Raw genomic sequence first — 46,286 nt, 5'->3', positions numbered from 1 at the left:
CCCCCCGCACGGGCGCCCGCCGCCCAGCCGCGCCCCCCCCCCCCCCCCCGCCCCCCCCCCCCCCCCCCCCCCCCCCCCCCCCCCCCCCCCCCCCCCCCCCCCCCCGGGCCGGACCGCTCGCCGGTCCGGTCCCCGTCCGGGCGCCCGCCCCGGCTACCGAACCCCCACCCGCCCTCTCCCGCCCTCCTCACGGTCCCCTTGCAGACGCGATCCGCGCGCCCGGCCGACCGGTGTGACAGGCTCTGCACCTCTCGCCGCGCAAACGGAGCAGCCGTGCCGCCGGCCACCCGCGGACCGTCTGTGGAGGGAAACCCACGTGACCGCCGCCGAGCTCCCCGACGGGCCGGCCCCCCTGGGCGCTGGCGAACGCTCGGCGACGGGCATCGCCGACCGCGCCGAGGCGGTGCGCCGGCTGGCCGGCGAGGCCCTCGGCAACCGCAGCCTGCAGCGGCTCACCGACCTGGCCACCCGGCTGCTGGACTGCGAGTCCGTCGACGTCTCCCTCGTCGGCGAGGTGCAGACCGCGGTGGCCGGCACCGGCCTGCCACCCGGCGGCATCGGGGCCCGGCTGCCGCTGGCCTCCTCGCTGTGCGCCGTCGCCGCGACGGCCGACGGCCCCCTCGTCGTGCCGGACGCAGCCCGCGACGAGCGGGTGGCCGACCGCGACCCCGTCCGGTCCGGGCAGGTCGGCGCCTTCCTCGGCATCCCCCTGCGGGCCACGGGTGGGGACCCGATCGGTGCGCTGTGCGCGTACGAGCCCCGGGCACGGGCCTGGACCGAGCGGGACGTGACCCTGCTCCGCCAGCTCGCCGACTCGGTCAGCACCGAGCTCCAGCTCATGGCGCTCACGGCGGAGTACGAGGCGCACCGGCTGCGCTTCGAGCTGGCCATCGACGCCGCCGGCATCGGCAGCTTCGACTGGAACCTGGTCACGGGCCGGCTGCTCTGGGACGACCGGATGCTGGCCCTCTTCGGCTACGAGCGAGCGGGGTTCGACGAGAGGATCGACTCCTTCGTCGCCCGGGTGCACCCCGACGACCGGGAGCGGACGACCGAGGCCCTGCAGACGGCCATCGAGGGGCGCGGCGACTACGAGGCCGAGTTCCGGGTCGTGCTGCCGACAGGGCTGACCCGCTGGGTGCGGGGCCGGGGCCGGGCGGTCTCCGACGACAGGGGTACCGCGGTGCGGCTGCTCGGCGCCGCCTACGACACGACGCCGCAGCGGCAGGAGGACGTCCGCCTCGCCCGCCTGCTGGAGGCGATGAAGGCCTCGTTCTTCTCGCTGGACCGGGAGTGGCGCTTCACCTACGTCAACGCCGAGGCCGAGCGGGTGCTGGGCGCCTCGCGGGAGGAGCTGATCGGGCAGGTCGTCTGGGACCGGTTCCCGGCGGCCGTGGACAGCGACTTCGAACGGCACTACCGGGCGGCGGTGTCGACCGGGCAGGAGCAGCTGTTCGAGGCCTACTACCCGCCGCCGCTGGCCGCGTGGTTCGAGGTGCGCGCCTGGCCCACGCCCGACGGTCTGTCGGTGTCCTTCCTCGACGTGACCGAGCGCCGGGCGGCCGAGGAGAAGGCCCGGCGCAGCGCCGCCCGGCTCGCGCTGGTCGCGCACGCCACCACGGCCGTGTCGGCGTCGCTGAACACCCGGCAGCGGGAGGAGGAGGCGCTGCAGCGGGTCGCCGAGCTGCTCGTGCCCGAGCTCGGCGACTGGGCGATCCTGAGCCTCGCCGACGAGGAAGGCCGGATGCGGGACGTCGCCAGCTGGCACCGCGACCCGGAGTACCGGGACGCCGTCCGCCGCTACGCCGCGCTGCGGCTGGCCGCCCTGCCCCCCGACGCCCCCATCATGCGGGCGCTCGCCTCCGGGCAGGTCCTGGTCGTCCCCGACGTCGGGGTGGCCGTGGGGCAGACCCTGCCACCGGGCGACGTCAGCGACGCCTTCTGGCGGTTGGCGCCGCGGTCGGCGGTGACGATGGCGCTGGCCGCCCGGGGCCGGACGCTCGGGGCGCTCAGCGCCTACCGGTCCGCCGACCGCCCGCTGCCGGACGAGGAGGACGTCGCCACTGTGCGCGACGTCGCCGGCCGGGTGGCGCTGGCGCTGGACAACGCCCGGCTCTACGAGCAGCAGCGCCGGCTGGCCGAAGGTCTGCAGCGCAGCCTGCTCACCGCACCGCCGCAACCCGATTCCGCCGAGATCGTGGCGCGCTACCAGCCGGCGATGGCGGTGGCGGAGGTCGGTGGCGACTGGTACGACGCCTTCCAGCAGCCCTCGGACGCGACCGTGCTGGTCATCGGCGACGTCGTCGGGCACGACACCGAGGCGGCCGCGGCGATGGGGCAGCTCCGCGGCATGCTGCGCGGCATCGCCTACCGCGACATCGGCCCCGCAGAGGTGCTCACCGACCTCGACGCCGCCATCCGCGGCCTGCACGTGGGCACGCTGGCCACCGCGGCGGTCGTGCGCGTCGAGCAGACGGCCGAGGAGCGCGCCGCCGGCATGACCCGGCTGCGCTGGTCCAACGCCGGCCACCCGCCGCCGCTGGTCCTGCGGCCGGACGGGCGGATCGAGGAGCTGGCGGGGGAACGGGCCGAGCTGATGCTCGGGGTCGACCCGGAGACGCGGCGCACGGAGACGGTGGTGACGGTGCCCCGCGGGACGACCGTGCTGCTCTACACCGACGGCCTGGTCGAGGGGCGCGACCTCTCGCTCGACGAGGGCACCGCCCGCCTGCGCGCGGCGCTGGCCGACCTCGGGGGCCGGCCGCTGCCGGAGCTGTGCGACGCCGTCCTCGACCGGCTGCGCCCCGCCGAGGCGCTGCAGGACGACGTCGCGCTCGTGGCGGTCCGGCTGCACCCCCACGGCTGACGGCCGCTCAGCGGCCCAGCATCGCCCAGACGTGCTTGCGCCCCGCGGCGACGTACCAGCCGTGCGCGGCGGCCAGTTCGGCGATCAGGTAGAGGCCCAGTCCCCCCAGGCTCGGGTCGCGGCCGACGGCCGGTGCCGGCGGGCGGTGCGGCGCCTGGTCGGTCACCTCGACGAGGTAGGCGGCGCCGGTGGTGCGGAGGGCCGCCCGCACCTCACCGCCACCGTGGCGCAGCGCGTTCGACGCCATCTCGTCCAGGGCGAGCACGAGCCGGTCGAGCAGGTCACCGATCCCCGGGCCGGTCACCCGGTGGCGGACCTGCGCGCGCACACCCGGGAGCTCGGCGACGTCGTGCAGGTCCCAGACGAGGACGGGCTCGGCCGCAGGCGGGTACGCCGAGGGCCAGATCGTGCCGGCCGCCTGCCCTGTCACGCCTGTGCTCTCCTCCGTCGAGGCCCGCTGCTGCCGCGTGCTGGCCTAACCATCACCTATGGGTCGTGGCCCCGGGCGTCAAACCTGATGTCGTGCGGATCACACCGTCAGCCGACGAACACCGGCGACCAGTATCCGGATCGGACGCTCGCGGCCACGGCGAGCACGCACACCGCGACGGCGGCGGCGACGAACCAGGCATCGCGCCGGTGCAGCGTGGAGCCCCGCGCGTTGCTGCGGGGGATCCCGGAGTCGAAGCCGCGGGCGTCCATCGCCGTCGCCAGCCGGCTCCCCCGCCGGATCGCGCCGACGAGCAGTGCGAAGGCGGTGCCGGCGAACAGCCGGACGTGGGCGACCGGGCTGGCACCGGCGTCGACGCCCCGGGCGCGGCGGGCGAGGCGGATGGTCTGCCACTCGGTGGCCAGCAGCGGCACCAGCCGCAGGGCGGCGAGCGCCCCGTAGGCGAAGCGGGTGGGGACGCGCCAGTGCAGGGTGAGCGCGTCGGCCAGCCGCACGGGGTCGGTGGAGGAGACCAGCAGGACGCCGGGCAGGGCCAACGCGATCACCCGCAGCCCCCAGGTGGCCCCGCTCAGCCACGCCGCCGCGCCGTCGAGTGTGCCGAACGCGACGTTGACCCAGGCGACACCGGCCGCGCTCAGCAGCAGGGGCCACGTGCGGCGCAGGACGGACCGCGGCGTGGTCAGGCCCGCCGCGGGCAGCAGCGCCAGCTCCGCGGCGAGGACCACCGACGGCGTCACCCAGTCACCGCTGACGAGCAGGACGACGGTGAGGACGACGATCGCCGAGAGCTGGGCGACGGGATTGATCGCCGACAGCGGGACGGCCCGGGCCGGGCCGAGCGTGAGGGGGGCGCTCACGGTGCCGGCACCGGGTCGCCGAGGCGGAGCACGTCGTCGGCCAGCGCGCCGACGACGGCCGTGTCGTGGGTGACCAGGCACAGTGCACGGCCCTCGCCCTGCTGCTCGGCCAGCAGCGCGGTCAGCTCGGCCCAGGTGTCGCGGTCCTGGCCGAAGGTCGGCTCGTCCAGCACCAGCACCGGCGGCCGGGTCGCCAGCGCGGTCGCCACCGACAGCCGTCGCTGCTGGCCACCGGAGAGGGTGAAGGGGTTGGCCTCGGCGAGCGGGGCCAGCCCCAGCCGCTCGAGCAGCTCGTCGGCGCGCCGGCCGGCCGCCGTCCGGTCGGCCCCGCCCCGCAACGGTCCCAGGGAGAGCTCGTCGCGCACCCGTCCGGTCAGGAACTGGTGCTCGGGCTGCTGGAACACCGTGCCGATCCGCTCGACCAGCTCGGCCGCCCGCCACCGCGCCGGCGGCCGGTCGGGTCGGCGCAGCCCGGCGCGCAGGGTCGGCCCGACCCTGACCTGCCCGCCGGTCGGCGCGCGCAGCCCGGCGAGCAGCAGGGCCAGCGTGGACTTGCCGGTGCCGTTCGGTCCCGTCACGGCGAGCGTCCGGCCGGCGAGGAGAACCGCGTCGGTCGGCGCGAGCGCCGGGCGGTCGGACCCGCGGTGGGTGTAGCTGACGGCCTCGGCACGCACGAGCGCCTCGCCGGCCGGTGGGTTGGCCCGGCGCGCCGGGAACCGCAGCGGCGGCGGCGTCCAGCCGGCGGCGTGCTCGGTCAGCCCGCCGCCCGGCAGCAGCTCCACGACCCGGTCGACGAGCGGCAGCCACGCCTCCAGGTCGTGGTCGACGACGACCAGGGTGGCCGACCGGTCGGCCACCGCGCGGTCCACCGCCGTGCGCACGAGCGCGGCGCCGTCCGGGTCGAGCTGGGCGGTGGGCTCGTCCAGGAGCAGCAGACCCGGGCGGGGGGCGAGGGCGCCGGCCAGCACCAGCCGTTGCTTCTGACCGCCGGAGAGTGCGGCGGTCGCCCGGTCGCGGCCGAGCCCGAAGCCGACGGCGTCGAGGGCGGCGTCGACCGCCGGCCAGATGCGGTCCCGCGGCGTCCCGACGTTCTCCAGCCCGAAGGCGACGTCGTCGCCGGCCCGGGTCATGACCAGCTGGGAATCCGGGTCCTGGAAGACCGTGCCGACCCGTTGACGGCGGCGGTCGGGCGGCCCGCCGTCGACGGTGATCTCCCCCTCGACGTCACCGCTCTCCGGTTCCAGCAGCCCGCCGAGCGCGCGCAGCAGCGTGGACTTGCCGGCGCCCGAACGGCCGGTGAGCAGCACCCGCTCGCCGGGGGCGATGCGCAGGTCGACGTCCCGCACCGCCCAGGCCCGCCGGGTGGTGTGCCGGAAGCCCCACCCGTCCAGCCGGACGGCGGCCGGGCCCGTGGCCCCGGACGTCGTCAGACCCGCGTGCGACCGGAGGCGAACGACGACAGCGCGCCGCTCGCGGCCAGTGCGCGGGCCAGCAGCACGCTGCCGATCCCGGCGACGACCGCCGTGCTGCCCACGACGAGCGCGACGTAGGTCGTCTTCCAGCCCGCCGACCAGTCCGGGTAGTAGTAGACGAGGTCGAGGACGGCGGCGGTCGCACCGGTGAGGACGGCGGCCAGCAGCGCGGGCGCCCAGCCGAAGCGGCGGTAGCGGAAGGCGGCGAAGCCGGCGTCGCCGGCCAGGCCCTGCAGCAGGCCGTAGACGATCGTCGTCGTCCCCCAGGCGGAGCCGAGCAGCGCGGAGACGATCGCGGCGACCAGCTCGGCGAACAGGCCGGCGCCGGGCTTGCGGACGATCAGCGGGGCGAGCACCGCGGGGATCAGCCAGACGCCGTACATGAACGCCTGGGCGGGCGGGAAGGCGGCGAACGCCGTCCCCGTGCCGGCCCAGAGCAGGCCCCACGCCCAGAAGACGACGCCGAAGGCGGCGCCGAGGACGGCGGTGACGACGATGTCGACGGTGCGCCAGCGGTTGCTGCGCTCCCGGGCGGGCGCAGCGTTCGACGAACGGACGGCCGGATCGGCCATGTCTCTTCCTCCAGGCTCCCTGCGCCGGCATGACCCGGATCAGGTTCGAGGGTCTGCGGTGTCCCGCACTCTCAGCGCCGAAGCGCTCCCCTGCTGCGAATGTGTGTGTTCGGTTGTGCCGCCAGACTAGCCCGGCCACGGTGGGGACGGAGCCTGCGGCCGGGCGCCGGGTCCCGGGCGGCTGACCGGGGGCATCGCCTCGAGGTACGCGGCCGCGCGCCCCGGGTCGCGCATCAGCGGGCCCATCACGGCGACCCCGTGCGCCCCTGCGGCCAGGAGCGAGGGCACGTGCTCGGGGAGGACCCCACCGAGCGCGAGCGCCGGCGGTGCCCCTGGCACGAGGATCGCGCGCAGGCCCTCGGGCCCCAGCGCGGGGCCGTAGCCGGGCTTGGACGGGGTGGGGAAGACCGGCGAGACGGTGACGTAGTCGCATCCCTCGGCGCGGGCGGCCGCCACCTCGGCCGCGGAGTGGCACGACCGGCCGACGACCGGCGGGCGGGGTGCGGGGAACGGCTCGCTCGCCGAGAGGTGGACCGCCCCGGTGGCGCCGGGCGCACCGGCGCGCAGCAGCACGCCGCCCACCGACGCGATCACGGGCGCCAGCTCCGCGGCCAGCAGGTCCCGCTCGGCAGCGGGCAGGTCCTTCTCCCGGAGCACCACCGCGCGCGCTCCGGCCTCGACCGCTGCCGCGACCACGTCCACCAGCGGCCGGTCGCACTGGGTGCGGTCGGTGAGCACCAGGAGGCGGGGCGGCGTCACAGCTCGGGCAGCCCCTGCATCGACGTGGAGGCCTCGGCGTGCCAGCGCCGCGGGATGCGCCCGGCCCCCCGGGCGAGCCTGCCGGCCTCCACCCCGTGGCGCATCGCCAGGGCCATCCGCTCCGGTTCCCGCGCCCGGGTGACGGCGGAGGCGAGCAGGACGGCGTCGCAGCCCAGCTCCATCGCGAGCGTCGCGTCCGACGCCGTCCCGATGCCCGCGTCCAGCACCACCGGGACGTCGACCGCCTCGCGGAGGAGCGCGATGTTGTGCGGGTTGCGGATGCCCAGGCCGCTGCCGATCGGCGAGCCCAGCGGCATGACGGCCGCGCACCCGATGTCGGCCAGCCGGCGCCCGAGGATCGGGTCGTCCGTGGTGTACGCCAGCACGGTGAACCCGTCGGCGACGAGCTCCTCGGCCGCCTCGAACAGCTCGATCGGGTCGGGGAGCAGCGTGTGCTCGTCGCCGATGACCTCCAGCTTCACCCAGGAGGTGTCGAACGCCTCGCGGGCCAGCCGGGCGGTCAGGACCGCTTCCCGGGCGGTCCGGCACCCGGCCGTGTTGGGCAGCAGCCGCACCCCGCACCGGTCCAGCACCTCGAGCATCGCCGCACTGCTGGAGGCCTCCACCCGGCGCAGTGCCACCGTCACCAGCTCGGTGCCGGAGGCCACGACGGCCCGCTCCAGCGACTCGAGACTGGGCGCCCCGCCGGTGCCCAGCAGCAGCCGGGACGTGAACGTCTCCCCGCCGAGGAGGAAGGGATCGGCCTTCTCCTCCTGCTCCAGCGCGGGGACCACCTCGTGCACGGTCATCGGGTCAACCTCCTGCGGTGGGGGCGAGGACTTCCAGGCTGTCCCCGGCGGAGAGCCGGGTCGACTCCCAGCCGCTCCGGGGGACGACGTCGCCGTTGCGCGCGACGGCGACCTTGCCGTGGCCGTTGGTGCGGGCTTCGACGAGCGCGGCGACGGTGCAGTCGTCGTCCACGTCGGTGGGCACGCCGTTGACGGTCACCTGCATGCGGATCACCTTCCGAACCTGTCTGCGGTGAAGGGGGCGGCGAGACCGGGCAGCTCGCCGGTCGCGAGGTGCTCGGCGACCACCTCGCCGGTCACGGGCGCCAGGAGGACGCCGTTGCGGTAGTGCCCGGTCGCCAGGACCACGCCCGGCACCCCCGATGGTCCCAGCAATGGCCCGTTGTCCGCCGTCGCGGGCCGCCACCGGGCGATGGTCTCGACCAGCTCCAGCTCGGAGACGCCGGGGACCACCTCGAGCGCGTCGTGCAGCAGGTCGTGCACGCCGCCGGCGGTGACCGCGGCGTCGAAGCCCCGGTCCTCGACGGTGGCGCCGACGATCAGCCCGTCCCCGGTCACGCCGTCGTCGTACGGCACCAGGTACACCTGCCGCCCGCGCACCAGCGCCCGCACGGTCCCCTCCAGCAGGCCGGCGGCCCCCCGCATGCGGAGGATCTGCCCCTTGACCGGCCGGACGGGCAGCGGGGGAACCCCGGTGAGCGCGCCGCTGCGCGCGCCCAGGGCCACCACGACGGCGTCGGCGGCCAGCTCCGTGCCGTCGGCCAGCCGCACCCCGGCGGCCCGGCCGTCCACGACCCGCACCTCCGCGACCCGGGAGGACACCAGCCGGACGCCGGCCGCCTCGGCGGCGGCCAGCAGCCCGGCGTGCAGGGCCCGGCCGTCCACCGAGTGGTCGCCCGGGACGTGCAGGGCGCCCCGTACCCGCGGCGACAGCGACGGCTCGCGGCGCCGGGCGGCCCGCGCGGTCAGCCGCTCGACGGCCAGTCCGAGCTCGCGCTGGAAGTCCAGCAGGGCATCCAGCGCGCGCATGTCGTCCTCGTCGAAAGCGACGACGACGGTGCCCTGCGTGCGCAGGCCCACCGGCACGCCACCGGCCCGCTCCACCTCCGCGACGAAGGCGGGATAGCGCTCCAGCGACGCCAGGCACAGCCGGAGCAGCGCCTCCTCGCCGTAGGCGGCCTCGGTGACCGGCGCGAGCATGCCGGCGGCGGCCTGCGACGCACCGCCTCCGGGCGCGTCGTCCACCACAGTGACCGGCAGGCCCCGCTGGGCCGCCCGCCACGCCACCGACAGCCCGATCAGCCCACCGCCGACGACGACGACGGTCACGGTCTGCCGCCCAGGGCCCGGAGCAGCTCACGGGTGGCGGCACCGGGGTCGGCCGCGGCCGAGACGGCGCCGACGACGGCCACCCCGGCGGCGCCGGCGGCGAGCAGGTCCGGGATCCGCTCGACGGTCACCCCGCCGATGGCGATCACCGGGATCTCGACCGCCTCGGCCACCGCACGCACTCCTGCCGGGCCGAGGGGAGCGGGCAGCCCGGCCTTCGTCGCCGTCGCGTAGGCGGGCCCGACGCCGAGGTAGTCGGCGCCCTGGGCCACCAGGAGGCGGGCGCGTTCCGGGTCCCGGGCCGTGCCGCCCAGCAGGTGCCCCGGGCCGGCCAGCCGGCGGACGACGTCGAGCGGCAGGTCGTCGGCGCCCAGGTGCGTGCCGTGGGCGCCGACGGCCAGCGCCAGGTCGACGCGGTCGTTGACCAGGCAGGTCGCCCCCGCGCCCGCGCAGACCTCCACCACCCGGCGGGCGAAGTCGTAGCGCTCCCGGTCGGAGGCGTCCTTGGACCGCACCTGGACCACCGGGGCGCCGGCGGCGACCGCGGCGGTCACCGCGTCGAGCGCCGCCCGGCCGACCCGGGCGTCGGTCAGGACGTGCAGGCCCCCGAGGGACGCGGTCACGCCGCCGCCCGGCGGTGCCGCAGCGCGCCCGGCAGGGCCACGGCCACGGTCAGCAACGCGGCCACGGCGAGGCTCACCAGCGAGGCCGACCAGCCGTTGGCCGGGTCGATGCCGAGGTCGGTCTGGCGCTCGGTCCACCACGTCGTCCAGGCCGCACCCGGACCGGCGAAGAAGGTCGGCAGCGTGAGCTGGTAGGCCACGAAGCCGGCCACCCAGGGGAGGAGCAGCAGCGGGCGGGCGCGCGCGGTGTCGGAGGTGTCCCACGCCCCCCGGGGCAGCAGGAAGTAGGCGACGACGAAGACGCCGATGAGCGGGACGAACACCGCGCCGATCAGGAAGAGGAACGGCTCGTAGGCGGCGAGGTCGAAGGCCAGGGCGAGGGTGGTGGCCACGACGCCGACCGCCACGGCGAGCACGCGGCGGTCGAGCCGGGCCACCACGTTCTGGGCCGACACCGCCGTCGAGTACACGTTGGCGAACGCCTCGTCGACCTCCACCACCAGCAGCACCAGCACGGCGACCAGACCCAGCGGGACGGCGAGCATCGCGTCGATGACGTCGAGCCCGCCGCGGCCGTAGGCGGCCAGCGCGATGACCCCGAGGCTGAACATGGCCACGGTGGCCAGGCCGTAGCCGGACGCCGTCCCGACGAAGGCGGTCCGGCCGCTGCGGACGTGCCGGGTGTAGTCGGCTGCCAGCGGGAACCACGAGATCGGCAGGGCGATGACGATGTCGGCCGCCGTCCAGAAGGACGTCGCCCCGCCCTCGGTCACCGGTGGCAGCGGCTCGGACAGGACCTGGACGAAGAGGTACGCGATCGCGGCGATCGCCGCCCAGACGGCGTAGCGCGCAAGCACCCGCACGACACCGAGCGGGCGCAGCGCCATCAGGGTGGCGAAGGCGCCCGCGGCGATCGCGAACGGCCAGCGCGGCGCGTCGAGGGCGCGCGCGGCGGCCTCGGAGATGATCAGGATCTCGAAGGCGGCCCAGCCGACGCACTGCACGAGGTTGAAGCCGGTGGGCAGGAACGAGGTCCGCCGGCCCAGCAGGCCGCGGAGCAGCACCATCGCCGGCACGCCCTCGCGGGCGCCGGCGGCGGCGCCCAGCCCCAGCAGCACCGACCCGATGACCGCGCCGACGACGATGGCCCCGATCGTGTGCCACAGCGGCCGGTCGGCGAGGACCACGAAGGTGGCTGCCACGGGCAGCAGCAGGCTGATGCCCAGGCTGGCCCAGAGGCCGGCGGTCTCCCGCAGGCCCAGGGTCCTGGGCGGCGGCTCGGACAGGGTGAGGGGCGCATCTCCCCCGCGGGTGGCTGCGCCGACGGTTCCGGACGTGCTCATGATCGCTCCCTACGCCGGCATTACCCGGTCAGGTTCCAGCGGTCGGCGGCGCGGCAGCCGCCCTCTCAGCCCGGTCGATCCGAGCTCCCGCACCACGGCCTCGGCCGTGACACCGCCACCCTAGGCCGTCTCGTACAGTCGGCGCCCGTGCCGGTCGACGAGCTGCCAGTCCGCCATGCCGAGGCCTTCGCGGACGCCACCCGCCATCCCTTCCTCGCCGCCGTGCGGGACGGCACGATCGCGCCGTCGGCCTTCGACACCTGGCTGGTGCAGGACGCGCGGTTCGTCGCCGACCTCCTCCGCTTCCAGGCGCGGCTGCTGGCCCGGGCGCCCCGGCCGGCCCAGGAGGTGCTCGCCCGCGGAGCCCTGGCCCTGGTCCAGGAGCTGGACTGGTTCGAGGAGCGGGCGGCGGCCCGGGGACTGGACCTCTCCGCGCCCGCGCTGCCGGCGACGACCGCCTATGCGGAGCTGCTCGAGCGGCTGGACGGCGCCGATGTCCCGGCCGCGCTGACCGCGCTGTGGACCATCGAGCGCACCTACCTCGACGCCTGGTCGGCCGCGCTCCCGGGTGCACCGGCCTACCGGGAGTTCGTGGAGCACTGGACGGCGCCGGAGTTCGGCGGGTACGTGGCGGACCTCGCCGCGGCGGTGGACGCGGTCGGCGGAGGCGACGAGCGCGTCTTCCTCGAGGTGGTCACCGCAGAGGTCGCGTTCTGGGACATGGCGGTGGCGACGGGATGAGCCTGGCCCGTGAGCTCTGGACCGCCGAGGCCGGCCTCGCCGCCGCGGCGCTGTCGCACCCGTTCGTGCAGGGGATCGCCGACGGCACGCTGCCGCGGGACCGGTTCGCCGGCTACGTGGCCCAGGACGCGTTCTTCCTGGAGGCGTTCGCCCGGGCCTACGCGCTGGGCGTCGCGCACAGCCCCGACCGCGCCACCCTCGACGTCTTCGCCGACCTGCTGGCCGGGGTCCGTGAGGAGCTGGGGCTGCACGCGTCCTACGCGCAGCGCTGGGGCATCGACCTGACCGCCGTCCGGCCGGGGCCGGCGACGTCGGCCTACACCGACTTCCTGCTGGCCACGGCCTCGCTGGGCGGCGTGGCGCTCACCTGCGCGGCGATGACCCCGTGCATGCGCCTCTACGCCCATCTCGGGCAGTCGCTGGCCGACCGCGCGTCGGGCCCGTACGAGGAGTGGGTGCGCACCTACGCCGACCCGGGCTTCGAGGAGCTCGCCGCCACGCTCGAGCGGCTGCTCGACGCCGTCGCCGTCGACACCCCGGCACTGCGGGCGGCCTACTCCCGGGCGATGCAGCTGGAGATCGGCTTCTTCGACGCCGCCTGGCGCGGCGTCTGACCGGTGCGGCCGGGTGCGCCGCCCGATCGGGAGGTGCCTGCTGATTCAGCCGAGCAGGCCGACCAGCAGGTGGGCGTTGAGCCCGATGATCAGGACCGCGATGACGCTGCCGGCCACGGTGGTGGTCCGGCGGTTCACCCAGCCGCCCATCAGGTCGCGGCGGCTGGTGAGCCACAGCAGCGGCACCAGGGCGAACGGGATGCCGAAGGACAGCACCACCTGCGACCACACCAGCGCGGTGGTGGGGTCCCCGCCCAGCACCAGTACGGCCAGCGCCGGGGCCAGGGTGATCAGCCGGCGGGTGAGCACCGGGATGTGCCGCTTGAGGAACCCGGCCATGACCACCTGGCCGGCGTGCGTGCCCACCGAGGAGGAGGCGAACCCCGAGGCCAGCAGCGCGAGGGCGAAGGCGAGCGCGGCGCCGGTGCCGAGCTGGTCACCGAGCCCGGCGTGCACGCCCTCGAGGCTGTCGACGCCGCTGTCGCTGGTGAACAGCTGCGCGGCGATGACCAGCATCGCGGCGTTGACCAGCCCGGCCAGGCCCATGGCGACGACGATGTCGATCCGCTGAGCCCGCAGCAGCCGGCGGCGCCCCTCGTGCGTGCGGCCGGCGGTGACCGCGTCGCCGTAGCGGCCGGGGGTGAGCGCGGAGTGCACGTAGATCACGTGCGGCATGACCGTGGCCCCGAGGATGCCGGTGGCCAGCACCACGCTCTCCGCGCCGTCGAAGGAGGGCACCATGCCCCCGGCCAGCCCGCCCGGGTCGACGCCGGAGCCGAGGAGGGTGTAGCCGAACCCGATGCCGATGACCAGCAGCAGCCCCGCGATGACCCGTTCGAACGGGCGGTACCCGCGGGACTGCGCCGCCAGCAGGACGAAGGCGACGACGGCGGTGATGACGCCGCCGATCGGCAGCGGGACCCCGAAGAGCAGGTACAGCGCCACGGCGCCGCCGACGATCTCGGCCAGGTCGGTGGCGATCGCCACCGCCTCGGCCTGCAGCCACAGCCCCCGGGTCACGGGCTTGGGCAGCGTCTCGCGGCACAGCGTCGCCAGGTCGCGGCCGGTGGCCAGCCCGAGCTTCGCGGTCAGCGACTGGATCAGCATCGCCATGAGGTTGGCCGCGACGATGACCCACAGCAGCGTGTACCCGAACGCGGCGCCGCCGGCGAAGTTCGTGGCGAAGTTGCCCGGGTCGACGTAGGCGACGGCGGCGACGAAGGCCGGACCGAGCATCGACCACAACCGGCGGCGGCCCGGCTCGGCCAGCGGGGGGCGGTGCGCGGGGGCGCGCAGCGTCGTCGGCAGGACGGCGGCCTCGGTCTTCGACAGGTACACGGCGGTCCTCGCAGGCGGTCTCCGGGTGGGTGGTCGCTCGCTCCCTGCCCGCGCCGCGTGTCACGCCGGGGCCGACCCGTGGCCCCCCGGGGCCAAGGTCAGGCTTGCCTGCCCCGCCCGGTCCGGCGGGCCCGCTCGACCAGCGCGTCGATGCGCGCGGCGTGCGCGCCGCGCCAGTACACCCGCCCGCACACCGGGCACCGGGCGAAGGCGTCGTAGGTGCGGCGGGTGCCGGGCTCCAGCTCCGCCGCCACCTCGTCCTTCGGCACCGGGTGGACGGCGGCCCCGCAAGCGGTGCAGCGGGTGAGCGGCGCCAGCGGCAGGGAGAAGCGGTCGAGCACGTCGTCGAGCTGCTCGCCGGGCCGGCTCCCGCGGACGAGCGCGCCCTGCGGCAGGGCGCGCCGCATGAGCAGCCGCCGGTCCTGCGTGAGCAGCACCCGGCCCTCGGCGGCCGCCCGGGCGACCAGCGCGGCGTCGTCGGCGTCGTTCGACCAGGCGGCGTCGGCCCCGAGCAGCCGCAGCTGCCGCGCGAGGGCGCCCAGCCCGACGTCGAGGAGGAACCCACCGGGCGGGACGGCGACCGGCCGCGGCGCCGGGTCCACCTCGAGCACGGCGCCGGGGGCGGTCCGGTCGGCGGGCGTCGCCGGTGCGCCGTCCGCCCGGATCGTCCCCACTTCGGTCAGCGGGATCCCGGCGGCCTGCACCAGGTGCCCGGCCGTCGCGTCGGGGTCGAAGGGCAGCCGGCGTTCGCCCGCTCCCCGGTACCGCGGGGCGAGCAGCCACCGCAGGTCCGGGGCCGGCCGCACGCGCACCTCCATGGCGACGGGCTACCCCGGCCGGACGGCCGCCGACACGCGCCAGGCGTGCGCGGGCCTCTTCCTGGGCACGGAGGTGGCCGTCCGCCGATCCACCCGTGGAGGTCCTGTGTCCGAAGCAACCGCCCGTCCCCTCGCCCTCGTGACCGGTGCGTCCAGCGGCATCGGGCTGGAGCTGGCCAAGCAGTTCGCCGAGCACGGCTTCGATCTGGTGGTCGTCGCCGAGGACGCCGAGCTCGACGCCGCGGCCCAGCAGCTGCGCCAGCGCGGCGCCGCCGTCTCGCCCGTCCGGGCCGACCTCACGGTGCGCGCGGAGGTCGAGAAGGTCGTCGCGGCCGTGCGCGCGGCAGGCCGGCCGCTGGCCGCCGCCGCGCTGAACGCCGGCGTCGGGATCGGGGGTCGCTTCGCCGAGACCGATCTGGAGGCCGAGATCGGGATGGTGGAGCTGAACTGCGTGTCGACGCTGCACCTCGCCAAGCGGGTGGTGCAGGACATGGTGGTCCAGGGGGAGGGGCGGATCCTCTTCACCTCCTCGGTCGCCTCGCAGGCGCCCGAGCCGTTCCAGACCGTCTACTCCGCGACGAAGGCGTTCGTGCAGTTCCTCGCGCTGGGCATCCGCGAGGAGCTGACCGACACCGGCGTCACCGTCACCGCCCTGCTGCCCGGGCCGACCGACACGGAGTTCTTCGACCGGGCCGACGCCACCGACACCAGGCTGGGTGCCAGCGACAGCAAGGACGACCCCGCCCAGGTCGCCCGGCAGGGCTTCGAGGGTCTGATGAAGGGCGAGGCGTCGGTGTTCGCCGGCTCGGTGAGCAGCAAGCTGATGGGGCGGCTCTCGGCGCTCATGCCGGACGCGCTCGCCGGCAGGTCCCACAAGCCGATGACCCGGCCAGGGTCCGCCGAGTAGCCCGGGGGGCGGGGGCCTCCGGCGCGGTGCCGGCGATCAGCACCCGCAGCTGCCCCCCGGCGCCGGGGCGGTCAGCGGATCGACCGCCGGCCGGTGCACGCCCTCGTCGGTGACCACCGGTAGGCCCTCCCGCGCCCAGTACTCGAACCCGCCGATCATCTCGCGCACCCGGTAGCCGAGCAGGGCGAGCCGGAGCGCCGCACGGGTGGCGCCGTTGCAACCCGGACCCCAGCAGTAGGTGACGACCGGGACCGCGGGGTCCAGCTCCGCGGCCGCCCGGTCGGGGATCTCGGCGCCCGGCAGGTGCACGGCGCCGGGCACGTGCCCCTGGTCCCACGCCTGCGTGCTGCGGCTGTCGAGCAGGACGAACCCCGGCGCCCCCGACTCGAGTGCGGCGTGCACGTCGCTGACGTCGGTCTCCACGGCCAGCCGCCGGGCGAAGTGGGCGGCGGCCACGGCCGGTTCGGTGCTCCAGTCCATCACCGGGCCGACGCTAGGGGTGCCGCCCGCCGCCGACGAGGCCCGCTCCTGCCGACCATCGCAGCGGATCTGCCGTCCTCAGAGCGGCACGGCGAGCCCGTCCGGCGCCGGCCGTGCCAGCGCGGCCGCGACGTCCGGCCGCATCGGCGCCAGCCCCGCCCCGGCCAGGACGACGTCACGCGCGAACGCGTGCCAGCGGTGCGCCGAGCGCAGCATGCTGTGGCCGCCGGTGATGGTGAACCGGGCCACCCGCGCGCCCGCGCGCTGGGCCCGGACCGCGAAATCGGCGGAGAGCTGCGCGGGCACCCACCGGTCGCCCCGGCCGTGCAGGATCGCGACGGTGCGGTCGCGCAGGTGGCCGACGGGCTCGCCGGGAGGCGTCCACGGCGCGAGGGCGCAGACCGCCGCGACGCCGTCGTGCCCCCCGGCGCGCAGCACGGCCCGCCCGCCCATCGAGTGCCCGACCAGCACGACCGGCAGCTCTCCGTGCTCGGCACGGATCCGGTCCAGCGTCCAGCGCACGTCGGCGTAGGCGTCCGCGGCGGCGCCGTTCCAGCCGGCCACCCGGTAGCGCAGCAGGCAGGTGGTGAGCCCCCGCTCCGCGCCGGCGGAGGAGACGAACTGTTCGATCGCCCGCATGCGCACCAGCGAGAGCGCCCGCTCCTTGGGGGGCTCCACGCTGGCCACCGTCCCGCCGTGGCAGAACAGCGCGACGGCGCGGGGTCGGCCGGTCGCCGGGCGGGTCTCCAGGACCGGTCCGGTCACGCCCGGCGGGACCGGCGGCCGCCGCGGAGGCTCGCCCGGGCACGGTCGCCCAGGTCACCGGCCTTGAGCAGGCCGTTGCTGAGGGACGAGGGCCCGCGGCGCCGCTCGAGGGCGTGCCCGAGCCGGCGCAGCACGCCGGTGGCCAGCGGGACCAGGATGGTCAGGATCAGCCACATGCGCAGCCGGCGGGTGAAGAAGAGCCACATGCGGTGCACTCTGCCCCGCCGTGGTCCCGGGGAACCGCCGGGTCAGTCGGCCAGCTTGACGATCATCTTCCCGGTGTTCCCCCCGCGGAGGAGGTCGAGGAAGGTGTCCACCGCGTCGTCCAGCCCCTCGCGGACGGTCTCGCGGACGACGAGCTTCCCGGACGTGAGCAGGTCGCCCACCTTCTCGCTGAACTCCGGGGCGAGATCGGCGTGGTCGCCGACGATGAACCCGCGCAGGCTCAGCTTCTTGGTGACCATCATGAACATGTTGCGCGGACCCGGGGCCGGCTCGGTGGCGTTGTAGCCGGAGATCGCCCCGCACAGCGCGGCCCGGCCGTGCTCGTTGAACGCGCCGATGGCCGCCTCCAGGTGCTCGCCGCCGACGTTGTCGAAGAAGACGTCGATGCCGTCGGGCGCGGCGGCCGCGAGCAGCTCCGCGACCGGGCCGTCGTGGTAGTCGAACGCGGCGGTGAACCCCAGCTCCCCGGTCAGCCAGCGCACCTTCTCCGGCGTCCCCGCGCTGCCGACGACCGCCGAGGCGCCGTGGAGACGGGCGAACTGGCCGACGAGGCTGCCGACCGCGCCCGCGGCGCCGGAGACGAACACGGCGTCGCCCTCCCGGAACTCCGCCAGCCGGAACAGCCCCGCCCAGGCGGTGAGGCCCGGCATGCCGAGCACGCCCAGGTGGTAGCTGGGCGGGATGCCCGGCAGCTCGGGCAGCACGCGGACGTGCGCGGCGTCGAGCACCGCGACGTCCCGCCAGGCGGCGTCGGCGAGCACCAGGGCGCCCTCGGCGACGTCGGGGGAGCGGGACTCCACCACCCGGCCGACCGCACCGCCGCGCATCGTCTCGCCGATCTCCCAGCGGGCCGCGTACGACTTCCCGGGGTTCATCCGGCCACGCATGTACGGGTCGACGCTCATCACCAGCATCCGGACGACGATCTGGCCGTCGGCCGGGTCGGGTCGCTCCAGCTCGACCAGGCGGAAGTCGTCGGGGGTCGGCTCGCCGTGCGGCCGGGCCGCCAGCTGCCATTCGCGGGTCCGGATGGGCATGCGGCCATCCTGCCGGGCGGAGCGCGCGTGCGCCGGGTGCGACGAACTCGTGGTGATCAGCGCGTGATGGCCACGAGTTCGTCCCATTCGCGTGGCCCCGGGCGGTCAGGCCGAGCGGCCGTCGCGCTCCCCGGTCCTCGGCTGCGGCTGCTCGGCCGGTGCCGTGCGCCGGGCCCGCTGCCCCCGGGCCACCTCGGTCGCCAGCGCGTCGAGGGGCTGGGCGAATGCCGCCAGCGGGTCGGCCAGGGCCACGAGCCAGGCCTGGGCCGCCGCCAGGCCGGACGGGTCGAGGGCGTAGAGCCGGCGGGTGCCCTCGGCGCGCACCGTGACCAGGCCCGCCTCCCGCAGCACCCGCAGGTGCTGGGACACCGCGGGCTGCGAGATCGGTGCGGTGCCCTGCAGCGCGGCGACGACGGCCCCCGCCGGCTGCTCGCCGGTGGAGAGCAGCTTCAGGATCTGCCGGCGGGTGCGATCGCCCAGCGCCTCGAAGGTCCCGTTCACTCAGCTCCCGGCAGCATCCTCGGACGGCGGGGTCGTGTAGAACGCCACCGTACGGTCGGCCGCCTCGCGCGCGACGGTGGGGTCGTCCCCGTCCGCGGCCGCTGCGTCGCCCCAGCCGGAGGCGGCCCGGCGGACGAACTCGACCCCCTCCGGCGTCAGCCCGAACGTGGCCGTGAGCTGCGGGTCGACGGGGGCACCGCTCTCCAGGTGCAGCCCGAGGCCCATGAGCGCCAGGTCCCAGCCCACGCCGACCGCGCCCGGCCCGAACTGCGCCCAGAACTCGGGGTCGACCGGCGCCTCGTGCCTGAGCTCCAGGGCGGTCCCGCCGTCCGAAGGCGTGAGGTCCACCTGCAGCCAGGAGACCATCCCGCCGAACTCCCAGGTCACGGCGAAGGATTCGGGCTCCGAGCACCGCTCGACCACGCCGCCCGCGTTGCCCTCGAGCTGGTAGCGGCCGCCGGGGCGCAGGTCGCCGCTCACCGGCAGGAACCAGCGGGGGAGCCGCTCGGCGTCGGTGAGCGCGCCCCAGACCTCGGCCCGGTCGGCGCGGTAGGTGCGCGTTGCGACGGCGATGCGCGTCGGGGCCCCGTCCCGGGAGGCGGTGCGGACCTCGCGCGTGACCAGCCCGGCCGTGGCGACCGGATCGATGGTGGTCATGCCCTGCTTCCTCCATAAGTCAAATCTTATGGAAGGACGGTAGCGTCGGGGTCCGTCCAGGACAAGCCCCCTGGCGGCGGCCCGCGGAACGCGCTCCACGCCGGGATCGGTGTTGCACGACCGACCTAGAGTGGGGGCATGCTCTTCTCCCGATCCAAGACCCAGCCGGTGTCGCCCGAGGACGCCCTGCCGGGCCGCCCCGACCCGCTGCCGCACGTGCCCGAGGTGCACGCCGTCAACGGCAACCGCATCCAGCCGCCGTTCCCCGAGGGCATGCAGACCGCCGTCTTCGGCGCGGGCTGCTTCTGGGGCGTGGAGAAGGTCTTCTGGGAGCTGCCCGGTGTCTACTCGACCGCGGCCGGCTACGCGGGCGGGCACACGCCGAACCCGACCTACGACGAGGTCTGCTCGGCCCGCACGGGGCACACCGAGGTGGTCCTCGTCGTCTTCGACCCCGCCGTGACCTCCTACGAGCAGCTGCTGAAGGCGTTCTGGGAGGACCACGACCCGACGCAGGGCATGCGGCAGGGCAACGACATCGGCACCCAGTACCGCTCGGCGATCTACTACGCCACCCCGGAGCAGGAGGCCGCCGCGCTGGCCACCCGCGACGCCTACCAGGAGCGGCTGAAGGCGGCCGGGTACGGCGAGATCACCACGGAGATCGCGCCGCTGGGGGAGTTCTACTACGCCGAGGACTACCACCAGCAGTACCTGTACAAGGTGCCCAACGGCTACTGCCCGGTGCACTCGACCGGCGTCTCCTGCCCGGTGGGCCTGGGCGTCGACAGCTCCGACAGCTGATCCGCCCCGGCGCCGGCTGCGTCCCGAGCCGGTAAGACTGAGGCATGGAGATCCTGCGGACGCCCGACGAGCGGTTCACCGGTCTGCCCGACTTCCCGTACGAGCCCCGCTACGTCGAGGTGGACGACGGCGGGGGCGGCCGGCTGCGGGTGGCCTACGTCGACGAGGGCCCGGCCGACGGCGAGACGGTGCTGCTCCTCCACGGGGAGCCGTCCTGGTCCTTCCTCTACCGCCGGATGATCCCGGTCCTCGTCGACGCCGGCCTGCGCGTCGTGGCGCCCGACCTGGTCGGTTTCGGCCGCTCGGACAAACCGGTCGACCGCGCGGCGTACACCTACGCCCGGCACGTGGAGTGGATGCGGCAGGCGCTGCTCGACGAGCTGGGGCTGCGCGACGTGACCCTCGTCGGCCAGGACTGGGGCGGGCTGATCGGGCTGCGGCTGGTCGCCGAGAACCCCGACCGGTTCGCCCGGGTCGTGGTGGCCAACACCGGCCTGCCCACCGGCGACCAGAAGATGAGCGAGGCGTTCCTGGCCTGGCAGCGGTTCTCCCAGGAGAGCCCGGAGTTCCAGATCGGCCGGATCGTCGGCAACGGCACCGTCGGCGGGCTCGCACCCGAGGTGGTCGCCGCCTACGACGCCCCGTTCCCGGACGACCGGTACACCGCCGGGGCCCGGCAGTTCCCCGCCCTGGTGCCGACCTCGCCGGACGACCCGGCGGCCGCGGCGAACCGGGCGGCCTGGGAGGTGCTCTCGCGCTGGGAGAAGCCGTTCCTCACGGCGTTCTCCGACGGCGACCCGATCACCGGCGGGGGCGAGCGGGTGTTCCAGAAGCTGGTGCCCGGTGCCCAGGGCATGCCGCACACCAGGCTGGCCGGCGGCGGGCACTTCCTGCAGGAGGACGTCGGCCCCGAGCTCGCCCGGGTGGTGGTGGACCTCGTCGCCGCCACGCCCCGTTCCTGAGCCCGCCGTGGAACCCACCGCCGACGAGGTGCTCGCCGCGCTGCGGCGCGAACCGGACGTCGAGGCCCCCGACCTGGTCGCCGTCGACGCGACCGACCGGCTGCTGCTGGACCTGGCGGCCGAGCCGGTCCCCGGCTGCGCGGCCGGCGAGGTCGCGGTCGTCGACGACTCCTACGGCGCGCTCGCCCTGGGGCTGGCCGCCCGGCACGGCCTCGCCGGGGTGCGGGTCGGGCAGGACCTGCTGGTGGGGGAGCGGGCGCTGGCCGCCAATGCCGAGCGGGTGGGCCTGGCCGGGCGGTACCGCGTGCTGCCGCTGGGCCCGGAGCTGGCCGCCGGGGCCCGGCTGGTGCTCGTCAAGGCGCCCAAGGCGCTGGACGCGCTGCGCGAGATCGCCGAGGTGGTCGCCGCCTCCGCGGCGCCGGACGTCACGGTCCTGGTGGGCGGCCGGGTGAAGCACATGACGCACGCGATGAACGACGTCCTCGGTGCGTCGTTCGGCGAGGTGTCGGCGACGCTGGCCCGGCAGAAGTCCAGGGTGCTGGTGGCCCGCGGACCGCGGCCGGGACGGTCGTCCTTCCCCCGCCGCCAGGAGCACCCCGACCTCGACCTGACGGTCTGCGCCCACGGCGCCGCGTTCGCCGGCACGAGGATCGACGTCGGGACCCGGGCGCTGCTCCGGTCGCTGCCGGAGATGGCCCCCGACGCCCGGACGGCCGTGGACCTCGGCTGCGGTACCGGCGTCCTCGCCACGCTGCTCGCCCGGAGCCGACCGGGGCTGCGGGTGCTGGCCGTGGACCAGTCCGCCGCGGCCGTCGCCTCGGCCGCGGCGACCGCCGCCGCCAACGGGGTGGCCGACCGCGTGGAGGTGCGCCGGGACGACGCCGCCGCGACCGTGCCCGACCGCAGCGTCGACCTCGTGGTCTGCAACCCGCCGTTCCACGTCGGCGCGGCGGTCGTCACGACGGCCGCCGACCGGCTGTTCGTGGCGGCGGCCCGGGTGCTGCGCCCCGGCGGTGAGCTCTGGACCGTCTACAACTCGGCGCTGCGGTACCGGCCGGCGCTGAACCGGGTGGTGGGGCCGACGCGGGTGGCCGGTCAGGACCCCAGGTTCACGGTCACCGTCTCCACCCGCCGCTGAGGCGGCAGGGGCGGGTGGTGAGCCAGGTCACCGATTGGTGTCGATCCACCCGCTCGGGTTGACCCCGGGCCGCGGATCCCGAGTACGGGGGCGAGGGATCCGACCGAAGGAGCATCCATGACCGGGCGACTGCGCGGTGTGAAGGTGAGCACCCGTCTGATGACGCTGGTGCTCGTGGCGGTCATCGGGATGGCGACCATCGCCGTGATCGGGGCGCTGCAGGTGCGCTCGACGATCGAGGAGGAGCAGCGCACCCAGGCCCGCGTGGCCGTCGAGGCCGCACTGGGCGTCATCACCCACTACGGCGAGCAGGAGGTGGCCGGCGAGCTGACCCGGGCGGAGGCGCAGGCGGCGGCGACCGCCGCGATCCGCGGGCTCCGGTACTCCGGCGAGGAGTACTTCTGGATCAACGACATGACCCCGCGCATGGTCATGCACCCGATCAAGCCCGAGCTCGACGGGCAGGACCTCTCGGCCAACGAGGACCCCGACGGCAAGAAGCTCTTCGTCGAGTTCGTGGAGGTGGTCGAGGCCGAGGGCAGCGGCTTCGTCGACTACCTGTGGCCCAAGCCCGGCGAGGAGGAGCCGCAGCCCAAGATCTCCTTCGTGACCGGGTACGAGCCGTGGGGCTGGGTGGTCGGCTCGGGCATCTACGTCGCCGACCTCGACGGCGCCTTCCGGGAGGAGCTGGTCACGGTCGCGCTCTGGGCGGCGCCGCTCATCCTGCTCATCGTGGGGCTGTCGCTGGTCATCTCCCGCAGCATCAGCCGGCCGCTGCGCACCATGACCGAGGTGCTCTGCACCGGTGACCTCAAGCGCCGGCTCGACGAGGGTGCCGGCCGGACCGAGCTGGACCAGCTCGCCGGCGCGGTGAACACCACGCTGGGACGGGTCTCCGGCGTCGTGACCGAGGTCGGCCAGGCTTCGCAGCTGCTCGAGGAGGCCGCCCGCACGCTGTCGTCCACCAGCGAGTCGATCGCGGGTACGGCCGACCGCTCGCAGGGCCAGGCCCAGAGCGTCACCAGCGCGACCCGCGAGGTGAGCAGCGGGATCGAGGCGGTCGCCGCGGGAGCGGAGGAGATGGGTGCCTCGATCCGGGAGATCGCGCACAACGCCGCCGAGGCCGCCCGGATCGCCGGCAGCGCCGTCTCCGCGGCGGAGTCGACCTCGGCGACGATCGGCAAGCTGGGGGAGTCCTCGGCGGAGATCGGCAACGTGGTGAAGGTGATCACGAGCATCGCGGAGCAGACCAACCTGCTGGCGCTGAACGCCACGATCGAGGCGGCCCGCGCGGGTGAGGCCGGCAAGGGCTTCGCCGTGGTGGCGAACGAGGTGAAGGAGCTGGCGCAGGAGACGGCGAAGGCGACCGAGGACATCGCCAAGCGGGTCGAGGCCATCCAGACCGACACCGGCAGCGCCGTCCGGGCCATCGGCGACGTCACCACGATCATCGCGGAGATCAACGACTACCAGACGACGATCGCCTCGGCCGTCGAGGAGCAGACCGCCACCACGAACGAGATGAGCCGGGCGATCGGGGACGCCGCGGAGAGCGGCCGGTCGATCGCCGGGACCGTCGCCGAGGTCGCCCAGGGTGCGCAGGAGACCTCCGCCGGGGTGGTCGCCATGCAGGCGGCGGCCGGCGACCTCGTGCGCATGTCCGGCGAGCTGCGGAAGGTCGCCGGAGCCTTCCAGCAGTGACCTGACGCCGGCCGGTGGCGGTGGGGTGGACACCCCGCCGCCACCGGTGCGTCCGCCCCCGGGCCGCCCCAAGGGGTGAACGGGACCCACCCCGCCGCGCGCTGCCGGTGTCGCGTGGCCCAGGATGTCGCAGAATGCTCAACCAGCCGGCCGGAAGGCTCCGGCCCGAGGGCGCAGGGGGCTGCATGGCTCAGGTGAGGGACGGGGACGCCGCGGTGGCCGGCCCGGTCGCCTGCCACCCTGCGCCCGCGCAGCAGGTGCGCACCCACACCGCCGCGCTGGTCGGCTCGGACGCGGAGCTGCTCGCGGCCGTCCTGCCCTACCTGGACGAGGGCCTGCGCGACGACGACCTGGTCGTCCTCTGCTGCCCGCCGCAGACGGCGGCGCTGATCGGCGGGGGGCTGGGGGAGCGCGCCGGCGCCCTGGCAGCGGACCCCCGGGTGTCCCTGCTCGACACCTCCGTGCCCGATGCCGTCGCCGCCACCTGGGAACTGATGCGACGGGCGAGGGAGACCGGCTCGGGCCGGCTGCGCGTCGTCGGTCAGGTGCAGTTCGGCCCCACGCCGCGGAACTGGCGGGAAGGCCTGCGCTACGAGGCCGCCGTCAACATCCTGCTGGCCGCACGGCCGGTCTCGGCGCTGTGCCTGTTCGACCGCCGCGAGCTCCCGGCCGAGGTGCTGGCCGGCGCGGCCGCCACGCACCCCGAGCTGCTCACCGGCGGCCGGGTGGAGCGGAGCGGGGCGTTCGAGGAACCCGCCGACTACGTGCGCCGGCTGCCGCTCCCCCGGGAGCCGATGGAGGCCGGTGCGCCGGCGCTCGCGGTCGAGGACGCGCCGTCGCTGGCCTACCTCCGCCAGGAGCTCCGCACGGTGATCACGGCCCGGGTGCCCGACCGGGACCAGGCCGCGGACCTGCACCTGGCCGCCAGCGAGATCGCCTCCAACGCCTTCCGGCACGGGTCCCGACCGGTCTCCGCGTACGTGTGGGCCGACGGCGAGGGCCTGGTGTGCACGATCACCGACCAGGGCGCCGGCTTCGACCTGCCCTGGGCCGGGTTCCGCCCCGCGCACGGGGTCGACCTCGCCAACGGCGGGATGGGGCTGTGGCTGGCGCGCAAGCTGTGGGACCACGTGGACCTGCTCCCCGGTCCGTCCGGCTTCTCGGTCCGGCTCAGCAGCCGGCTGCGCTGATGCGCGGCGGCCTGGCTGCGCGGTCGGGGCCGTTACGGTGAGCGACGTGGAGGACGCCGTCGACCTGATCCTCGAGCAGTGGGCTCGGGAACGCCCGGATCTGGACTGCTCTCCGATGGGGATCATCGGGCGCATCACGCAGCTGCAGCGGGAGGTCCACCTCGCGCAGCGGGACACCTTCGCCCGGCACGGTCTCGACGCGCCGTCCTTCGACGTCCTGGCGGCGCTCCGGCGGGCGGGAGCGCCCTACCAGCTCACTCCCACCGCCCTGATGCGCACGGCGCTGGTCACCTCCGGGGCGATCACCCAGCGGCTGGACCGGCTGGAGGAGCGCGGCCTGATCACCCGTGAGCGCAGCGAGGCCGACGGGCGGGCCGTCGTGGTCACGCTCACCGACGCCGGCCGGGCGGCCCTGGACGCGGCCCTGCCCGACCACCTGGAGACCGAGCGGCGCCTGCTGGAGGCCCTGCCGTCGGGGGACCGGGAGCAGCTCGCGGCGCTGCTGCGCCGCCTGCTCGTGGGCCTGGGCCGGCTGCCGCAGCAGCCCTGACCCGTGGAGCGGGTTCAGCCGAGCACGGCGTCCGTCGCCGCCAGCAGGGCGCGCGAGTCCTTGCCCGACCGCTTCGCGACGTACATCGCGGTGTCCGCCCGGTGCAGCAGCTCCTCGGCCGTGCAGCCGGCCACGCCCAGCGCGCCGCCGATGCTGGCGGTCACGGTGATCGTGCGGTCGCCGACCTCCACGGGGGCCCGGAGCGCCGCGAGCAGGCGGTCGGCGACCTCGCGCAGGCGGTCGCCGTCGGCGTCGTCGAGCAGGAGGGCGAACTCGTCGCCGCCCAGCCGCGCCACCACGTCGTCCCCCCGCACGTCGGCGGACAGCCGGGCGGCGACGGCCAGCAGGAGGTCGTCCCCGGCCGCGTGCCCCAGGGTGTCGTTCACGCTCTTGAAGTCGTCGACGTCGACGAAGAGCACCGCCGGGGCGGCGCCCGGGGCGGCGGCGGTGGTGGCCTGGGCCAGCCGTTCGTTGAAGGCGGTGCGGTTGAGCAGCCCGGTCAGCGGATCGGTGCGGGCCTGACGGCGCAGCTCGTCCTCGAAGAGCTTCCGGTCGGTGACCTCCCGGAAGTTCACGACCCAGCCCTCGATGCCGACGGCGTCCACGCGACCGCTGATCCGCATCTCGACCCACCGGGTCCCACCCGAGCTGTGCTGCACCCGGATGTCGGTGTCCACGACGCCGGAGTCCCCGCCTGACGAGCGGCCGGCCGCGGCGACGGCGGCCCGGAGGCGCGGCTGGTCGCGGGGGTCGGCCAGCGAGACGGCGTCGCGCCCGACGTAGTACGCCGGGGGACGACCGAGCAGCGACTGGACGGCCGGGCTCATGTAGGTGACCGACCCCGCGGCGTCGACGATGGCGATGACGTCGGCCGCGCTCTCCAGCAGGAGCTGCAGCCGGGCCTCGCTCGCGGTCAGCGCGAGCCGGGTGCGTTCCCGCTCCCGGCTGAGCGCGAGCAGCCGCCAGAGGGCGAGCCCGGTCAACAGCGCGCTCCCGCCGCCCAGGACGTAGCCGACCTCACCGTGGTCCGCGGTCCACAGGATCAGGACGGCGGGGCTGACCAGCAGGGCGGCGCCCACGGTGACGACCCGGCCGAAGGTGGTGTCCCCGTCGGTGGCGGGGCCGGGCCCCAGCGCGGTGACCGAGGGGTGCCGGCCGGCCAGGCAGAGCGCGGCAACGGGGAGCAGCGACAGCGGGTCCAGCACCCCCGACCCCCGCAGCGCGGAGCCGGTGAGGATGGCGCCGCCGTATGCCGCCACGGCCAGCGCGGCGGCGGCGAACAGCGCCGTCGTGGTGACCGTCCGGCCCCGGGTGAGGGCCAGCGGCACGCAGACGACGAGCAGGACGGCGGTGAGCACGGGGGTCCCGACGCTGACCTCGACCAGGTTCTCCCCCTGCCAGTGCGGGTCGCCCTGCACCGCGAGGAGGATGAGACCGGCCGCCAGCAGGAGGGTGAGGGTGTCGGTCCAGGAGGCCCGGTCCCGTCGCCGCCGGCCGCCGCGGACCACCCCCACCGCCCCGACGACGAGTGCCGCGTACGCGGCGACGTCGAGCGCGGATTCCAGCGGTGCGCTGACCCCCGGTGCGAGGCCGGCCTGCGCGGCGACGTCCGCCACGCAGCTCAGCGCGAAGAAGACGAGTCCGGCCGCCAGGCCGGACCAGGCGACGACGAGCGCGGTCCGGTGCCGTCGCAGCGCGGTCAGCACCCCGGCGGTCCCGAGGGCGTAGAGCGCGATCTCGGCGGCCGGACGCCACGGGCCGACCGGGACGAGCGCCACGACGAGGCCGATGCCCAGCACGAGCACCGCCGTGTGCAGCCATGCGGCACGGGCGGTCGGGGCGTCGGAACCGATCACGCGAACCCATCGGCAGCGACGACGCGCTCCTTTGATCACCTCATCCCACCGGGGGAGGTGCCGGCGTCAGGGCAGCAGGGGGAGGTCCTCGGGGCGTAGGTCGGGTCGCACCCGGACGAAGCGCAGCGGGTGGCGGAACACCCCGGCCTGGAGGGCCGCGTCGGCGCTCACCTCGACGACGGTGGTCGGTTGCACGCGGGTCAGCGGCACGGCGAGACGGCCGCCGCCGAACCGCCCGGTGCCGATGCGCTCGGGCCACGGGTGGTCGGTGCCGGCCGGGCGCAGGACGCCGGCCAGCTCGGCCGACTGCGCCGGTGTGAGCGGGCTGCTGCGGCCGACGACGACCAGTTCACCGTCGCGGTAGCGGCCGGCCACCAGCTGACCGGGGCGCTCGAGGGAGCCGATGACGCCGCCGGCGAGCACCTCGGTGGTCTCCCAGCTCTTGACCTTCAGCCACTCCCGGCGTCCCGGCGCGTAACGGGTCGCCGCTCCCTTCACCACCAGCCCCTCGACGCCGGCCGGGCGGAAGTCGTCGGACCACTGCCGCGCCTCGACGGGGTCGGCGGTCACCGGCGAGAGCTGCAGCGGCGGGGCCCAGCCGCCGGCCAGCTGCTCGAGGGCGCCCCGGCGCTTGGTGAACGTCCGGCCGCGGAGGTCCTCCCCGCCGGCGGCGAGCAGGTCGAACGCGACGTAGGAGGCCGGTGCGGTCGCCACCTGCGCGGCGATGCGGCCGGCCGAGGTCACCAGGCGCCGCTGCAGCAGCCCGAAGTCCAGCCGGTCGCCGTGCCAGATGACGACCTCGCCGTCGACCACCGTGCCGGCGGGCACCTGGGCGAGGGCGGCGGCCGCCACGTCGGGGAACCGGTCGGTGAGCTCGCGCCCCTGCTTGGACCACAGCCGGGTCGAGCCGTGGTCGCGCACGATCACCAGCCGGTAGCCGTCCCACTTGGGCTCGTACCGGCAGCCGCCGGTCAGCGCCGTGGGGGGCGGGATGTCGCGCACCGGCTTGGCCAGCTCCACGGCGACCGGCCCGGCGAGCTCGGGCGGCAGCGCGGGCAGACCCGGGGCGGACAGGGGCACCCGGACAGCCTGCTGGCCGGCCGGGCGCCGCGCACGCCGGCAGCGGCAGGTCACACCCGTTCGAGGGCCGGTCGCCACGCTGCGGGGTCGGTGGGCTGCGCCGGCCCATCCCCTGCTCGTCGTCAGGTCAGCGGGCCGCCCCGTCCCAGCCCCAGGAGGGCGTAGGCCGCCAGCGAGGGGCCGTCGGTGAACCGGCCGTCCAGGATCATGGCGCGCAGCTCGTCCTCGGGCACGAACGCGCAGATCATGTCCGCCTCGGTCACCTCCCGAGCGGTGGCGCCGACCGTGAGGTCGGTGGCCAGCCAGACGTCGAACCGCTGGGTGGACAGGCCCGGCGCCAGGTCGAGGCGGCCCAGGTGGGTCAGGGACCCGGCCCGCAGGCCGGTCTCCTCGGCGAGCTCGGCCCGGGCCAGCTCGTCGGCCGTGCCCTGCGCGCCGTGGGACCAGGTGCCCTGCGGGAACTCCCAGGCGCGGCGGCCGACGGGGTGGCGGAACTGCTCCACGAGCCAGAAGCCGTCCCGCTCGGCGGGCAGCACCAGCGCGAAATCGGGCTTCTCCACCACGCCGTAGACGCCGGTGGAGCCGTCGGCCCGCTCCACGCTGTCCTCCCGCACCCGGATCCACGGGTTGCGGTACACCTCTCGGCTGCTCGTCGTCCGCATGGTGGCGAGCCTGGCAGATGCGTGGACCATGGACGGTGATGACCGAGCGGAAGCCCCCGGGGGTCTCGTTCGAGACCTGGGTGGAGACCCAGATCGCCCAGGCGCGCGAGCGCGGGGACTTCGACCGCCTGGGCGGTGCCGGCAAGCCGATCGCCGGCCTCGACCGGGAGCAGACGGCCTACGACTGGGCGGTGGCCAAGGCCCGGCGCGAAGGCGTCGAGACGGCGGCCATGCTGCCGCCCGGGCTGGCGTTGCGGCGGGAGCGCGACCAGCTGCCCGCCCGGGCCGCGCGGCTGACGACGGCGGCGGACGTGCGGGCGCTCGCGGAGGACTACAACGCCCGGGTGGAGGCATTCTGGCGCCGGCCGCAGGAGAGCCGCTGGTCGCCGGTGCCGGGCCTGGCCGACGTCGACGCGCTCGTGGCGTCCTGGGAGCGCGACCGGCCGCCGCCCGCGCCCGCCCCTGTGGAGCCCGCGCCACCGCCCCGTCGCCGCTGGTGGCGCCGCCCCTGACCCGCGCCGGTGCGGCCGGGCACGCCGGCGTTCGCCGCTGGCGTATCCCGCGTCGGAGGCGCCGGGCCCGGGTAGGGGCCGGGTACGCCGAGAGGAGGTCGAGATGACCGAAGTACCAGGGACCGACCGGGACGACGCCCGGGAGAACGTGCTCGAGGAGACCCCGGTCACGCCGGAGGGCGTCGAGCAGGACACCTCCACGGAGGGCGACGAGGGGCAGACCGGCGACCAGGCCAAGCCGGAGTCCGGGAGCACCGAGCCGCTGACCTGACCGGCTCCGCGCAGTGCCCCCGTCAGCAGGCTGGCGGGGGTGCTGCGCGGGTCCCTCTCCTGGCCGGTGCCGATCGGCGCCTCCTGGCCCTCGGGGCCCGGCCCCACGGGGTCAGCGTCGGCGCAGGCCGAGCAGTTGCAGCGCCGCGAACCCGGCGACGACCGCGGCCTGCAGGACGAGCCAGACGGCGCCGAGGGTGGTCGGGGACCACCACCCGGCGACGACGGCGACGACGCTGAGGGCGGCCCACAGCAGGTTGCCGCCGACGACGGCCTCCACGGCCGCGGTGCTGGGGCGGCGGCGTGCTGCGACGAGCCAGACGGCGGCGGCGTAGCCGAGCAGGAACACGCCGGCGCCGCGGAGGAGGCCGGCGGGCAGGCCCAGGGGGCCGTCCAGCAGCGGTGCGGCGAGCAGATACGCCGCGCCGTTCGCGGCGGTGACGACGGCGTCGATGCGGAGGGCCGGGCGGAGCAGGTCGCCGGCCCCCAGGGGCGAGGGGGCGGGGTGCATGGTGGTCATGCCGGCAACGGTGGCGGCGCGCAGGCCGCAGGTCGATTACCTCGGAGGTAAGCGACACGGGACACCGTCGTCGCTAGCGTCGGCGGCGTGACAGGTGGAGTCGTGCAGGGCCGCCACGTCGGTGAGCTGCTGCGCACGTGGCGGCAGCGCCGCCGGCTCAGCCAGCTCGACCTCGCCGGCGCGGCGGGGGTCTCCTCCCGGCACCTGAGCTTCGTCGAGACCGGCCGCGCCCGGCCCAGCCGCGACATGGTGCTGCACCTGGCCGAGCAGCTCGAGATCCCGCTCGGTGCTCGTAACGAGCTCCTGGCGGCGGCTGGCTTCGCCCCCGCCTACCGCCGTCGGGATCTCGCGGATCCCGACATGGGCACGGTCCGCGCCGCGATCGACCTCGTGCTGGCCGCGTACGAGCCGTTCCCCGCGGTCGTCGTCGACCGGTCCTGGTGCCTCGTGGCGGCCAACCGGGCCGTCGCCGCGCTCACCGGGGGCGCTGCCCCGCACCTGCTGGAGCCGCCGGTCAACGTGCTGCGACTGAGCCTGCACCCCGACGGCCTGGCTCCGCGGATCCTGAACCTGCCGCAGTGGCGGCGGCACGTCCTGCACCGGCTGGGCCGCGAGGCGCACCTGAGCGGTGACCCGGGGCTGGCCGCGCTGCACCGGGAGCTTCTCGCGCTGCCCGGAGGCAGCGACCGCAGCGTCCCCGACGGCATCGCCGTCCCGCTGCGCCTCCGGGTGGGTCCGGAGGTGCTCAGCTTCCTGAGCACCGTCACGACGTTCGGCACCGCCGTCGACCTCACCGCCGCCGAGCTCAGCATCGAGGCCTTCCTGCCCGCCGACAGCCGCACCGCCGGCGCGCTGGGTGCGGGGTAGGGCTCAGTCGGCCCGGTTCTCGTCCGCCTTCTCGGCGTCGAGCTCGCGGGTGGCCATGCCGCCGTGGCCGCCCTCGTCGTACTGGCCGGGCCGCAGGTTGTTCGGCTGGTCGTCGTCCTCGCGCGGTTCGGTCATGCCCGGAGCCTGCCCCACCGGCGAGGACCGCGCAGGCAAAGGAAGCTATGCATGCGGAATCGGTCGCCGAACCACATGCATAGCTTCCTTCGCCTGGGCCTCTAGAGGAGGTCGAACTCGTTGAACGCCGCGCCGCCGGAGAGGGTGGCGTAGCCCGGGCCGCGGTCGAAGAACGGCTCCTCGCCCGTGCGGGCGGCCCGCATCGACGCGCGCAGCTCCTCGGTGGCGGCCGGGTCCGCCGTGCCGTCCTCGAGGACGACCACGCCGTAGTCCGCCCGCGCGCCCTCGACCGACACCTTGCGCCAGGCGATGTCCCGCAGCACCTCGTCGACCGGGCGGTCCAGCGGGTCCCCCCAGCCGCCGCCGCCGGTGGTCCGGATGCGCACCACCGTGCCGGCCTTGAGCGGCTCGGCGTCGGCCAGCGCATCGACCTCGTGCTCGTCGGGGCCGCCCGGGTCGACGGTGATCTGGAACGGCCGCCCGCCCTTGCCGCCCTTGACCCCCCAGCAGGCGAGGATCGAGCGGTCGGCGATCGACATGAAGTGCGCATCGCGTAGCACGCGGATGTGCTTCTCGTAGCCGCAGCCGCCGCGGTAGCGGCCCGGGCCACCCGAGTCCATCGCCAGGCCCAGCCGCTCCACCCGCAGCGGGAAGCGGCCCTCGGTGAACTCGGTGGGCAGGTTCCGGGAGTCCGGGACGACGTGGATCGTGTCCTCGCCGTCGGCGTAGTACCGCCCGCCCGAGCCGCCGCCCAGCACCTCCCGCATCAAGTACGGCTGCCCGTCGAAGTCCGTGCCGTAGACGCCGGTGTAGCGGATCGTCTCCTGGTCGGCCGGCATCCGGCCGCCGGTGGCCTTGGCCAGCACCCCGGCCAGGACGCCGAGCAGCCGCAGGATCACGAACGTCCGCGCGTTGGTGGGTGCGGGGAAGATCGGGGTGAGCAGCGTGCCCTTCTCCGGGAACCGCATCTCGATCAGCGGGACGACGCCCTCGTTGACGTCCAGCTGGGCCATGCGCTCGGGGCTCTCGGCCAGATTGCGCAGGATCGGCGCCAGCCACTTCTTGAGGAAGTTGCCGTCGGCGTAGTCACCGCAGTGGTTGATCGGGCCCTTGGCCTGCGGGCCGGTGCCGGTGAAGTCGATGACCAGCGGGGTCTCCTTGGTGGAGTCCATGGTCAGCGTGATCCGCTGGCGGTGCAGCTGCGGCTCCTCGACGCCGTCGTGCTCGGCGTAGTCCTCCCACACGTAGGTGCCGTCGGGGATCTGGCTGAGGATCTCCCGCCGGTAGACCTCCGTGGAGCTGTCGAGGATCGCGTCGAACGAGGCCTCCACCGCCGGCACCCCGTACCGGTCGAACAGCTCGCCCAGGCGCCGGGCACCGGCCAGGCAGGCCGAGCACTCGGCGTCGAGGTCGGCGGCGAGCGAGTCGGGCATCCGCGAGTTGCGGGTCATGATCTTCAGCGCGCTCTCGTTGGGCACGCCGCGGTCCCACAGCTTGATCGGGGGGACCATCAGGCCCTCCTCGTACACGCTGGTCGCCGCGCTCGGCATGGACCCGGGCACCGCGCCGCCGATGTCGTCGTGGTGGCCGAACGCCTGGATGAAGGCGACGACGCGCTCGGCGCCGTCCACGTGCGCGAACACGGGCACCGTCACGCAGAGGTCGGGCAGGTGGCCGATCCCGCCCTCGGAGGCGTAGACGTCGTTGTGGAAGTAGACGTCCCCGGGGTTCATCGTCTCGATCGGGTAGTCGCGCACCACGGGGTGCACGAGCGCCGAGTACGAGCGGCCGGTGAGCTTGCGCAGGTTCCGGTCGTGGATGCCGGCCCGGAAGTCGTGCGCATCCCGGATCATCGGCGAGCGGGAGGTCCGGCCGATGGAGGTCTCGACCTCCTTCTCGATCGCGGCCAGCGTGCCGGCGACGATCTCGACGAGGACGGGGTCGGCGTCGACCTTCGTGGCGTTCAGGGGACCGGTGGGGAACGTCGTCACTGGTCCGACTCCTTCGTGAGGATCAGGTTGCCGTAGCTGTCCACGGTGGCGGTGAAGCCCGGGTGCACCGGGACGGTGGAGCCGAACTCCTCGACGATCGCCGGGCCGCTGACCACGTCACCGGGGGCGAGGTCGGGGCGGTTGTACGTGGGCGTCTCCACCCAGTCGTCGAAGAAGACGGGACGCGAACCCGTGACGGCCCGGTCCGTCCCGCCGTTCCCGGGCGCCAGCTCGACCAGGTCGGGCCGGCGGATCGGGCCGATGCCGCTCACGCGGAGGTTGACCCACTCCACGGCCTGGCGCGGGTCGTCGGCGAAGTCGTAGCCGTAGAGCTGGCGGTGTGCGGCGTGGAACGCCTCGGCGACCTGCTCGGTGGCCGCCGCGTCCAGCTCGCCCTCGGCGACCGGCACGCGCACCTCGAACGCCTGGCCGACGTAGCGCAGGTCCGCCGTCCGCTGCATGCGCTGGGCGTCGCGGGCGAAGCCCTCGCCGTCCAGCGCCTCCTGCGCCTGGGCCTCGAGGTCGGCGTAGACCGCGCGCACCCGGGCCAGGTCGAGGTCGACGTGCTTGCTGATCACGGTCTGCACGTAGTCGTTGCGGACGTCGACGGTGAGCAGGCCGAACGCGCTGACGTTGCCCGGGTTCGGCGGCACCAGCGTGCGCGGCAGGTTGAGGATGTCCATGAGCCGGCACGCCAGCAGGGAGCCGGAGCCGCCGAAGGTGGTCAGCGTGAAGTCGCGGACGTCGAGGCCCTTGGCGACCGTCACCTGGCGCAGCGCGTTGGCCTGGTTCCACGCGGAGATCTCCAGGATCCCGGTCGCGGTGCGCTCCAGGGAGAGGTCCAGTTTCGCGCCGAGCTGCTCCAGCCCGGCCCGCGCCGCGTCGACCGACAGCGGGATCTCCCCGCCCAGCAGGTGCGGGGGGATCCGGCCCAGGACGACGTGCGCGTCGGTCACGGTCGGCTGGTCGCCGCCGTTCGGGTAGCAGATCGGGCCGGGGTCGGCGCCGGCCGACTTCGGGCCCACCTTGAGCGTGCCCTCGGGCGAGAGCCAGGCGATCGAGCCGCCGCCGGCGCCGACGGTGACGACGTCGATCATCGGGATCTTGCTGGGGTAGTCGCCGACCGAGCCCTCGGTGGTGAGCGCGGGCTCGCCGTCGATGACCACGGTGACGTCGGTGGAGGTGCCGCCGCCGTCGCAGGTGAGCACCCGGTCGAACCCGGCGGTGCCCGCGATCAGCGCGGCACCGAGCGCGCCGGCGGCGGGGCCGGAGAGCATCGTGGTGATCGGCTGGTGCACGACCTCCGCGGCCGACAGCACGCCGCCGTTGCTCTTCATCACGTAGAACGGCACGCCGGGCGCGATCTCGTCGAGCCGGGTGCGGATGTTGGTGACGTAGGCGCCCACCTTGGGCTTGACGGCGGCGTCGACCAGCGTGGTCACCGACCGCTCGTACTCGCGGTACTCGCGCAGCACCTGGGAGCTGATGCTCACCACGGCGTCCGGGTGCTCCTCGCGGAGCACCTCGAGCATGCGGCGCTCGTGCGCGTCGTCCGCGTAGGCGTGCAGGAAGCAGACCCCGATCGTCGAGATGCCGGCCTCGCGGAAGAACCGGGCCGCGGCGCGGGCGTCGTCCTCGTCGAAGGGGCGCACCTCGGCGCCGGTGTGGTCCAGCCGCCCGCGGACGGTGCGCACCAGATCGGCCGGGACGATGCGGGGCGGCTTGACCCAGAAGTAGCTGTTGCCGTAGCCGTCGGGCACCGACTGACGGGCGATCTCCAGCACCGACTCGTAGCCCTCGGTGGTGATGAAGCCCAGCCGGTCGAGCTTGCCCTCGAGCAGCTGGTTGGTCGCGACCGTCGTCCCGTGGCTGACGGCGGTGACCGCCTCGCCGGTCAGCCCCATGAGGTCGAGGACCTTGCGGACACCGGTGAGGAAGCCCTCGGCCGGGTCGGCGGGGGTGGAAGGGGTCTTGGTGGTGGTCGTCCGACCGGTCTCCTCGTCCACGGCGACGACGTCGGTGAACGTCCCGCCGGTGTCGATGCCGATGCGGACCCGGCGCGTACTCATGGGATGAAACCTTAGCGCTGAGATATCCATGGGGGAAGCGGTTCGTGGATCCCACCGCAGGGAAAGCGGTTGCCTTAGCCTTCGGTGCGTGACCCAGGTCTCGATCGTCGTCGCCCCCGACAAGTTCAAGGGCAGCCTGACCGCCGCCGCGGCGGCGGACGCCATGGCTGCCGGCTGTCGGGACGCGCTACCGGACTGCCGGGTCGTCGCCGTCCCGGTGGCCGACGGTGGCGACGGGACCGTCGACGTCCTGCGCCGGGCCGGGGCGCGGCTGGTCCGCCGCAGGGTCACCGGCCCGGTGGGCGGAGAGGTCGACGCGGACCTGGCGATCATCGGCGACACGGTCTACGTCGAGACGGCGCAGGCGTGCGGGCTGCGGCACGTGCCGCAGCCCGGACCGGCCACCGCCCGCACGGCGACGACGTACGGCGTGGGGCAGCTGATCACCGCGGGCCTGGACCTGGGCTACCGCAGGTTCGTGCTGGGGCTCGGCGGCAGCGCGACCACCGACGGCGGGGCCGGCATGGCCGTCGCCCTCGGCGCCCGGATGCTCGACGCGTCCGGGCGGGAGCTCCCCCCGGGAGGGGCGGCGCTGGCGGAGCTGGGAACCGTGGACACCGCCGGGCTCGACCACCGCCTGCGCGAGGTGGACGCCGTGCTCGCCTGCGACGTGGACAACCCGCTCACCGGTCCGGCAGGCGCTGCCGCGGTGTTCGCACCGCAGAAGGGGGCCGACCCGGCGACCGTGGCCGAGCTCGATGCCGCCCTGGCCGTCTACGGGGACCGGCTGGCGGCGATGCGCGGCGGCGATCTCGCCGCCCGGCCCGGCGCCGGCGCCGCCGGGGGGCTGGGCGTCGGCGGGATGGCGTTCCTCGGGGCCCGGGCGGCGTCGGGCATCGACCTGCTGCTGGAGCTGCTCGACCTCCCGGCCGTCGTCCGCGGGGCAGACCTGGTGCTCATCGGCGAAGGGCACCTGGACGAGCAGAGCCTGGCCGGCAAGGCGCCGCTGGGGGTCGCCCGCCTGGCCCGGCAGCACGGGGCGGACGTGGTGGCGGTCGCGGGTCAGGTGAGCGCCCCGCCCGACCTGCTGCGGGCCGCCGGAATCCGGGCGGCGCACGCCCTGGCGGCCCGGGCGGAGGGCGTGGACGACGCGCTCCGCCGGGCGGCAGAGCTGCTGCGCGCCACCACCGCCGCCGCGGTGGCGGAGTGGGCGGCGTCCCGATCCGGTGCCGCGCAGGGCTGACGCACGCCGCGCGGACGACCGTTGACACCGGGAAAGCGCTTTACCTAGTGTGGCGCACGCCACAGAAAGCGATTTCCCGAGGGAGTCCCGCATGCGTCCGTTCCATCGCGCGGTGGTCGCCGGAGCCGCCGGAGCACTGCTCGTCACACTCCTCCCGACCGGCGCGGCCTCCGCGCGCGGCGGCGATCTGGGCCGGGAGGCGCTCGGCCCGCAGGACGGCTGGGCCGCGGCCGAGGGCGGCACGACGGGGGGCCGGGCCGCGAGCGCCGACCACGTCTTCCACGTCGACACCTGGGAGGAGTTCCGCGCGGCGCTCGGGGGCGACGCCGCACGCGGCGACACGACCCCGCGCATCGTCTACGTGCACGGGGTGCTCGACGCGAACCTGCGCACACCCGACGGCGCTGTCGACTGCGCCGCCTACGAGGTCGAGGGCTTCGACATGCAGGACTACATCGACGCCTACGCGCCGGAGGTGTGGGGGACCGAGACCGAGCCCGCCGGCCCGCTCGAGGACGCCCGGGCGGCGTCGGCAGCCGTGCAGAACGCCCAGATCCGCCAGTACGTCGGCTCGAACGTCACCATCGTGGGCGTCGGCCGGGACGCCGGGATCGTCGGGGCGGCGCTCACGGTCCGGGGCTCCGACAACGTGATCATCCGCAACCTGCGGCTGTCCGACGCCTACGACTGCTTCACCGCCTGGGACCCGACCGACGGCGACGCCGGGGCCTGGAACGCCGACTACGACAACCTGTGGATCGCCGAGTCCACCCACGTCTGGGTCGACCACAACACCTTCGACGACGGGCGCAACCCCCCGGAGTCGCTGCCCACCGTCCACGGCGCACGCTTCGAGGTGCACGACGGGCTGCTGGACATCACCAACGGCGCCGACCTGGTCACCGTCTCGTGGAACGAGTTCCTCGACCACGACAAGACCAACCTGATCGGCTCCTCGAACAGCCGGACCAGCGACCGCGGCACGCTCCGGGTCACCTTCCACCACAACCTCTGGCAGGACATCGGCCAGCGGGCACCGCGGGTGCGGTACGGCGACGTGCACGTCTACAACAACCTGTACGTCGTTACCAACCCCGAGTACTACAGCTACACGTGGGGGGTCGGGGTCGAGGCCGAGATCATCGCGGAGAACAACGCCTTCCTCCTGCACCCGGCGATCGACCGCGCCGACATCGTCGAGGACTGGCGCGGTGACCGGCTCACCGACGCCGGGCTCGCGGAGTCCGGCACCCTCGTCCGCGGGGGCGGGAACGGCCGGGTGAGCCTGGTCGAGGCCTACAACGCCGCCCACGACCCGGACATCCCGACCACGGTGAGCTGGACGCCGGCCTTCGTCGAGCGCCTCGACCCGACGTCCGCCGTGCCCGGGCTGGTGCGGGCCGGGGCCGGCAGCGGCGAGCTCCGCTGAGCGCCGTCCCGAGGTGAGGGCGCCGTCCCCCCGGCCATGCCGGGGGGACGGCGCCCTCGCGGGCTCCCGGGCGGTCAGCGCACGAGGACGTCGGGGCGCGGCAGCCCGAGCGCATCGGGCGTCTGCGGCCACACCCCGTCGGTGGTCAGCACCTCGAGGCCGTCGGGGCCCAGCAGCACCGTGTCCTCGGCCTTGACCCCGGGGGCCGACGGGTTCCAGGCGAACGCCTGGTGGAGGACCACCGGGACGCGGCTGCCGGGCGTGGCGACCGGGTCGCGCCCCCAGTAGCCCGTCGGCCCGCCCTGGTGGTGCCGGGTCCACTCGTCGGCGCGGAACCCGGCGGCGGCATACGCGGCGATGCCGGCGACCAGCGCGTCGCCCACCGTGCGGCCGGGGACCGTCGCGGCGAGGAAGGCCGTCTCGACCTCCCGGATGCGGGCGGCCGCGCCGGCGTCCTCCCGGCCCGGCCCGCCCAGGCGGACCCACCGGGTGGCGTTGGCGATCAGCCCGTGGCGCCGGGCGCAGACGACGAGCATCACCCGGTGGCCCAGCGGCCCGGCGGTGGGCAGCGCGTGGCGGAAGGGCAGCCGATCCTCCCCGGCGACCAGCACGACCACCGGATCGGCGCCCCGGGCGACGAGCTCGCCGGCGAGCAGCGCGGCCGCCTCCCGCTCGGGCATCCGCGGGTGCAGCCGCAACGCGGCCGTGGTGAGCGCCTCCGCGGCGTCCCGGCCCAGCGCCCGGTACCGCTCCCGCTCGGCCGGCAGCAGCGCCGCCCGGGCCGCCCGGAGCCCCTCGGCGGCCGCCGGCTCGTCCTCGTGCAGGACTCCCGGTGCGCCCGGCGCGAGCTCGGGCCCCAGCAGCGGGGCCCACCAGTCGGTCACCCGGACGTCGACCGCCGCGGGCAGCTCCTCGGCGCGGAGCCGGTCCACCTCGTTCCCGGGCACGATCACGGCGTCCCCGTCGGCGTCCACGACGACCGCGAGGACGCCGCGTTCCGCGGAGAGGCGGACGGCCGGCCGGGCGCCGTCGAGGTACCAGGCCAGCGCACCGACGCTGGTCAGCACGAGGCGCTCGCGCCCGGCGTCGCGGAGCAGGCGCAGGACCCGCTCGCGCTTGACGCCGCGATCGGCGGCCGACGGTGCGGCCGGGTCCGGGGACACGTCGCCTCAGCGCAGCCGGCGGGTGCTGTCGCGCAGCACCACCTCGGCGTGGACCTTCACGCTGCGCGGCTCGGCGTCCGGTTCGGCGTCGAGAGCGAGCTGGGCGGCCTGGACCCCCATCTCCTCCAGCGGGAGCCGCACCGAGGTGAGCGCCGGGACGACGTCGCGCAGGGTGGGGATGTCGTCGAAGCCGGCCAGCGAGACGTCACCGGGCACGTCGACACCCGCTTTCCGCAGACCCGAGAGCGCACCGAGCGCCATCACGTCGTTGACGGCGAAGATGCAGCTGGCCCGGAGCCCGTCCTCTACCAGCCGGGTGACCATCTCCTCGCCGCCCTCGTGCGTGAAGGCCCCGTGCAGCACCTGCATGTTCCCGGGGGGAACCCCCTCGTCGGCCAGCCCGTCGCGGAACCCGGCGACCCGGTCGCGGGACGCCAGCAGGCCCGTCGGCCCGGCGAGCACGGCGAACTCCCGGTGCCCGAGGCGGCACAGCTCCCGGGCCAGCTTCCGCGCGCCGGCGCGGTTCTGCGGCACGACCGCGTGCGTTCCCAGCCGGTTCTGGCTGATGACCGCGGCGCGGCCACCGGCGGCCGTGTAGCCGTCGAGCTCCTTGGCCAGCCGTTCGTTGTGGGCCCGGTCCGTGGTGCGGCTGCCGCAGATGATCAGCGCGCGCGAGCGGTGCGAGCGCATGGTGGCCACGAACTCCAGCTCGCGCTGGAGGTCGCTGTGCGTGCTGGCCAGCAGGACGACCAGCTCCCGCTCCTCGACGTGCCGCATGACACCCCGGGCGATGCTGGAGAAGTACGGGTCGAGGACGTCGTGGATGATCAGCCCGACGACGTTGCTCGCCCCGCGGGCCACGGCCTGCGCCTGTGCATTCGGCGTGTACTGCAGCTCGCGGGCGGCGGCCAGCACCCGTCCGCGGTGCGGCTCGCCCACCGAGCGGCTGCCGCTGAGCACCCGCGAGGCGGTGGCCAGCGAGACGCCGGCCTGGGCGGCGACCTCGGCGAGCAGGACCGGACCGGCCCGCCGGGCACCGTCGGGCCCGGCGGCGCCCGGACCCGGCTTGCGGCGGGCGGGTTCCTGCGGCGGGGTGGTCACGGCCCGTCCTCGGCGGCGGCGGTCAGCGCGCGGGTGATGCCGTCGGGCCCGGGCGTCCCGTCGGCGATCAGGGCGCGGAAGCTCCGGGTGGTCTCCTCGCCGGGGGCGAGCAGCACCGGCCGCTCGGCGGCCAGTTGCGAGCCCAGGCCCGGGTAGTCGGCGACCCGGACGAACCACGGGTCTGCCCGTGCCTGGTCATCGAGCCCGGCCAGCGCCACCGTCACAGGATCCGGACCGCCGGCGGAGTACGCCACCCAGGGCGCCACCGCGCCGTGCACGGCATCCTCCCCCTCGGCGTCCGCGGTGGCGACCCGCGCGTCCGGCGCGGTGGGCAGCCGCCAGAACAGCCCGCCGTACCCGGCCCCGGACCGCCCGTGGGTGGCCGGGCTGCCCAGCTGCAGCTGCGCACCCGTCGCGTTGCACAGGCGGGTGGAGAGGTCGAGGGTCCACCCGCCCGGCAGGTCGGCCGCGCGTGCCCGGAGGGTGCGCTCCTCGGTGAGCAGGACCTCGCCGCGGGGCCCGCGCCACTCGAGGGTCTCGGTGAACCCCGTGGCGTCCCGGGAGCGCCAGCCGGTGTGTACCTGCCGGCCGTGGTCGGCCCGCCACGTGTACCCCTCCCCGGCCAGGTACGTCCGACCGCCCCAGATGTTGGCCCCCCCGACGTCCTGCAGGGTCACCGAGACGCCCAGGTGCCACCGGTGGTCCTCGGGCTGGGCGTCGGTCACCGGGCGGCCGGACAACGTGGTCACCGGGTGCAGGAACGGCCGGGGGGCCAGGACCGCCGGCAGGTCGGCGCCGTCGCAGTAGGTGGCGACGACGACGTCGCCGACCCGAAGCGTGGCGAGCGTCCTGCCCGCCGGCACCGGGTGCTCCGGGACGTGGCCCTGGTGGACCCCCTTGAGCGCCATCGTCAGGCTCCCGCCGCGCCGGTCGGCAGACCGGTGCGCGTGCCGGGCCGGGCCCACGGCGCGTCGAGCTCGGAGAACAGCCGCAGCTGCTCGGCGGCGTCGTCGACCAGTTGGTCGATCCCGGGCACGACCTGGTGGCGGGCCGGGCCCGCGCCCTCGCTCCGCCGGTGGTGGGCCGGGATCTCGATCGGGTCCGGCGCGCAGCGGACCGCCTCGACGATGCGCATGAAGGAGTGGGTCTGCGCCGGCGGCACGAGGAGCGGAACGCTGCGGTCGGCGATGTGCGCCAGCAGGTTCTCCAGCAGGTCGGTGCTCGGGTGCGTCGTCGTCTCGTCCACCTCGCCGGCCTGCAGCCGCACCGTGCCGGTCTTGTAGGACAGCGTGATCCGGCCGGCCGAGCCGTGGACCACCAGTTGGGGGTCGCGGGGGCGCTCGGCGGCCAGCGTGGCCGCGATGACGATGGTCACGCCGTCGGCGGTCCGCACCCGCAGGCAGGAGGTGTCGTCGGCCTCGATCGGGTTCGCCCGGTAGAGCTCCACCTCGATGGCGGCCAGCGAGCCGGGGCCGGTCGCCCCGGTGAGCGCCAGCGCGGTGGCGACGGCGTGGGCGAACGGGTTGGTCAGGGCGCCGTCCACCACCGGGACCCCGTCGACGGTGCGCCGGCCGGCCCAGGGCGCCCGGTCGTAGTAGGAGGCGTCCCGGACCCAGGCGCAGGCGCCGCCCACGCCCCGGAGCGAGCCGATCGCCCCCTCGGCCACGAGCGAGCGCACCCGCCCGATGGCCGCCGAGCCCAGGCTCTGGAAACCGACCTGGCAGGCCATGCCGGTCGCCTCGATGCCGGCGACCAGGCGCTCGAAGTCCGCCATGGTGGGCGCCGGCGGCTTCTCCAGCAGCACGTGGCTGCCGGCCCTGGCCGCGGTCAGCGACAGGTCCGTGTGGGTGTGGATCGGGGTGCAGATGATCGTGACGTCGGGGGCCACGCGGGTGAGCAGGTCATCCAGGGCCGGGGACACCGGCACGTCACCGGCCAGCTCGGCCAGCTCGTCGTCGAGCGGCCGGGGGTCGCAGATCCCGACCAGCCGGATCCCGCTGGAGGCGCTCAGGCGACGGAGGTTCTGCAGGTGCCAGCGCCCGTGGCCGTGGGCTCCGACGAGGACCACGCGGCCGGCCGGCCCGGACGTCTCCGACACCGTTCCCCCGTTCCACCCAGTGCGGTCGCCCGGTGGGCCGCAGCGCTGCCGAGCGTAGCGACGGTCACCTGCGCTGGAAAGGGGTTGCCGACGACGCGCCCCCACGGCTGCGGCCCCCCGGCTCCTTGTGGAGACAAAGACGCAGGTCAGCGCGGTGCGGGAAGCGCGCGCGGTGATCTGCGCCGGATCGACCCATTGACATGGTTTCGGCGGTTCGTTAGAAAGCGCTTGCCGCACTGTGACTCACCGCACAGCTCCTCGCGGGGGGTGCAGCCGCCGGCTCGTGGCGGAAGCAGGTCGTCGCGGAAGGCTCTAGAAAGCGCTTACCAAGTGTGATGCACTGCACTCCGTCCACCGGGCGAACCCGTCCGCCGAGCTCTGCAGAGAGGTGAGAGCCCGTGTCGTCCACGCTCGACGTCTCGTCGCGTGCACGCCCGCACGACGAGGCTCCCCCCGGGGGGCGCAACGCGTCGTCGCCCGGAAAGCGGCGGCGCAGCAGGCAGTCCGGCCGGCTGGTGCCCTACCTGTTCCTCGCACCGTGGTTCGCCGGCCTGCTGTTCATCACCGCCGGCCCCATCCTGGCGTCGGCCTACCTGTCCTTCACCGACTACAGCCTCATCGGCTCGCCGGAGTGGGTCGGGCTGGCCAACTTCGAGCGGATGTTCGACGACCCGCGCTTCTACCAGTCGCTCAAGGTCACGTTCACCTACGTCGTCGTCTCGGTGCCGCTGCAGCTGGCGTTCGCGCTGTTCCTGGCGATGATCCTCGACCGCGGCCTGCGCGGCCTCGCGCTGTACCGGTCCATCTACTACCTGCCGTCGCTGATCGGCGGGAGCGTCGCGATCGCCATCCTGTGGCGGCAGATCTTCGGCTCCGACGGCCTGCTCAACCAGGTGCTCCGGTTCGTCGGGTTCGACAACCCGCCCGGCTGGGTCTCCGACCCCGACTACGCCCTCGGCACGCTGATCGTCCTGAACGTCTGGACGTTCGGTGCCCCGATGGTCATCTTCCTGGCCGGCCTGCGGCAGATCCCGACGATGTACTACGAGGCGGCGTCCCTGGACGGCGCGGGGAAGGTCCGGCAGTTCTTCCAGGTCACCCTGCCGCTGCTCTCGCCGATCATCTTCTTCAACCTCGTGCTGCAGACGATCAACGCGTTCCAGACCTTCACGCAGGCGTTCATCGTCAGCGGCGGCACCGGTGGCCCGGCCGACTCGACGCTGTTCTACACGCTCTACCTCTACCAGCGCGGCTTCGGGAACTTCGACATGGGCTACGCGTCCGCGCTCGCCTGGTTCCTCCTGCTCATCGTCGGTGGGCTGACCGCGATCAACTTCCTCGCATCGAAGTACTGGGTGTTCTATGGCGACTGACCTGACCGTGGCCCCCCCTGTGGCTGCCACGGAGAAGCTGCCCGACCGTCGGAAGAAGCAGCGGCCGCGCTGGCTGGCGCACACCGTCCTCATCCTGGGCGCGCTGCTCATGCTCTACCCGCTGCTGTGGATGCTCTCGAGCTCGTTCAAGTTCACCGAGGACATCTTCAGCCAGACGGGGCTGATCCCCGAGCGCGTCACCGCGCAGAACTACCCCGAGGGCTGGACGGCGCTGCCCCGGGACTTCGGCCACTACATCTGGAACTCGCTGATCATCGTCGCCGGTTCGATCATCGGGAACCTGCTGGCCTGCTCCCTGGCGGCCTACGCGTTCGCCCGGCTCGACTTCCGGTTCAAGAAGGTCTGGTTCGCGATCATGCTCGGCACGATGATGCTGCCGATCCACGTGGTGATCGTCCCGCAGTACATCCTCTTCTCCGAGCTGGACTGGATCAACACGTTCTGGCCGTTGATCGTGCCGAAGCTGCTGGCCACCGACGGCTTCTTCATCTTCCTGATGGTGCAGTTCATCCGGGGCATCCCGACCGAGCTGGACGAGGCCGCGCGGATCGACGGCTGCGGCCACTGGGCGATCTTCTGGCGGATCGTGATCCCGCTGTCGGTGCCGGCCCTGGCGACCACGGCGATCTTCACCTTCATCTGGACCTGGAACGACTTCTTCAGCCAGCTGATCTTCCTGACCGACCCCGAGATGTACACGGTCCCGGTCGCCCTGCGGACGTTCGTCGACGCGACGAGCCAGACGCCGTGGGGCCCTGTCTTCGCCATGTCGATCGTCGCCCTGGCGCCGGTCTTCGGCTTCTTCCTCGCGGGCCAGCGCTATCTCGTCCGAGGCATCGCCACCACGGGGCTCAAGTGACACCCCCCAGCACACGTGACAGCACTTACAAGGAGGTAAGGAACGTGCACACGATCCAGAGATTCGGGATGCGGGCGTCCTGGCCCACCCGCCTCGGCGTGACCGGCGGCGTCCTCGGGCTGCTGCTGACCACCGCTGCGTGCGGTGGCGACGGCGGCGGCGCGGCCGCTGACGGCGGCACCACCCGCGAGGACGGGCCGGTCACGATGCGGATGTCGTGGTGGGGGAGCGACACCCGGCACGCCGCCACGCAGGAGCTGATCGACCTCTACGAGTCGCAGAACGAAGGCGTCACCATCGAGGGCGACTTCACCGGGTTCGCCGACTACTGGGACAGGCTGGCCACCAACACCGCCGGCGGCCAGGCGCCCTGCGTCATGCAGCAGGACACCCGGTACGTGCGTGAGTACGCCGACCGCAACGCACTGCTGGACCTGACGCCGTACATCGAGGACGGCACGATCGACACCGGCAACCTCGACGAGAACGTCGCCGAGACCGGCATGGTGGACGACGCCACCTACGCGATCCCCACCGGTGTGAACGCCTTCTCCGTGGTCGTGGACCCGCAGGCCTACGCCACCGCCGGGGTGGAGATCCCCGACGGCGAGTCCTGGACGTGGGAGGAGATGGTCGAGACCGCCGCCCAGGTCACGGAGGCGACGGGCGGTCAGGTGTACGGCATGCAGGCCATGGGCCTCAACGGCGGCGACACCAACTTCGAGATCTACGCGCGTGAGCAGGGCGAGGCGCTGTTCGACGAGAACGGCGAGATCGGCTTCACCGCCGAGACGCTGGCCGAGTGGTGGAACATCGAGAAGCAGGCGTCGGAGTCCGGCGCCGAGCCACCGCCCTCCACCACGGTCGAGGTCTTCAACGGCGGGGTCGACCAGGCGCTGGTCGCCACCGGCCGCGGGGCCTCCGGGTTCTGGTGGACCAACGAGCTGCCGGCGCTGACCGCCGGAGCCGGCCGCGAGCTCCAGCTGATGCGGTTCCCCACCGAGGCGGGGGACGGCGAGACGGGGATGTACCTCAAGCCGGCCATGTTCTGGGCGATCAGCAGCGACTGCGAGAGCCCGCAGGAGGCCGCGATGTTCCTCGACTGGCTGATCAACTCCGAGGAGGCGGTCGAGATCATCAAGGCCGACCGCGGGCTGCCGGTGAACACCGAGCTGCGCGAGCAGATCGCTCCGTCCCTGGACGCGCCGGGCCAGGCCGCCATCGCGTTCGTCGAGGAGATCACCCCCGACCTGCAGGAGCCGCCGGCGCTGCCCCCGCAGGGCGCGGGTGAGGTGCAGGCGATCCTGCAGCGCTACACCGAGCAGATCCTGTTCGACCAGATCTCGGTGGAGGACGCCGCCGAGCGGTTCATGTCCGAGGTCGAGGCGGCGATCGCCTGATCACCGGCCGGGGGGGGGGGGGGGGGGGGGGGGGGGGGGGGGGGGGGGGGGCGGCCGGCCGCCCCCCCCCCCCCCCCCCCCCCCCCCCCCCCCCCCCCCCCCCCCCCCCCCCCCCCCCCCCCCCCCCC

Annotated in this window: 47 protein-coding genes and 2 riboswitches; of the genes, 18 read left to right on the top strand and 29 right to left on the bottom strand. The window is 75.0% G+C overall.

Annotated features, from left to right (window positions below; all coding sequences use genetic code 11):
* The first annotated feature begins 316 nt into the window (after positions 1-316).
* Positions 317-2,866, top strand: a complete 2,550-nt coding sequence (locus ACI79K_RS18660) for a SpoIIE family protein phosphatase (RefSeq protein ID WP_456600448.1) — start codon at positions 317-319, stop codon at positions 2,864-2,866.
* A 7-nt stretch (positions 2,867-2,873) separates the two neighbouring features.
* Here the strand turns inward: ACI79K_RS18660 and ACI79K_RS18655 are convergent, their stop codons facing one another.
* From ACI79K_RS18655 to ACI79K_RS18610, 10 genes are all read right to left on the bottom strand, one after another.
* On the bottom strand, positions 2,874-3,296 hold the full coding sequence (locus ACI79K_RS18655; RefSeq protein ID WP_456589833.1) for an ATP-binding protein: 423 nt from the start codon (positions 3,294-3,296) through the stop codon (positions 2,874-2,876).
* A 107-nt stretch (positions 3,297-3,403) separates the two neighbouring features.
* Complete coding sequence (locus ACI79K_RS18650; RefSeq protein WP_456589832.1) at positions 3,404-4,174, bottom strand: energy-coupling factor transporter transmembrane component T family protein; 771 nt, start codon at positions 4,172-4,174, stop codon at positions 3,404-3,406.
* A complete protein-coding gene (locus tag ACI79K_RS18645; RefSeq protein WP_456600447.1) occupies positions 4,171-5,520 on the bottom strand; it encodes an ABC transporter ATP-binding protein in 1,350 nt (449 codons plus the stop codon). The genes ACI79K_RS18650 and ACI79K_RS18645 overlap by 4 nt, the downstream gene beginning before the upstream one ends.
* A gap of 80 nt (positions 5,521-5,600) precedes the next feature.
* A complete protein-coding gene (locus tag ACI79K_RS18640) occupies positions 5,601-6,218 on the bottom strand; it encodes an ECF transporter S component (protein WP_456589830.1) in 618 nt (205 codons plus the stop codon).
* A riboswitch (TPP riboswitch) is annotated at positions 6,217-6,320 on the bottom strand. Its footprint overlaps the gene before it by 2 nt.
* A 24-nt stretch (positions 6,321-6,344) precedes the next feature.
* A complete protein-coding gene (locus tag ACI79K_RS18635; RefSeq protein ID WP_456600446.1) occupies positions 6,345-6,977 on the bottom strand; it encodes a thiamine phosphate synthase in 633 nt (210 codons plus the stop codon).
* Entirely contained in the window at positions 6,974-7,786 is an 813-nt protein-coding gene (locus ACI79K_RS18630; protein WP_456589828.1) for a thiazole synthase, read from the bottom strand. Before ACI79K_RS18630 ends, ACI79K_RS18635 begins: the two co-directional genes overlap by 4 nt.
* A 4-nt stretch (positions 7,787-7,790) precedes the next feature.
* Positions 7,791-7,991: a sulfur carrier protein ThiS gene (gene thiS, locus ACI79K_RS18625; protein ID WP_456589827.1), complete on the bottom strand. Its 201-nt coding sequence runs from the start codon at positions 7,989-7,991 to the stop codon at positions 7,791-7,793.
* Positions 7,992-7,996: 5 nt separating this feature from the next.
* Complete coding sequence (gene thiO / locus ACI79K_RS18620) at positions 7,997-9,115, bottom strand: glycine oxidase ThiO (protein WP_456589826.1); 1,119 nt, start codon at positions 9,113-9,115, stop codon at positions 7,997-7,999.
* The gene (gene thiE, locus ACI79K_RS18615; protein WP_456589825.1) at positions 9,112-9,738 is read right to left on the bottom strand and encodes a thiamine phosphate synthase; all 627 of its coding nucleotides are present in this window, start codon (positions 9,736-9,738) and stop codon (positions 9,112-9,114) included. The genes thiO and thiE overlap by 4 nt, the downstream gene beginning before the upstream one ends.
* Positions 9,735-11,081: a purine-cytosine permease family protein gene (locus ACI79K_RS18610; RefSeq protein ID WP_456589824.1), complete on the bottom strand. Its 1,347-nt coding sequence runs from the start codon at positions 11,079-11,081 to the stop codon at positions 9,735-9,737. Before ACI79K_RS18610 ends, thiE begins: the two co-directional genes overlap by 4 nt.
* Positions 11,071-11,182, bottom strand: a riboswitch (TPP riboswitch). It overlaps the preceding gene by 11 nt.
* A gap of 46 nt (positions 11,183-11,228) precedes the next feature.
* Here ACI79K_RS18610 and ACI79K_RS18605 point away from each other — a divergent pair.
* Both ACI79K_RS18605 and ACI79K_RS18600 read left to right on the top strand, forming a co-directional pair.
* Positions 11,229-11,822 carry a thiaminase II/PqqC family protein gene (locus ACI79K_RS18605; protein ID WP_456589823.1) on the top strand — a complete coding sequence of 198 codons (594 nt, stop codon included), beginning with the start codon at positions 11,229-11,231 and terminating at the stop codon, positions 11,820-11,822.
* A complete protein-coding gene (locus tag ACI79K_RS18600; RefSeq protein WP_456589822.1) occupies positions 11,819-12,436 on the top strand; it encodes a TenA family protein in 618 nt (205 codons plus the stop codon). Before ACI79K_RS18605 ends, ACI79K_RS18600 begins: the two co-directional genes overlap by 4 nt.
* 45 nt (positions 12,437-12,481) lie before the next feature.
* Here ACI79K_RS18600 and ACI79K_RS18595 read toward each other — a convergent pair whose 3' ends face one another.
* Positions 12,482-13,774, bottom strand: coding sequence for an Nramp family divalent metal transporter (locus tag ACI79K_RS18595; protein WP_456589821.1), 1,293 nt, complete (start codon positions 13,772-13,774; stop codon positions 12,482-12,484).
* A 98-nt stretch (positions 13,775-13,872) separates the two neighbouring features.
* Positions 13,873-14,592, bottom strand: a complete 720-nt coding sequence (locus tag ACI79K_RS18590; RefSeq protein ID WP_456600445.1) for a Mut7-C RNAse domain-containing protein — start codon at positions 14,590-14,592, stop codon at positions 13,873-13,875.
* 106 nt (positions 14,593-14,698) lie between these two features.
* Here ACI79K_RS18590 and ACI79K_RS18585 point away from each other — a divergent pair, with 106 nt between their 5' ends.
* The gene (locus ACI79K_RS18585; protein ID WP_456600444.1) at positions 14,699-15,499 is read left to right on the top strand and encodes an SDR family NAD(P)-dependent oxidoreductase; all 801 of its coding nucleotides are present in this window, start codon (positions 14,699-14,701) and stop codon (positions 15,497-15,499) included.
* Between the two features lie 36 nt (positions 15,500-15,535).
* On the opposite strand, the gene ACI79K_RS18580 is transcribed toward ACI79K_RS18585, so the two are convergent.
* The 6 genes from ACI79K_RS18580 to ACI79K_RS18555 all read right to left on the bottom strand — a co-directional run bounded on the left by ACI79K_RS18580 (position 15,536) and on the right by ACI79K_RS18555 (position 19,164).
* Positions 15,536-15,979, bottom strand: a complete 444-nt coding sequence (locus ACI79K_RS18580) for a rhodanese-like domain-containing protein (RefSeq protein WP_456589818.1) — start codon at positions 15,977-15,979, stop codon at positions 15,536-15,538.
* Between the two features lie 78 nt (positions 15,980-16,057).
* The gene (locus ACI79K_RS18575; RefSeq protein ID WP_456589817.1) at positions 16,058-16,744 is read right to left on the bottom strand and encodes an alpha/beta hydrolase; all 687 of its coding nucleotides are present in this window, start codon (positions 16,742-16,744) and stop codon (positions 16,058-16,060) included.
* Positions 16,741-16,950 (bottom strand): hypothetical protein, encoded by a 210-nt coding sequence (locus tag ACI79K_RS18570; protein WP_456589816.1) that lies wholly within the window; start codon positions 16,948-16,950, stop codon positions 16,741-16,743. The genes ACI79K_RS18575 and ACI79K_RS18570 overlap by 4 nt, the downstream gene beginning before the upstream one ends.
* A gap of 42 nt (positions 16,951-16,992) precedes the next feature.
* Positions 16,993-18,006, bottom strand: coding sequence for an NADP-dependent oxidoreductase (locus tag ACI79K_RS18565; RefSeq protein WP_456589815.1), 1,014 nt, complete (start codon positions 18,004-18,006; stop codon positions 16,993-16,995).
* Positions 18,007-18,111: 105 nt separating this feature from the next.
* Positions 18,112-18,507, bottom strand: coding sequence for an ArsR/SmtB family transcription factor (locus ACI79K_RS18560; RefSeq protein WP_456589814.1), 396 nt, complete (start codon positions 18,505-18,507; stop codon positions 18,112-18,114).
* A complete protein-coding gene (locus ACI79K_RS18555; RefSeq protein WP_456589813.1) occupies positions 18,508-19,164 on the bottom strand; it encodes an SRPBCC family protein in 657 nt (218 codons plus the stop codon).
* Between the two features lie 138 nt (positions 19,165-19,302).
* Here ACI79K_RS18555 and msrA point away from each other — a divergent pair, with 138 nt between their 5' ends.
* From msrA to ACI79K_RS18525, 6 genes are all read left to right on the top strand, one after another.
* Entirely contained in the window at positions 19,303-19,968 is a 666-nt protein-coding gene (gene msrA / locus ACI79K_RS18550) for a peptide-methionine (S)-S-oxide reductase MsrA (RefSeq protein ID WP_456589812.1), read from the top strand.
* Between the two features lie 44 nt (positions 19,969-20,012).
* Positions 20,013-20,930, top strand: coding sequence for a haloalkane dehalogenase (locus ACI79K_RS18545; RefSeq protein ID WP_456589811.1), 918 nt, complete (start codon positions 20,013-20,015; stop codon positions 20,928-20,930).
* 7 nt (positions 20,931-20,937) lie between these two features.
* Positions 20,938-22,068: a methyltransferase gene (locus ACI79K_RS18540; protein ID WP_456600443.1), complete on the top strand. Its 1,131-nt coding sequence runs from the start codon at positions 20,938-20,940 to the stop codon at positions 22,066-22,068.
* A gap of 117 nt (positions 22,069-22,185) precedes the next feature.
* Positions 22,186-23,769, top strand: a complete 1,584-nt coding sequence (locus ACI79K_RS18535) for a methyl-accepting chemotaxis protein (protein ID WP_456589809.1) — start codon at positions 22,186-22,188, stop codon at positions 23,767-23,769.
* A gap of 185 nt (positions 23,770-23,954) precedes the next feature.
* Positions 23,955-24,959: an anti-sigma factor RsbA family regulatory protein gene (locus ACI79K_RS18530; protein WP_456600442.1), complete on the top strand. Its 1,005-nt coding sequence runs from the start codon at positions 23,955-23,957 to the stop codon at positions 24,957-24,959.
* A gap of 46 nt (positions 24,960-25,005) precedes the next feature.
* Positions 25,006-25,509: a MarR family winged helix-turn-helix transcriptional regulator gene (locus tag ACI79K_RS18525; protein ID WP_456589807.1), complete on the top strand. Its 504-nt coding sequence runs from the start codon at positions 25,006-25,008 to the stop codon at positions 25,507-25,509.
* A 14-nt stretch (positions 25,510-25,523) separates the two neighbouring features.
* Here the strand turns inward: ACI79K_RS18525 and ACI79K_RS18520 are convergent, their stop codons facing one another.
* From ACI79K_RS18520 to ACI79K_RS18510, 3 genes are all read right to left on the bottom strand, one after another.
* Positions 25,524-27,365, bottom strand: coding sequence for a diguanylate cyclase domain-containing protein (locus ACI79K_RS18520; RefSeq protein ID WP_456600441.1), 1,842 nt, complete (start codon positions 27,363-27,365; stop codon positions 25,524-25,526).
* 66 nt (positions 27,366-27,431) lie between these two features.
* Positions 27,432-28,445, bottom strand: coding sequence for an ATP-dependent DNA ligase (locus ACI79K_RS18515; RefSeq protein WP_456600440.1), 1,014 nt, complete (start codon positions 28,443-28,445; stop codon positions 27,432-27,434).
* A gap of 122 nt (positions 28,446-28,567) precedes the next feature.
* Positions 28,568-29,107: an NUDIX domain-containing protein gene (locus tag ACI79K_RS18510; RefSeq protein WP_456589804.1), complete on the bottom strand. Its 540-nt coding sequence runs from the start codon at positions 29,105-29,107 to the stop codon at positions 28,568-28,570.
* Positions 29,108-29,145: 38 nt separating this feature from the next.
* Between ACI79K_RS18510 and ACI79K_RS18505 the strand changes: the two genes are divergently transcribed.
* The gene (locus ACI79K_RS18505; RefSeq protein ID WP_456600439.1) at positions 29,146-29,619 is read left to right on the top strand and encodes a DnaJ family domain-containing protein; all 474 of its coding nucleotides are present in this window, start codon (positions 29,146-29,148) and stop codon (positions 29,617-29,619) included.
* Between the two features lie 103 nt (positions 29,620-29,722).
* Positions 29,723-29,890 (top strand): hypothetical protein, encoded by a 168-nt coding sequence (locus tag ACI79K_RS18500; RefSeq protein ID WP_456589802.1) that lies wholly within the window; start codon positions 29,723-29,725, stop codon positions 29,888-29,890.
* Between the two features lie 111 nt (positions 29,891-30,001).
* On the opposite strand, the gene ACI79K_RS18495 is transcribed toward ACI79K_RS18500, so the two are convergent.
* The gene (locus ACI79K_RS18495; RefSeq protein ID WP_456589801.1) at positions 30,002-30,409 is read right to left on the bottom strand and encodes a hypothetical protein; all 408 of its coding nucleotides are present in this window, start codon (positions 30,407-30,409) and stop codon (positions 30,002-30,004) included.
* A gap of 87 nt (positions 30,410-30,496) precedes the next feature.
* On the opposite strand from ACI79K_RS18495, the gene ACI79K_RS18490 reads away from it, so the two are divergent.
* On the top strand, positions 30,497-31,276 hold the full coding sequence (locus tag ACI79K_RS18490; protein ID WP_456589800.1) for a helix-turn-helix domain-containing protein: 780 nt from the start codon (positions 30,497-30,499) through the stop codon (positions 31,274-31,276).
* Between the two features lie 3 nt (positions 31,277-31,279).
* Here ACI79K_RS18490 and ACI79K_RS18485 read toward each other — a convergent pair whose 3' ends face one another.
* From ACI79K_RS18485 to ACI79K_RS18475, 3 genes are all read right to left on the bottom strand, one after another.
* On the bottom strand, positions 31,280-31,411 hold the full coding sequence (locus ACI79K_RS18485) for a hypothetical protein (RefSeq protein WP_456589799.1): 132 nt from the start codon (positions 31,409-31,411) through the stop codon (positions 31,280-31,282).
* A gap of 101 nt (positions 31,412-31,512) precedes the next feature.
* The gene (locus ACI79K_RS18480; protein WP_456600438.1) at positions 31,513-33,402 is read right to left on the bottom strand and encodes a hydantoinase B/oxoprolinase family protein; all 1,890 of its coding nucleotides are present in this window, start codon (positions 33,400-33,402) and stop codon (positions 31,513-31,515) included.
* Positions 33,399-35,471 (bottom strand): hydantoinase/oxoprolinase family protein, encoded by a 2,073-nt coding sequence (locus ACI79K_RS18475; protein ID WP_456589797.1) that lies wholly within the window; start codon positions 35,469-35,471, stop codon positions 33,399-33,401. Before ACI79K_RS18475 ends, ACI79K_RS18480 begins: the two co-directional genes overlap by 4 nt.
* Before the next feature lie 88 nt (positions 35,472-35,559).
* On the opposite strand from ACI79K_RS18475, the gene ACI79K_RS18470 reads away from it, so the two are divergent.
* Positions 35,560-36,714, top strand: a complete 1,155-nt coding sequence (locus ACI79K_RS18470; RefSeq protein WP_456589796.1) for a glycerate kinase — start codon at positions 35,560-35,562, stop codon at positions 36,712-36,714.
* Positions 36,715-36,805: 91 nt separating this feature from the next.
* Complete coding sequence (locus tag ACI79K_RS18465; RefSeq protein WP_456589795.1) at positions 36,806-38,143, top strand: pectate lyase family protein; 1,338 nt, start codon at positions 36,806-36,808, stop codon at positions 38,141-38,143.
* Positions 38,144-38,217: 74 nt separating this feature from the next.
* Here ACI79K_RS18465 and ACI79K_RS18460 read toward each other — a convergent pair whose 3' ends face one another.
* The 4 genes from ACI79K_RS18460 to ACI79K_RS18445 are packed head-to-tail and all read right to left on the bottom strand — an operon-like array spanning position 38,218 to position 42,505.
* Positions 38,218-39,306 carry a M24 family metallopeptidase gene (locus ACI79K_RS18460; protein ID WP_456600437.1) on the bottom strand — a complete coding sequence of 363 codons (1,089 nt, stop codon included), beginning with the start codon at positions 39,304-39,306 and terminating at the stop codon, positions 38,218-38,220.
* A gap of 6 nt (positions 39,307-39,312) precedes the next feature.
* Positions 39,313-40,407: a LacI family DNA-binding transcriptional regulator gene (locus tag ACI79K_RS18455; protein WP_456589793.1), complete on the bottom strand. Its 1,095-nt coding sequence runs from the start codon at positions 40,405-40,407 to the stop codon at positions 39,313-39,315.
* Positions 40,404-41,315, bottom strand: a complete 912-nt coding sequence (locus ACI79K_RS18450) for a DUF6807 domain-containing protein (RefSeq protein WP_456589792.1) — start codon at positions 41,313-41,315, stop codon at positions 40,404-40,406. The genes ACI79K_RS18455 and ACI79K_RS18450 overlap by 4 nt, the downstream gene beginning before the upstream one ends.
* A 2-nt stretch (positions 41,316-41,317) precedes the next feature.
* Complete coding sequence (locus ACI79K_RS18445) at positions 41,318-42,505, bottom strand: Gfo/Idh/MocA family protein (RefSeq protein ID WP_456589791.1); 1,188 nt, start codon at positions 42,503-42,505, stop codon at positions 41,318-41,320.
* A 398-nt stretch (positions 42,506-42,903) separates the two neighbouring features.
* Between ACI79K_RS18445 and ACI79K_RS18440 the strand changes: the two genes are divergently transcribed.
* Genes ACI79K_RS18440 through ACI79K_RS18430 form a run of 3 tightly spaced genes read left to right on the top strand, consistent with a single transcriptional unit; the run spans position 42,904 to position 46,158 of the window.
* Positions 42,904-43,878: a carbohydrate ABC transporter permease gene (locus ACI79K_RS18440; protein WP_456589790.1), complete on the top strand. Its 975-nt coding sequence runs from the start codon at positions 42,904-42,906 to the stop codon at positions 43,876-43,878.
* A gap of 19 nt (positions 43,879-43,897) precedes the next feature.
* On the top strand, positions 43,898-44,758 hold the full coding sequence (locus ACI79K_RS18435; RefSeq protein ID WP_456589789.1) for a carbohydrate ABC transporter permease: 861 nt from the start codon (positions 43,898-43,900) through the stop codon (positions 44,756-44,758).
* Positions 44,759-44,802: 44 nt separating this feature from the next.
* Positions 44,803-46,158, top strand: coding sequence for an ABC transporter substrate-binding protein (locus ACI79K_RS18430; protein ID WP_456589788.1), 1,356 nt, complete (start codon positions 44,803-44,805; stop codon positions 46,156-46,158).
* Positions 46,159-46,286 lie beyond the last annotated feature (128 nt).

It is taken from the genome of Blastococcus sp. SYSU DS0616 (genome assembly GCF_054051015.1).
Note: the sequence above shows the minus strand (reverse complement) of the source record. Positions and strands in the feature narration are given on the sequence as shown.

What these genes read in the sequence shown, in the direction of transcription:
- ACI79K_RS18640 (WP_456589830.1), bottom strand. Translation starts at nt 6,218, where the DNA reads ATGGCCGATCCGGCCGTCCGTTCGTCGAACGCTGCGCCCGCCCGGGAG.
- ACI79K_RS18630 (WP_456589828.1), bottom strand. Translation starts at nt 7,786, where the DNA reads ATGACCGTGCACGAGGTGGTCCCCGCGCTGGAGCAGGAGGAGAAGGCC.
- thiS (WP_456589827.1), bottom strand. Translation starts at nt 7,991, where the DNA reads ATGCAGGTGACCGTCAACGGCGTGCCCACCGACGTGGACGACGACTGC.
- ACI79K_RS18610 (WP_456589824.1), bottom strand. Translation starts at nt 11,081, where the DNA reads ATGAGCACGTCCGGAACCGTCGGCGCAGCCACCCGCGGGGGAGATGCG.
- ACI79K_RS18600 (WP_456589822.1), top strand. Translation starts at nt 11,819, where the DNA reads ATGAGCCTGGCCCGTGAGCTCTGGACCGCCGAGGCCGGCCTCGCCGCC.
- ACI79K_RS18590 (WP_456600445.1), bottom strand. Translation starts at nt 14,592, where the DNA reads ATGGAGGTGCGCGTGCGGCCGGCCCCGGACCTGCGGTGGCTGCTCGCC.
- ACI79K_RS18580 (WP_456589818.1), bottom strand. Translation starts at nt 15,979, where the DNA reads ATGGACTGGAGCACCGAACCGGCCGTGGCCGCCGCCCACTTCGCCCGG.
- ACI79K_RS18570 (WP_456589816.1), bottom strand. Translation starts at nt 16,950, where the DNA reads ATGTGGCTCTTCTTCACCCGCCGGCTGCGCATGTGGCTGATCCTGACC.
- ACI79K_RS18565 (WP_456589815.1), bottom strand. Translation starts at nt 18,006, where the DNA reads ATGCCCATCCGGACCCGCGAATGGCAGCTGGCGGCCCGGCCGCACGGC.
- ACI79K_RS18555 (WP_456589813.1), bottom strand. Translation starts at nt 19,164, where the DNA reads ATGACCACCATCGATCCGGTCGCCACGGCCGGGCTGGTCACGCGCGAG.
- msrA (WP_456589812.1), top strand. Translation starts at nt 19,303, where the DNA reads ATGCTCTTCTCCCGATCCAAGACCCAGCCGGTGTCGCCCGAGGACGCC.
- ACI79K_RS18545 (WP_456589811.1), top strand. Translation starts at nt 20,013, where the DNA reads ATGGAGATCCTGCGGACGCCCGACGAGCGGTTCACCGGTCTGCCCGAC.
- ACI79K_RS18535 (WP_456589809.1), top strand. Translation starts at nt 22,186, where the DNA reads ATGACCGGGCGACTGCGCGGTGTGAAGGTGAGCACCCGTCTGATGACG.
- ACI79K_RS18530 (WP_456600442.1), top strand. Translation starts at nt 23,955, where the DNA reads ATGGCTCAGGTGAGGGACGGGGACGCCGCGGTGGCCGGCCCGGTCGCC.
- ACI79K_RS18510 (WP_456589804.1), bottom strand. Translation starts at nt 29,107, where the DNA reads ATGCGGACGACGAGCAGCCGAGAGGTGTACCGCAACCCGTGGATCCGG.
- ACI79K_RS18505 (WP_456600439.1), top strand. Translation starts at nt 29,146, where the DNA reads ATGACCGAGCGGAAGCCCCCGGGGGTCTCGTTCGAGACCTGGGTGGAG.
- ACI79K_RS18500 (WP_456589802.1), top strand. Translation starts at nt 29,723, where the DNA reads ATGACCGAAGTACCAGGGACCGACCGGGACGACGCCCGGGAGAACGTG.
- ACI79K_RS18495 (WP_456589801.1), bottom strand. Translation starts at nt 30,409, where the DNA reads ATGACCACCATGCACCCCGCCCCCTCGCCCCTGGGGGCCGGCGACCTG.
- ACI79K_RS18485 (WP_456589799.1), bottom strand. Translation starts at nt 31,411, where the DNA reads ATGACCGAACCGCGCGAGGACGACGACCAGCCGAACAACCTGCGGCCC.
- ACI79K_RS18475 (WP_456589797.1), bottom strand. Translation starts at nt 35,471, where the DNA reads ATGAGTACGCGCCGGGTCCGCATCGGCATCGACACCGGCGGGACGTTC.
- ACI79K_RS18465 (WP_456589795.1), top strand. Translation starts at nt 36,806, where the DNA reads ATGCGTCCGTTCCATCGCGCGGTGGTCGCCGGAGCCGCCGGAGCACTG.
- ACI79K_RS18450 (WP_456589792.1), bottom strand. Translation starts at nt 41,315, where the DNA reads ATGGCGCTCAAGGGGGTCCACCAGGGCCACGTCCCGGAGCACCCGGTG.